Here is a 56,780-nt window from a genome sequence, read left to right as displayed (position 1 = left end):
AGGATCCAATCTTCCGGGTCGCGCACAAACACCCACTTTGGGAACGGGGCGTTCTTTAAGCCCTCCACGACAATGAGGTCGCAGTCGGAAAAATCGGCGAGAAGTTCGTCCAGTTCCCACGGCGCGTCCCGCCGCTCATAAATCCCCTTTTCCCCGCCGGAAACGACCACGGCACGGGCGGCGCCGGCGCGGGCGTGCTCGCGGCTGTCGCGTCCGTCCACCTCCCACGCCAGACCGTGTCCGCCGCCGTCGTGCTTCAGGCTGCCCACGCGCCAGCCGCGGGAAGCGAAGTGGGCGACGATGGCCTTGGCCCACGTCGTCTTGCCCCGCTTGGCAAAACCGACGAGCTGGAAGACCAAGGGCGCGGCCGCGGCAGTACCGTCGAGGCGTGCTGGAACGGTGCTAATGGGCGACGCGCCGTGCAGCGCAGGCCACTCGCCGGTGAGGGCCATCCATTCTTCGGGGGTGTTGGCGTTGGCAGCCCAGGCCGGATCGGGCAGCGGGGCGGCGAACCACGCCAGGCGGTTCAAGAGGCCGGAAAGGGCGTACGAGCCGGTAGCCAGCTGCGCACGCACCCGCGGCAGGACGCGTGTGCGGTAGACGGCGAGGAGCGGATGCACGCGCATGCCGTCGCAGCTCACCCACGCGTCATAGGAGGGATGGGTTTCGCTGAGGCGCCACAGCCACGTCAGCGTTTCCGGTGTGACGCGGGGCAGGTCGCAGGCAAGCACGACGGCGCGGTCGCCGTCGACGCGGGCGAGGCCTGCGGCCAGGCCGCCGAGGGGGCCGGCGTCCACCTCGTCGCTGATCCAGCGTTCTGCGTATTCGCGGGCCAGCGGAGAGTCGGCTTTGCCGACCAAGTGCGCCGTGCCGCCGGCTGCGCGTACCACATCGAGCAGGTAGTCGACGAGTCGACGTCCGCGGTAGGCCAGCAGCGGCTTGGATTGTCCCATGCGGCGGCTCTGTCCGCCGACCAGAATCAGCACGTCCATCGCATCCGCACCCTTAGCAAACGGGGTGAAGGCGTGACGGTCGGGTAAAAGGAAATGTCCCGCGTTGTCGCAGCGGGCGCTGCGGTTCCGAGCGGCTTCCTTCGCTACCTCTATTGTACCGGTGGGGTTGGTCCGTGTCTGCTGCGACATTCAACCGGCGATTCGGTCAGCCAACGACCGGCTTTTCTGACAAATGACGTGCAGCCGGGGGGCAGATGGTGTACAATGGAGAAGCATACTGCTGAGGACAAGGGGGAGACGGGCAACATGTGGCAGGTACCGACGCGCATCCTCATGGGACCGGGCCCGAGCGATGTCCATCCGCGGGTGCTAAAGGCCCTGTCCACGCCGCTGGTGGGCCACCTGGATCCGGCCTTTCTGGCGCTGATGAACGAGGTGCGCGACCTCTTGCGCCAGGTGTTCGGCACGAAAAACGAGCTGACCCTCGCCATGTCCGGAACCGGTAGCGCGGGCATGGAGACGGTATTCGTCAACCTGATTGAGCCGGGCGACCGGGTGGTGATCGGCGTCAACGGCCTCTTCGGCCAGCGCATGGTGGACGTGGCGTCGCGGTGCGGAGCCGAGGTGATTCCCGTCACCGCGCCGTGGGGCGAGCCGATTCCGCCGGAGGCTGTGGAAAAGGCGCTGAAGCAAGCCGACGGGCCGGTGAAGGCCGTTGCCATGGTGCACGCCGAGACGTCCACCGGCGTGTGGCAGCCGTTGGCCGACATCGGGCGGCTGGCCCATGAGCACGGGGCGCTGTTCATCGTGGACGCTGTGACCTCCCTCGGCGGGGTGCCGGTGGAGGTGGACAAAAACGGCATTGACGCCTGCTACAGTGGGACGCAGAAATGCCTCAGCGTGCCGCCGGGGCTGGCACCGGTCACCTTCAGCCCGCGGGCGCAAGAGGTGATCCGTACGCGTAAGACAAAGATCCAGAGCTGGTATCTTGACCTGTCGATGATCCAGCAATACTGGGGTGAAGAGCGGTTCTACCACCATACGGCGCCCATCTCGATGATCTACGCGCTGCGCGAGGGGCTTGAGGTGCTCATCGAGGAGGGGCTGGAGAATGTCTACCGCCGCCATCTGGAGCTGGGCCGTCGCCTGCAGGCGGCCCTTGAGGACATGGGGCTGACGCTGCACGTGGCGGAGGCCTATCGCCTGCCGCAGCTGACCACCGTGCGTGTCCCTGAGGGGATCGACGAGGCGGCGATCCGCCGGCAGCTCCTCGAGGTGTACGGGATCGAGATCGGCGGCGGACTGGGCGAGTTGAAGGGCAAGGTGTGGCGCGTGGGTCTGATGGGCTATAGCTGCCAGCTGAAAAACGTGGTGCTTTTCACCTCGGCGCTGCGCCAGCTTTTGGGCGAGGCGCGGTGAAGCCATCTGGCGGCAGTTTGGTGAAGCGGGAACGTCCCCCAAAAAACATCCCCTGTCCTGATTCGGACAGGGGATGTTTGTATGCTTCGAATATGCGTTTCAGGTGGCATCTGCTTGCGGCTCGGCCCACGTCAGCCATCCGTTGGCCTCAACGACCTCCAGGAATGTGGCCAGGCGCGGCAGCAGCGGCTCGGCCTCGTCGCCAAAGCGCTCGCGCAGCGCCGCGGCGATCTCGGCTACCGTGTAGCGTCCGTCACAGCGTGCGAGTACAAAGCTGCCGAGGGGATCGAGTGCCACGCGGATGGCAGCCGGCTGGTTCAGGTAGCGCACCGACAGGCGCTCCAGCCAGCCGGTCCGCGGTACAACCAGGGTTAGCGTATCGGGGTGGTCGGTCGCTTCCAGATGCACCGTTTCACGCAGGCGCGGTGTCATGGACAGCAGGTTTTGCTTCTTGCGCGCCGCGCGCCCTTTGCGCTCGAACAGCGCGCGCCATTTCAGCCCCATGGCCTTCCCCTACCTTTCGGCTGCCGCGTCGCCGTCGGCCGGACGAGCGGTGTTCCCTTTGGCCCGCACGGCCACCCAGGCGAGCAGGAGGGTGAGCGCAGCAAAGAGAACGAGCGTCACGCTGTTTTGCGGCAGGAGCACGTTTTCCGGCAGTTTCACGTTGAGCCAGATCAGGACGGCGATGAGCACGCCGACCAGTGCCTCGCCAGCGATCAGACCCGAGGCAAAGAGGGTGCCCGTTTCCACGCGGGCCGTTTTGGTTGCCTCGTCCTTCGTCAGCGCCTCCACGGCCCACCGCACCAAGCCGCCGACCATGATCGGGGTGCTGACGTGCACCGGCAGGTAGATGCCGACAGCCACAGCCAGCGAGTTAAGGCCCAGGCATTCGATGACGACGGCCGACGCCGCGCCCATGAAGATGAGGTCCCACGGCAGGTTGTCGGCCAGGATACCTTCGATGACCATCTTCATGAGCACTGCTTTGGGTGCCGGCAGGGCCTCGGAGCCCATCCCGTAGGTGGCGTGGAGCACGACGAGCACGAAGCCGATCACCAGCCCGGAGGCCAACACGCCGATCATCATGGCCAGCTGTTGCTTCCACGGCGTGCTGCCGACCAGGTATCCGGTCTTCAGGTCCTGGGAGATGTCGCCGGCCACCGCCAGCGCCGTGCAGACGATGGCACCCACCGTCAGTGCGGCCACCATGCCATGCATACCGTGCATGCCGGCCAGCTTAAAGACAAAGGTGACGATAAGGAGCGTGGCGATGGTCATCCCCGAAACGGGCGAGGACGAGCTCCCGACAATCCCGACGATACGCGAGGCCACAGCCACAAAGAGGAACCCGAAAACGGCGATGGCCAGCGCGCCGATGACCCCCACATTGGTGATGGGAGCGAAGGCGATGATGGCAATGATGATGGCCGTGCCGGCCAGCACCCACGGCATGGGGATGTCGCGGTCGGTCCGCGCCACACTCTCGGTTCGTCCGGTGCCGACTTTGCGGATGCCGCGCAGCGTGTCGCGGAGCGAGCGGTACAGCATGGGCAAGGTTTTGATAAGGGTGATCAGCCCGCCCGTGGCCACGGCCCCGGCACCGATGTACCGGATGTAGGCGTCCCACACGCCCCAGGCATCCAATTTGCCGACGGGGGCTTCCGCCGGGAAGAGGGGGTGGGCGTTATCGGCTCCGAAGAAGCTGATCATCGGGATGAAAACGAGCCAGGCCAAGAGGCCGCCGGCCAGCATTTGCCCGGCGATGCGCGGACCGATGATGTAGCCCACACCGAGGAGGGCCGGATAGGCGTCCAATCCGATGAGCGCGTTTTTAAATTTGGAAATTGTCGTTTCGATTTCTGTTTTGAAGAGTTTCAGGCCGTCGCCCAGCGCCTTGAACAGCCCGCCAACAAAGAAGCCGGTGAAGACGAGCCGTGCACTGGCGCCGCCGGCCTCACCCGACTTGAGCACCTCCGCACAGGCGGTACCTTCCGGATACGGAAGGGTGTGGTGTTCCTGCACGATCAGCAGGCGGCGAAGCGGCACCATCATGAACACGCCCAAGAAGCCGCCCGTCAGCACGATAAACGCGATCATCGTCTGACTGGGGGTCAGGTTCCACAGAAACAGGGCCGGCAGGGTGAAGATCGCGCCGGCAGCCACCGCTTCCCCGGCGGTGGTCATCGTCTGGACAATGTTGTTTTCGAGAATGGACTGGCGGCGAAAGATCCCGCGAAGAATGGCCATGGAAATCACGGCCGCGGGAATGGAAGCGCTTACTGTCATGCCGATCTTCAGGCCCAGATAGGCGTTCGCGGCACCAAACAAGATGGCCAGGAGGATCCCGAGGACAAGAGCGGTAACCGTCAGCTCGGGCAGCGATTTGTTTGCCGGAACGTAGGGTACAAAAGACTGCGGCCGTTGCTGTTCGTTTTTCATCCATGAGCCCTCCTTTGCAGAACGGTCTTTATTTTTTTGAAAAACAAAGGTTAAACACGGGTTAATTATATCATTTAATTTGTATCACCCGTATATTTTTATATATTTCATTTTTATTTCAATCGTCGCAATTAACGGATCTGTCGCTGGTGGCCGTCACCCACGACCCGCACCTGGCCGCCCGCGCCCACCGCGTGGTGCGCATGGCGGCGGGACTCGTTGATATGGAGGGTTGACAACGTCTTATACGTGTAATATTTTTTTTACAGATGTTATATGAACGTTTCGATCACAAGGGGGGATGGAAGATCAATGAGCGACAAAACGGAGGGGTGCTGCCGTCTGGCGAAACATTGATCAAGATTTTCGACGCCTTGTCCAACCCCCACCGATTGAAAATCCTCTCCTTATTAATGGGCAGGCGCGTCCACGTGAGTCAGCTTGCCCGTGAGGCGAAAATCAGCCGTCCGTTGCTTTACATGCATCTCAAGCGTTTGGAAGAGGCGGGGTTGGTCACGAGCAAGATGGAACTTTCTCCGGACGGAAAAGCATTGAATTATTACGAAATCATTCCGTTTTCTTTGCATCTCACGCCCGAGAACCTCGCGGAAGCGGCCAAAACCTTACCGGTGTCCCATCCACGACATGAATCCGGGCGTGCCAAAGGGAGAAAGTCAGAAGGGGAGGATGAGCAATGAATATGCATTATGCCGGGATGTGGTTTGCCCTTGCTATGAACCTGATGATTACCGTCGTCATCGTGGTCCTCATCTGGCAGATTTTCAAGTACCGCCAGACAAAGCTCATGAGCCAGGCCGAAATCGCGCGGGACGAAGCGTATCACAAACTGGCGGAAGAAGCGGTTGCCGTGCAACGGAAGATTTCCGAAGACTTGGCCGATCTGCGTAACCGCGTTGAAGCGATTGAGCGGATGCTGCGCGAGGTAGAGTAGGATCGGGGTGGAGCCAAGAAGTGAGAAATACCGGGATGGAGAATGCGTGCTCATCCAGGGATACCTGGCCGGATTGGCCGTCTTCGTTCAGCCGGCGAATTGGGCCCGACACGCGATGTTTGTCCATTCGTTTAGTCTGCTGCCCATTGGGATGTTGGGGATGGCGCTCGTGGGGCCGATACGGTGGGCCGCTGGGCGCAGCACTGTCCTGTACGGGTTGATGGTCTTCCTCTACGCAACGGCCAACAGCCGAGCTCTGATTCCGTGGGCTTCGGCGATGCATCCTGTGTTGGCACTCCTTTCCCTCACGCGCACCGCTGTTGACCGTTTGCCACGGCGTACAGCTTTGACTTTCCCCTGAGTTCGACGTAAGATAAGAAAAGGAGCCATTTGACTTTGGCGATACTGGATGGAAAAGAGATCCTATGGATGACCCCAAACGCGAGGATGGGGAGGAGTAGGCCGCCTGCGCGCCTTGCAGAGAGGGAAGCCCTTGGCTGCGAGGCTTCCCAGGCGAAAGCGGCCGAACGTCGCCCCGGAGCGGCTTGCCCGAACGCGCGGAATGTCCATGGAGTGGCCCGTTGCCAGTAGGGCAGGACGGTCACCGCCCGTTAGCGGAAGGAGAGCACGGCCTTTTCGCGCTGTGGCGCGCGTGCCCATGCTGACGCATCGTTGGAAAAACCCAACGGAAAGGATGCGCGCGGCGCGGAAGCAGCATGTTGGCGGGGCATGCGCATGACGGTTGGCCGTGAACAAAGGTGGTACCGCGAAGGGAGACCCCTTTCGTCCTTTGACGAAGGGGGTTTTTTGCTTGATGGGCTGACGAAATGCGAGGAGGGTGAGGTCATGGCAGAACACGCGACGAAACCCACCCTGCCGCCCCAATACGACCCGAAGGCGGTGGAAGCGGGGCGCTACCAGTGGTGGGTGAAAAACAAATTCTTTGAAGCCGGCGGCGATCCGGACAAGAAGCCCTTTGCCATCGTCATCCCGCCGCCGAACGTGACGGGCAACCTGCACCTTGGCCATGCCCTCAACTGCACGCTGCAGGACATCCTCATCCGCATGAAGCGCATGCAGGGCTACGATGCCCTGTGGCTGCCGGGCATGGACCACGCCGGCATCGCCACACAGACGCGGGTGGAGAAGGAGCTGGCCAAGGAGGGGCTGTCGCGCTACGACCTGGGGCGCGAGAAGTTCCTCGAGCGCGTGTGGCAGTGGAAGGAACACTACGCATCGGTCATCCGGGAACAGTGGGCCAAGCTCGGCCTGTCCCTCGACTACTCCCGCGAGCGCTTTACGATGGACGAGGGGCTGTCGCGCGCGGTGCGGGAGGTGTTTGTCTCCCTGTATGAAAAGGGGCTGATCTACCGCGGTGAGTACATCATCAACTGGGACCCGGTGGCCCGCACGGCCCTGTCGGACATCGAGGTGGAGTACAAGGAAGTCCAGGGCAAGCTCTACCACATCCGCTACCCGCTTAAGGACGGCTCGGGCGCGGTCGTCGTGGCCACCACGCGGCCGGAGACGATGCTCGGCGACGTAGCCGTGGCTGTGCATCCCGACGACGAGCGGTACAAGGCGTTCATTGGCAAGACGGTCCTCCTGCCCATCGTCGGCCGGGAGATCCCCATTATCGCCGACGAATACGTCGATCCGGAATTCGGCACCGGCGCGGTGAAGATTACGCCGGCCCACGACCCGAACGACTTCGAGGTGGGCCTGCGCCACAACCTGCCGCGCATCCTCGTCATGGACGAGGAGGCAAAGATGAACGAGAACGCCGGGCCGTACCAGGGGCTCGACCGCTACGAGTGTCGCAAGCGGCTCGTGGAGGACCTTGAGCGCCAGGGCTACCTCGTCAAGGTGGAGGACCACGTCCACGCCGTCGGCCACAGCCAGCGCAGCGGCGCGGTGGTGGAGCCGTACCTGTCGACCCAGTGGTTCGTGCGCATGAAGCCCCTCGCCGAGCAGGCCATCCGCCACACGCTGTCCGACGATGCGGTGCGCTTTGTGCCGGAACGGTTCAAGAAGGTGTTTTTGCACTGGATCGAGAACGTCCGTGACTGGTGCATTTCCCGCCAGCTGTGGTGGGGGCACCGCATTCCGGCCTGGTACACGCCCGACGGCGAGGTGATCGTGGCCCGCAGCGAGGAGGAGGCCTACGAAAAGGCGCGGGCGAAATACGGGCCCGACGTCACCCTCACCCAGGACGAGGACGTGCTGGACACGTGGTTCAGCTCCGGCCTGTGGCCCTTCTCCACGATGGGCTGGCCCGACGAGACAGGCGACCTGAAGCGCTACTACCCGACGGACGTCCTCGTGACGGCCTACGACATCATCTTCTTCTGGGTGGCGCGGATGATCTTCACCGCCCTGGAGTTCACGGGGCAAAAGCCGTTCAAGGACGTGATCATCCACGGCCTGATCCGCGACGAGAAGGGGCGCAAGATGTCCAAGTCCCTCGGCAACGGTGTCGACCCGATGGAAGTCATCGAGAAGCACGGCGCCGACGCGTTGCGCTTCATGCTGGCCACGGGCAGCTCCCCGGGCAACGACATCCGCTTCTCCTGGGAGCGGGTCGAGTCGGCGCGCGCCTTCGTCAACAAGATCTGGAACGCGTCGCGCTTCGTGCTGATGAACCTGCCCGAGGGGTTCACCGTTGCCGACGTGGACCTCTCCGGCCCGCTGAGCGTGCCCGACCAGTGGATCCTGCACCGTCTGAGCGAGACGGTGCGCGATGTCACGCGTCTCCTCAAGCAGTACGAATTCGGCGAGGCGGCGCGGGTGCTCTATAATTTCATCTGGGACGAGTTCTGCGACTGGTACATTGAGATGGCCAAGATCCCGCTCGGTTCGAGTGACGAGGCGGCCAAGCGGACGACGCGTGCCGTGCTCGTCCACACCCTCGATACCATCCTGCGCCTGCTCCACCCGTACATGCCCTTCGTGACAGAAGAAATTTGGCAGCACCTGCCCCACGAGGGCGAAACCATCGTGCGGGCCAAGTGGCCCGAGCCGAACGCGGCGCACCACTTCCCCGAAGCGGTGCGGGAGATGCGGCTCCTGGTGGAAACTATTCGCGCGGTGCGCAACCTGCGGGCCGAACTCAACGTGCCACTGTCCAAGCCGATCGACCTGCACATCAAGGCCGACAGCGCCGAGGTGCTGGCCCTGCTGGAAAAAGGACGGGCCTACTTGGAGCGGTTCTGCCGTCCCCAGGTGCTGGTCATGGGTGTCGACGTGACCAAGCCGGCAAGGTCGATGACCGCCGTCGTCACGGGGGCGCAGGTGTTTGTGCCCCTGGAGGGACTGGTTGACATTGAGCAGGAGCTCAAACGCCTCGAGAAGGAACTTGACACCCTGAACAAGGAAGTGGAACGCGCCGAAAAGAAACTGGCCAACCCCAATTTCGTGGCCAAGGCGCCGACCGAGGTGGTGGAGGCCGAGCGGGAGAAGGCGCGCATGTGGCGCGAGAAACGGGACAAGGTCCTGGCGCGCCTGGCCGAGCTGAAAGGGTAGGTTGTTAATTTCGGAATGTGCGGGGCAGTCGCATTCTTGCCGGCTGCCCCGAATACACATGGAGTGATTGCGGTCATGTACGCGATTCGTACGGTACAAGAGGCCATCGACTGGATTCACAGCCTGGTTCCCCTTGGCATCAAACCAGGCCTTGCGCGCATGGAATGGCTGATGGAGCGGCTGGACCACCCGCATCGGTACCTCAAGTTCATCCACATCGCCGGCACGAACGGGAAAGGGTCCACCGCGGCGATGATGGCCCGCGTTCTGGACGAGGCGGGCTACGACGTGGGGCTTTACATCTCCCCTTACGTGGAGCGATTTGAGGAGCGGATCCAACTCAACGGCAGGCCCATCCCCGGCGAGGAATTGGTGGAGCTGGTCAATCGGGTAAAGCCGCTGGTTGACGAGCTGGCCGAGACGGAGTGGGGGCCGCCGACGGAGTTCGAGGTCATCACCACCCTCGCCCTGCTGTATTACGAACGTCACCGTCCCTATTTTGTCGTGTGGGAGACGGGCCTTGGCGGACGACTGGACGCCACCAACATCGTCTACCCGGTGGTGGCGGTGATCACCAACGTGGGGGACGATCACCGGCATCTCCTGGGCCCCGACCGCCTGGCCATTGCCCGCGAGAAGGCGGGAATCATCAAAAGCGGCGTACCGGTGGTGACGGCGGAGGAAGATCCCGACGTGCTGGCACTCTTTCGGGACGTGTGCCGCGAAAAGCGCACGACCCTGTACGAGCCGGGCACGCATTACCGCTACGAGCGGCTGGAGCCGACCGAAGCGGGCGAGCGAATGCATTTTTACGGCCCGTACCGCGAGTTGCGGGACATCGAGGTGGGGCTCAAAGGGGCGCACCAGGCCCAAAACGCGGCGACGGCACTGATGGCCCTCGAGCTCTTGCGCCAGTTTTACGCTGCCCAACTGGAGGAGGAAGAGCCGATTCGCCGCGGCCTGGCGACGGTGCGCTGGCCGGGGCGCTTTGAGGTGCTGGCCGAACGCCCGCTTGTCATCGTTGATGGCGCGCACAACCCACAAGGTGCGCAGGCACTGGCGGCGACGGTTCGCGAGCGGCTCCCTGGGCGCCGGGTGCACCTGGTGGTCGGCTTCGTGCAGGACAAGGAGCACGAGGCCTTCCTTCGGCAGATATTGCCCCTTGCCCAGACGGTAACGGCGACGACGCCCGCCTTCCACAAAGCACTGCCGGCCGAGGAAACAGCCGCATTGGTGCGCCGCCTGGTTCCGGGCAAGGCGGTGAACACGGCACCGGACGCGGCGGCGGCGCTTCAGCATGCTCTGGCGCAAGCCAAGCCGGATGACGCGGTACTGGTGTGCGGGTCCTTGTACCTCGTCGCCGAGGTGCGCCAGGCCGTCCGGGAAAGGAAAGGGGTGGGGGCGTGATGGCGATCGAACAAGGCCGCGTGCATTTCATCGGCATCGGGGGATACGGCATGAGTGCCCTCGCACGGGTACTGCTGGACCGCGGGGTTCCGGTGTCGGGTTCGGACGTGGCGTCCAAGGCCCTGACGGAGCAGCTTGCCGCCCGCGGGGCCCGGGTCTACATCGGCCACGATGCCACCCACATCGACGGGGCGGTGCGTGTCGTCTACTCCACGGACATTCCGAAGGACAACGTGGAACTGGTCGCCGCGCGTGAAAAGGGCATTGAACTCTTGCACCGCTCCCAACTGCTGGCCGAATTGCTCAACGCGGGACAGGGCATTGCCGTATCCGGTGCCCACGGCAAGACGACCACCTCGTCGATGATTGCCTTCGTCATGGAAAAGGCCGGATGGGATCCGACTTATGTCATCGGTGGCGAAGTGGTGGGACTGGACGGCAACGCCAAGGCCGGAAGGAGCCCCTATGTGGTGGCCGAGGCCGATGAGAGCGATGGGTCGTTTCTGCACTACACGCCACAGGTGGCCGTGGTGACCAACATCGAGCCCGACCACCTGGAACACTATGGCGGCGATTTCGAACGACTGAAAGGGGCCTACCGGCAGTTTTTGCGTCAGGTGCGTCCCGACGGGTTTGCCGTATTGTGCGTCGACTGCGCGAACCTCCGCTCTATGATTGAGGCGGTTCCGGCGCGCGTGGTCACGTATGGCCTGCACACACCGGCCGACTACACCGCAGTGGACGTGGAAACGGGCGACCGGCGCATTGCCTTCACTGCTGTCCGCCGGGGCGAGACGCTGGGGCGGGTGACGGTTGCCGTCCCCGGCGTGCACAACGTGGCCAATGCCCTGGCCTGCCTCGCGGTGTGCTTGGAACTGGGGATGCCCTTTGATGTGGTGGCACGCCATTTGGGGGCATTTCGGGGCGCCAAGCGACGGTTTCAGGTGATGGGAGAAGCAGGAGGCGTGCTTGTCGTAGACGACTACGCCCATCATCCGACGGAAATCCAGGCCACCCTGCGCGCGGCAAAGGATACCGGGCGCCGCGTGATCGCCGTGTTCCAGCCCCAGCGGTACACCCGCACCGCCCTGTTGTTGGATGAGTTTAGCCGCGCCTTTGGCGAGGCCGATGAGGTCATCATTGCCGACATCTACTCTCCGGCCGGAGAGACGCCCATTCCCGGCGTTTCGTCGGAGCGGCTGGTGGACCTGATTCGGGAGCGCAGCAATCCGCGTGCCGCCTACATCCCCGACCACGCCGGTATCGTGGCGGAACTCCTTCGGCGTGTCCGGGAAGGCGATCTGGTGCTCACCATGGGAGCGGGCGACATCTGGAAGGTGGCCGAGGCCTTGGTGGGCCAGTTGCAAGGGAAAAAAGCGCCCCAGAAGCCTTGAACTGGGGCGCCTTTTTCATTATTCACAGCTGAAACCGATCTCCTTCCCCCTTTTCCAATGCACGAAGCACAACTACAATAGAAGGGAAGAGCAGGGATAAGGTGGAGAGCTTGGCAATTCGCAAAGGGATGGGGGAGGGAGGAGATCCATGCACCGTGTGGTGTGTTGGGGCCTTTTTCTTTTGGCCTATGCTGTCGCGATGGGCTATACGGTGGCGCATCTCAACGCGTGGCAAGCCGTTCAGACGGATGCCCTGTTGGCCTTTTTCCTGCTGTACATGCTGGTGAGCGTGTTTCCCATTCCCTTCAAAAACATGGCGGTGACGCTCACGCCCGTCGCCTCACTGGTCACCTTTCAGTTCTACGGGCTGGCAGTCGAGCTGTGGCTCACGCAGCTTGCCATCTTGATCTCGATGTTGCTTTTGCGTTTTCGCTCCCTTGAGCGCATCTTGCTCAATCTGGCCATGTATGTCGTGGTTTCCTTCGCCGCTGCGGGGGCCTATGTCGCCTCCGGCGGCGTGATGGGCAGCGGGCATTCCCTCTCCCAAGTGGCTCTCCCCATGGCCGTGTACATCGGAACGTACTTGCTCTCCAATCATCTGCTCCTTGCCTTGCTCATGCGCGTATGGCGCGGAACCTGGCCGACACGAACCACCTTGCACGAATTTTTGGGGGAAATGGGCCTCACGGCGTTGGCCAGTCCGGCTGGCCTGCTCATCTACGCGTTGTACGACACCGTGGGGTGGCTGACCCCGGTGCTGTTTTCTGTTCCCATCACCGCCTTATCCTTTGTCCTCCGGATGTATTACCGGCTGAAAACCCTCCATCAGCGCCTGGAACAAGTCAACCGGTTGGCCAAGATGTTCACGTCCCAGTTGCGATGGGACAAGGTCATTGACGAAATTTTCCGCACTGCTCGCCTTCTTTTTGTGGCCGACTGTTACGTGTTGTTTGTCGTGGAACCGGACAACCAGGTGCTCCGGCCCTTGCGCGTGGAGGGGAACGGGTTGCCGGAAAAGGACTGTCGGGCCTTTTGCGCGCGGACGGTTCGCCTGGGTGAGGGGGTCAGCGGCATGGCGGCGCTGGAGAAGCGGGTGCTGCTGGTGCGACGTGCGGGGGCGGCCCATCATGTTGCGCATGAACCGCCGTCGCTGCGGGCCATGCGCACCATCTTGGCGGGACCGCTCATACAAAACGGCAAGCTGGTCGGCGTGTTTACCCTCGGCCGGCGCATCGCGTATGGGTTAACATCACATGACAAGGTATTGCTGGAGATCTTCGCCAACCAGGCGGCGCTGGCCCTGGAAAACGCGAGGCGCTACGAGCACACCCTTGCCCAAACCTACATCGATCCCTTGACGGGGCTGTACAATTATCGGTTTTTTGAACAACAATTGTTTCGCCTGTTTGAACGCGCGCAAGAGGCGGGTGAGCCGATTTCCCTGCTCATTGTCGACCTGGATCACTTTAAACGGGTAAATGACACGTACGGCCATGAAGCAGGGAACCAGGTCTTGCAAACGGTGGCCCAGTTGCTAAAAGAAAATGTGCGCCCCCAGGATATCGTCTGCCGCTACGGCGGCGAGGAGTTCACCATTCTGTTTCCACAAACCGACCATCATGAGGCGCGGATCGTGGGTGAGCAGATCCGCCGCAAAATGGAGGAGACGCCCATCGTTGTCCACCCGACATTGTCCGAGGATGCGCAGCCCGAAGCGGTCGAGATCCGGATCACCTGCAGCATGGGGTTGGCCTCGTACCCCGCGCACGCGTCGGATCCCCTGAGCCTGGTGCGCCACGCCGACCGGGCGCTGTACATCGGAGGCAAGAAAAAAGGGCGCAACCGCCTGGCCGTGTACGATTCGGCATGAGCAATTGCCCCCGTTTGCGCGCCGTGTTACGCGGGTGTGGCCGGGAAGTCCGATGGAGTGGAGGAAGGAACGGGGTCGGACGCGGCTTACCACCGGGGAAAGTAGACTGTAATTCCTTTGATTTCATCGGAATTGTCGGGATTGTCAGGGCTTTCACCTGATTATCCTGATTATAGAGCGTGGAGGCAAGGGTGCCGACCCGAACCTGAACCGGTTCTATCCCCCCACCCGGTTGCATACACATCGGAGCAACGGAACCGGGTGGGAGGGGCACAGGATGGACAAACCTCGGATCACGATTCGCTTGTCGCCGTCGTCTTCGCGCATGAAGGTGGTGCGCCGAACGGAATCCAGGGCCATGGAGGCGGAGCCTGCCCGACCGCAGCGGCTGGCCGTGGGTGATCACGTTTCCGAGCGCGCGATCGAGCCGGACAGGCCTTCATTGCAGCCGGAAGCCCCGGTGATACGCAGCCGGCCGGCGTCCAGCGATTCCTTGTCGGCATTTCGGGTGCGGCGAAACGGAAAGCTTGGGCGTTTCCCCTGGGCCACGGTGGCGTGGGCGGCGGTGCCGCTTGTGGGCGCCGTGGGTCTTGGCCTCTTGCTGGGATGGTCGATGCTGACGCTGCTCCGCGATCCCGGGAGTACCGGTTCACCTGCCGCTGCCAACGTTTCCCCGGGGGCACCGATGGTCCCGGCTGTATCGAGCGGGGAAACGCCCCAGCCGAAGGAACCCGCCGAATCGGTCCCAACGCCAAACCGTGCACCGGCTCCGGGGGACGGCAACGGGTCTTCCGGTTCCGGCGCGTTGGCCCCCGCCCAGGAGCAGGCTTCCCCGCCGGCGCGCACGTTGGCCGTCGTTCAGGCCGGGGTATTCCAGACGCGCGAGGCAGCGGAGCGCATGCGGCAGACCTTGGCGACGCGGGGCGTACCCGCTGTGTTGGTCGAGGGGACGCCGCTGCGCCTCTTGGTCGGCGTGGCGCCGGACCGCGACAGCGCCCTCGGCCTGGCCACGGCCCTTCGCGCGCAGCACGTCGAAACGTATGTTCCGCGCGACGGGCTGAGGTGGTCGGCGGCCGAGGCGGGAGGACACGCCGAGTGGACGAATTTCCTGGAGGCGGGCGATCGGCTGTTTGATCGGCTGGCGCGCTTTCCATCGGATGCTCTCGCCGGCGCGAAGGATCGCCTGCCGCCCAAGGGCGAGATGGAGGCGATGCACCGCGCGCTCCTGCAGGCGGGCCAGCCGCTGGCGGTGGGTGACGGGCCGCGCGAGAAACGCGCCCGGGCGATGATGAACGCCCTGACGCAGGCGGTAACGGCGGTTCGCCAGTACGCCGCGAACCCTCATCCCGGATACCTGTGGCAAGCCGAACAGGGGCTGCTCCAGTATGCGGTTTTGCGGGCTGCGCCATCCTCGTAGCCCGGCTTGTTTTTTGGCGGGTGCTTTGCTAGACTAAATGTCGGCATCCCAGCCAATCGTTTACGTCGAGGAGCGATGCGCATGACGGTTACGACGAAACCGCTTGTTCTCGCTTCCGGTTCGCCTCGCCGGCGCGAGCTCCTCGCGCAGTTGGGCCTTTCCTTTGAGGTTTGTCCGAGCAATGTCGACGAAACGCTCGAATCGGGAATGTCGCCCGCTCAAGCGGTGGAGACGCTTGCCCTTCGCAAGGCGCGCGCCGTGGCCGCCACCTGTTCCGAGGGCCTTGTCATTGGCTCGGACACCGTCGTCGTGCTTGACGGGGAGATGCTCGGCAAGCCGCGCGATGCCGAAGAGGCCGTGGCAATGCTCAAGCGGCTGGCCGGCCGCACGCATCGCGTGTACACGGGATTGGCGGTGATTGACGTCGCGACGGGCGACTGCCGCGTCGGGCACAGCGTCACGGCCGTGCAGATGGACGCGCTGACCGATGCGGAAATCCGCCGGTACGTGGCCACGGGCGAGCCGATGGACAAGGCTGGCGCCTATGCCATTCAGGGCATTGGGGCGACCCTGGTCACCCACATTGAGGGGGATTACTTTACCGTCGTCGGCTTGCCGCTGTATCTGTTGCGCCGGTTTCTGGGCGAAATGGGCGTTCACATCTTGTAGGCGATGGAACGCCCGCTTTTTCTATTTCGGAAACGAGAGGGGACGATCCGATGGACGGACCGCTCGCGCTTCGCGACTTGCCGGCCCATGAACGCCCGCGGGAGCGGATGCTGGCCGTGGGGGCGGAACAGCTGTCGGTGGCGGAACTGTTGGCCATTCTGCTGCGCACCGGGAACCGCGACGAGTCGGTGCTGGTCCTCGCCCAGCGCCTCCTGCAGCGGTTTGGCTCGCTTCGCGAACTGGCCGGCGCCCGCGTGGAAGAGCTGACGGCGGTGAAAGGGGTTGGGGTGGCCAAGGCCGTCCAGGTGAAAGCGGGGCTTGAGCTGGGGCGCAGGCTTGCGCGGTTGGCTGCGGAAGAGAGGCTGGTGGTGCGCGGTCCGGGAGACGTGGCGTCGATTTTGATGGATGAATTGCGTTTTTTGCCGAACGAGCATTTTGTTTGCCTGTTTTTGAACACGAAAAACCACATCATCGGCAAGCAGACGGTGTTCGTGGGCACGCTCAACGCCACCGTTGTCCATCCGCGCGAGATTTTCCGTGAAGCGATCCGGCGTTCCAGCGCGGCGGTGATCCTCGCGCACAACCATCCGAGCGGCGACCCCCAGCCCAGCCCCGAGGATATCGTGCTTACCCGGCGGCTGGTCGAGGCCGGGGAACTCCTCGGCATTCCGGTGTTGGACCATATCGTCATTGGCGACAACCGGTTCGTGAGTTTGAAGGAAAAAGGTTACCTGTAAAGGAAGTGTAAACGCACCTAGGCACCGTCCAAGGGATCCAGTATAATAAAAACGATGTGTTCCCCGGTAACGTTCGGGGGTTTTCGTCTTGTAGCGACATGATTTGCCGTGTTGGCGGGCGAAATGGATTAGACCGTGGATACGGAATGCTGGGTGAGTGAAGGGAGTTAACGGCAATGTTCGGTGGATTCGCACGCGATATGGGGATTGATTTGGGAACGGCCAATACGTTGGTGTACGTGAAGGGAAAAGGCATTGTTGTCCGGGAGCCTTCCGTGGTGGCCATTCGGACCGACACGGGGACCATCGAGGCGGTCGGGAACGCGGCCAAGAACATGATCGGCCGCACGCCGGGCAACATCGTCGCCGTTCGCCCGATGAAGGACGGCGTGATTGCCGACTTCGAGACGACGGCGACGATGCTGGAGTACTTCATCAAGCAGGCACAAAAGACGCGCAGTATCCGCAAGCCCAACGTGATGGTTTGTGTCCCGTCCGGGGCCACGGCAGTGGAGAAGCGAGCGATCGAGGATGCCACGAAGCGGGCCGGGGCCAAGGAAGCCTTTACCATCGAGGAACCCTTTGCCGCGGCCATTGGGGCCGATCTGCCGGTATGGGAACCGACAGGGAGCATGGTGGTCGACATTGGCGGCGGGACGACGGAAGTGGCCATCATCTCGCTGGGCGGCATCGTGACGAGCAAGTCGATTCGCGTGGCCGGCGACGAGATGGATGAGGCCATCATCCAGTACATCAAACGTTCCTATAACTTGCTCATTGGCGAGCGCACCGCCGAGATTCTGAAGATGGAGATCGGTTCGGCGCTGAAACTGGAGCGCGACGAGAAGATGGAGATTCGCGGCCGTGACCTGGTGACCGGTCTGCCGAAGACGATTACCATCTCGTCCGCGGAGATCACCGAGGCGCTGGCCGACCCCGTGGGCGGCATCGTTGAGGTGGTGAAGGCGACGCTGGAGAAGTGTCCGCCGGAGCTGGCCGCCGACATCATGGACCGCGGCATCGTGCTGACGGGTGGCGGGGCGCTCTTGCGCAATTTGGACAAGCTTCTGTCCAAGGAGACGGGTATGCCCGTCCATGTGGCGGAGAACGCCCTTGACTGTGTGGCCATCGGCACGGGTCGCGCCCTGGAAAACCTTCACCTGCTTAAATCGAAGAAGGGCATTACGTTCCGTTCGGCTCGCCGGTAAGGAGGCGGGCCGATGTCGGATTTGTTCACGAGCAAACGGCTCATCCTCCTGCTTCTCGCCCTGATGCTGTTCTCGGCGCTGATCGGTTTCACTTCCAGTGAGCGAAAACCGACGGGGTGGCCCGTGGCGCTGGTGCAAGACGGCGTCGCCCTCTTTCAGTCGTGGTTCCACAAGCCCGCTCGTGTGGTTGCGGGCTTCTTTCAAGATCTCCGTGAATGGAAAATGCTGTATGATGAAAACCAGGCGTTGAAGGCCAACTTGGACCAGTATGCGCGCATGAGCGCGGAGCTGGCGCGGTTGCGCGAGGAAAACCAGCGCCTGCGCGCCATGCTCGACCTGCGCAGCACCCTCGACACCTTCCGCCTGTACGCGGCGGAGGTGATCGCTCGCAGTCCGGACCAGTGGAACCAGGTGCTCGTCATCAACAAGGGCGCGCGGGACGGCATTCGCCCAGACATGGCCGTCATTACGACGAAGGGGCTGATCGGGCGCGTTACCGACGTGACCCCCTTCACGGCGCGGGTGGCCCTCCTGACCGATCTGTCGCGCTCGGGACACGTGTCAGCGGTGGTTCAAGGGGAGGAAAGCCGCGTCTTCGGCGTAATCGATGCGTACGACGTGGATACAGGTTACCTTTTATTTCAAAAGATTCCTGTTGAAGCTCCCGTTCGGGAAGGTCAGCTGGTGGTCACGTCGGGGTTGGGCGGCGTCTTCCCCCGCGGTCTTGTGATCGGCACAGTGGTTGCCGTGGAGCCGGGTGACAACGGGCTGACGCAACGGGCCTACGTGAAACCGGCGGCCGACTTTGCCTACCTCGACGAGGTGTTTGTCGTCGAGCGCGGCGATGCGTTTCCCGAGGCGAATGCGCCGACGGGGCACAACGAGACCCGGCGGGAAGGGGGGCGGGTCCTGTGAAGGTGCGCCCGGCGCTCCTGGGGCTTCTTTTCCTCCTCGTGTTGGTGGAGAGCACGTGGTTACCCGCCTTTGCCCCGCAGCGCTTCGGCTCTCCCTTTTTGATGGCGTTCCGCTTTTCCTTTGTCGTCGTGCTCCTTATTGCCATCCTTTGCGGACGCCGGGTGGGCTTTTGGTTCGGGCTGGTCCTTGGTTTCCTGCATGACGTGCTGTACAGCGGTGTCATCGGTGTCTACGCGTTTGGCATGGGGCTTACGGCGTATCTGGCCGGATACGCCTTTTTGTTCTTCCACCGCAGCTTCCTTGTTGTGGGCGCGGTCCTCCTCGGGGTGCTGATCGTTTTCGAGCTGATCGTCTTTGGGTTTTACCGCCTGTTCGTGTGGACGGCAGCTCCCCTGCAGACGTTTTGGCTGCACTACCTGGTCCCGACCGTTGCCGTCAATTTGCTGTTCGGCCTGCTGGCCTACCGTCCTCTGTTGCGGCTGATCGGGAGGGATGCCGAAGATGGAGAGGGAACTTGAACGGCGCGAGCAGCCGTCTGAAGAGCAAAGACCGCTTCTCACGCGTATCAACCGGCGGTTCAACATCCTCTTTTTTGTTGCCTTCCTCTTTTTTGCCGCCCTCGTGCTACGCCTGGCTATTGTTCAGTTGGTGCACGGGGAGCAGTATGCCCGTGAGGCGGAAGCCAACTCGATGAAGCGCATCCCCATCACCGCGCCGCGCGGCTGGATTGTGGACCGCAACGGAGAGGTGCTCGTCAACAATGAGCCGGTCTACACGGTGACGTTTCTGGAGAGCGAGGGGCAGCGCATCGACTACGACGAGGTTGCCGACCGTCTGGCCCGCCTCCTCGACAGCGACGTGGACGACCCGGCCAAGGTGCCTCTTTCCGAGGTGAAGGAGCGGCTTTCGAAAATGGAGAAGTACCGCGACCAGCCGCTCCCGACGGACGAGGCCGCTTTGCGCCACCTGCTGGAAAAGGAGACCATTCTCGAGGCGATGCGCTCTGGGTACCGGTTTATGCCCCACCGGATCAAGGAAGGGCTTAGCGTGGAAGAGGTGGCCCGCGTGTCGGAGAACCTTGACCGGCTGCCTGGCGTGCGTTTGGTGGTGGAGTCGAAGCGCAACTATAAGCGCGGCGCCTTTTTGACCCATGTGCTCGGTTATACCAAGCCGATCGACGCGAAGAACAAGGAGTATTACCTTGCCCGGGGCTATCAGATTGACGACAAGGTGGGCACTTCCGGGCTGGAGGCGTACTATGAGACCCAGCTCCACGGACAGGACGGCGTGATGGAGGTAAAGGTCGACAAGAACGGCCGCACTGTCGAGATGCGAGAAGTGGCGCCCCCCAAGCGTGGCCATGACCTCGTGCTGACCATCGACGCCCGCTTTCAGGATGCGGTGGAGCGCATTCTGGAGGAAGAAGTGAAACGCCTGCGGAAAAAAGGGGCCGATAAGGCCGACAAGGCCATTGCTATCGCCATGAACCCCAATACGGGCGAAATTTTGGCCATGGCTACCTATCCCGATTACGACCTCAATCTGTACAACTTGAGTGGGAAGGAATTTTCCGAAGCATGGAAAACGCACATCAAAGGGCGCGAGCGTAATGAGGCGGTGTACGGCACCTTTTCACCCGGATCCACCATCAAGCCCGCCACCGTGCTGCTCGGCCTCCAAAAGGGCCTGGTTTCTCCCAACGAGACGGTCTATTGCCGCGGGGTGATGATGATCGGCAACCGGGCGTTCCGTGACTTCCAAAGCCGTGCCCACGGTGCCGTCAACGCGCGCACGGCGCTGCAGAAGTCGTGCAACACCTACATGTACGAAATGGCCCTTCGGCTGGCGCGCACCCAGACCCATTACAAGGACGCCTTTCCGGAAATGGATACCTTTTATGCCCAGTTTGGGCTGGGGGTGCGGACGGGCATCGATCTGCCGGGCGAGAACATGGGGTGGCGGTCCACCTACACGGAGCTGGGGAACCTTGCCCACTATGCCATCGGCCAGTACCACGCGTACACCCCGATCCAGCTCCTGCAGTACGTCAGCACGATCGCCAACGGCGGCTATCGCATGCGCCCGTACTTGGTGAAGGAGATTCGCGGGGAAAGCGAGCAAACGGAAGGGCTTGGCCCGGTGCTGATGGCCCGCAAGCCGGAGGTGTTGGGCCGCGTGGAGGTTGATCCTCAGTACCTGCAGGTGGTCCGGGAGGGGATGCGGCTGGCGACCCAAAAAGGCGGGACGGCTGCTGGTGCCTTTGCCGGGTTTCCCGTTCCCGTTGGCGTCAAGACGGGGACGGTGCAGGTTGACACGAAACGCGGCATCGACAACGCGCTGATGATCGGGTTTGCGCCCTTCGACAAGCCGGAAATTGCCTTTGTTGTGATCGTCACGGACGTGCCGAAGGGCTATACCGGGGGGAGTGCCGCCGGTCCGATCGCCCGCCGCATGCTGGAGGCGTACTTCAACCTCGGCGCGCCGGCCACACCGTCGAGCCCGGGAGAATCTGCCGCTCCTGCTGCAGCGGGGGAGGAAAACGCCTCCGCCATGCCGAAGAGATAGACGACGGGGTGACCGGCCATGGAGACGACCAAGCACCGCGTAACAATCAAAGGAACCAAGGACGGCTTGCAGTTTTATTTGGACGACGACTGTCCCTTTGACGAAGTCGTCAACGAACTACGGGAAAAAATTGTGGGCACGCCGCACAAACAGCTTTTGCGCGGCCCGGTGATTGACGTCACGGTGCACGTGGGTTACCGCCACCTTCGCCCGGAGCAGGCCGATCAGCTGCGCAACGTGATCCATCTGCAGGACAACTTTCGTCTGAAGGGCATCCATTCGGAAGTGGTCACCCGGGAGGAGGCCGAGCGCATGGCGCGCCGGCAAGCCCTGCGCGTTGTCACGCGTTCCGTGCGCTCGGGTCAGGTGCTCGTACACGACGGCGACCTCCTCTTGTTGGGCGACGTCAACCCGGGCGGCAGCGTGGTGTGTACGGGCAACATCTTCATCCTGGGGCGGCTTTTGGGCATGGCCCACGCCGGCAGCGCGGGGAATCGGCAGGCCATCATCACCGCGGCCGTGTTCCAGCCGACGCAGCTGCGCATTGCCAACTGCATCAGCCGCGCGCCGGACCAGTGGACCGATGCGGGAGAAGGCATGGAGTTTGCCTATCTTGACGAGGACAACCGCATTCTGGTCGACAACATCCGCCGGCTCCACGACGTGCGGCCGCACTTTCAACCCTGGTGGTTTGATACGGTTGAGCGCTAAAGGGGGAACGGGGGCGTGGGAGTAGCCATTGTCATAACCTCGGGCAAAGGTGGTGTGGGGAAGACCACGACCACGGCCAACCTGGGTACCGCGTTGGCCATGCTTGACAAGAAAGTTTGCCTGGTGGACACGGACATTGGGTTGCGCAACCTTGACCTCGTTTTGGGACTCGAAAACCGCATCCTGTATGATTTGGTCGACGTGGTGGAAGGGCGGTGTAAGCTCCAGACGGCGCTGATTCCCGACAAGCGCCTCGAGGGCAAGCTGGTCCTGCTCCCTGCTGCGCAGACGAAGGACAAATCGGCTGTCTCACCCGAGCAGATGGCGCAGCTTGTGAAGGAGCAGCTGAAGTCCGATTATGACTATGTGCTCATCGACTGCCCGGCCGGAATCGAGCAGGGGTTTCGCAATGCCATTGCCGGCGCGGATCGCGCCGTTGTCGTCACGACACCGGACAGCACTGCGGTGCGCGATGCCGATCGGATCATCGGCATCTTGGAAAAGGAGGCGAACGTGTCGCCATCACTGATCGTCAACCGTGTCCGGCCCCGCCTGATGAAGCAGGAGGAAATCATGGACGTGGACGAGATCGTGATGCGCCTCGGCATCGACCTCCTGGGGATCGTGCCGGACGACGAGGACGTGATCACCTCCTCCAACCGCGGGGAGCCGATCGTCCTCAACCCGAAAGCCAAGGCGGCACAGGCGTACCGCAACATCGCCCGCCGCATCCTGGGAGAAAGCGTCCCGCTGATGAGTTTGGACGACAAGCCAAGTGTTCTCGAGCGAGTGCGGCGGATTTTCGGACTGTCGTAACCGGGCGTTCGCCGGCGCACGGCGCAGCGGACGCTCCCTTTTTATGCCGTTTTGTGCACGCCTTTCGGTCGTGCGGGGGGCCCAGCCCATTGCGCGTGAAACGAACGCGGCCCCTTGGGAGATCGGTGGCGGAAGCGAGGTGGCCAAGGATGGACATCGAACGGCGGTACCTGAAGCGCATTGACTGGGTGATCATTTTGATCCTCGTCGCGCTTTGCGTGTATAGCTACATCGGCATATCCGGCGCCAACACGCAATTTGGCGAGGAGAAGAAACAGATTGTCTGGTATGCCATCGGTTTCGGGGCCATGTTTGCCGTTCTCCTTTTCGATTACAAGTGGATTGGCCAGCTGGCGTACGGGCTGTACGGATTCGGCATTCTGTTGCTGGTGCTGGTGCTCCTGTTCGGGACCGAGACGAACGGGGCCGTCAGCTGGTTTGCGTTTGGACCCGTCAAAATCCAGCCATCCGAATTTATGAAAATCTTTTTGGTCTTGGCGTTGGCCCGCTACCTGGCCAGCCGCGAGGAAGAAGGGGACGCGCCGCTTCAGTCGGCTTCTGGGTTGCTTACGGTTATTGGCTTGGTTGCCCTGCCGATTGTCTTGATCCTCAAGCAACCCGATTTGGGGACGGCCCTCGTGTTTTGCGGCATTCTGTTGAGCATGCTGCTCGTTGGCGGGGCACCGCTGCGCGTGTTTGCCCTGTTCGGCCTTGTCGGCGTGGCCGGTTTCGGCCTCCTGGCGTACCTGTACACCTTTCATTCCACGGTCTTCTTCAAGATCGTGAAGCCATACCAGTGGGACCGCATTCTCGCGTGGCTCGATCCCGACTATGATCCCCTGGGCAGCAGCTTTCAGCTCAAGCAATCCCTCATCGCCATCGGGTCGGGCCAGTTGTTTGGGCGCGGCCTGAACGAGCCGACCCAGGCCCGCTACGGGTGGGTGCCAGAAGGGCAGACCGACTTCGTCTTCACCGTTATCGCCGAACGCCTCGGGTTCGTGGGGGCCAGCCTGCTCATCTTGCTGTTTTTCCTTCTCATCTATCGCCTGGTGCGGATCGGCATGACGTGCAAGGATCCCTTCGGCGCCTATGTGGTGTCCGGAATCGTGGGGATGTACGTGTTTCAGATCTTCGAAAACATCGGCATGACCATCCAGCTCATGCCCATCACCGGAATTCCGCTGCCGTTCCTCAGCTACGGGGGGAGCTCCTTGCTCACCAACCTGGTGACCATCGGGCTGGTGCTGAACATCCACATGCGCCGGCGCGAGCTGATTTTCGACTAGGGGCGGTTGGCCGTTCTGGGTTGTCCCTTCCCCTCATAGGCATGAGAGTAGAGCGGGATGAACAAGGGGGAAGGTCTTGTGTGGTTTGATCGTGACCGCCTCAAACAGCGTCGACACGCGCGAATGCGCCAAATTCTCCTCGGCGGCCGCGGGGTGCCCGACGTTCGCGAACGCGACGAGGATGAGCTGCCCGGCGGTTCGTGGCCGTATGGCGGCCGTCTGGAATGGGATCTCCCGCCGGCTGCCTCCCTCGATTCACGCCGGAGGCGCGTTCTTCCCGCACGCCGCCTGCGGTTCCAGCTGGGAGTGGCGGCCGTCGTGCTGGCGGCCGGATGGACGGTGCAGCAGTGGCCCGGAGCGCACGGTGATGCGGCGCGGCACGTTGTCCGCGAGGCGCTGGTGCGCGATTTCGATTTTCAGGGCGTGGCCGCGTGGTACAAGGCGCACATCGATGCCCTGCCCACCCTTCTGCCCGTCATCGGCGACAAAACGCCTCCCGCGTCCCCGGACTTTCGCGCGCCCGTAGCCGGCAAGATCTACACGCCCTTCTCCAGCAACCATCCCGGCGTGTGGATCTCGGCGACCCCGGAGGCCGCCGTTCGGGCATCGGCAGAAGGGCTCGTCCTGTTTGCGGGAAAACAAGAGGGGGCGGGATACACGGTCGTGCTCCGCCATCCCGGGGGGTATGTTTCGCGGTATGCCAATCTGGTCCGGCTGCGGGTGAAAAAGGACGATTGGGTGCGCGCCGGCGATGAACTGGGGACGGTGGCCGGTGAGGGTCAGGCCAAAGGGCTGTTGTACTTCTCCCTGCAGAAGGACGGGCAACCCGTCGACCCGGCCGGCGTGATGGCCTTTGAGTAACGCCTCCGGCATCTCCATCCGCGTGCATCCCCTGTTTTGGTTGGTCATCGGGGCAGCGGTGTTGACCGGTGCGTTCGTGGAAACCGTGCTGCTCCTTTCGCTGGTGGTGATGCACGAGCTGGGCCATGTGTTGACCGGGCGTGCGTACGGGTGGCGGTTTCGCGCCCTGACGCTGTTTCCCTTTGGCGGGGTGGCGGAAACCGATGCCGAGGTGGGGCAGTATTCGCCCCGGGAGGAGATGGTTGTCGCGCTGGCCGGGCCGGCGGTTAACGGCGCCATGGCCGGTTTTGCCTGGGCGTGCGCGGCAGGGGAGCTGTGGCCGGAGGCATGGGCGCGCCAGTTTGCCACGGCCAACCTGTGGCTGGCCGGTTTCAACCTGCTTCCCATCTGGCCTCTCGACGGCGGACGGGTGGTGCACGCTGTGGCCTCGCTGGCTTGTCCGTACCGCCTTGCCCTGACGATCACCTTTAGCTGGAGCGCCGCGGTGGCGCTCCTGGCTCTGGTATGGGCATGGACAGCGCCCTATCCTCGGCTGCACCTGTTTTTGCTGTTTTTGTGGCTCTACCGCGAGGCGGCCGGGGGCTATCGTGAACGCCGGATGCGCTTTGTCCGCTTTCTCTTCGCCCGCTGGCGGCGGGGTGGCAGCGGACCGCTGCGTGTGGTTACGGCCGACAGCTCGTGGACGGTGCTCGAGGCCCTTCGGCACATCAAGCGGGGACGGTATCACCGGTTTGAGCTGCGCGCCGGGGGACGAAGGGCGGGAGTGGTAACCGAGCGGCGCCTTCTGGACGCGCTGTTTCGCGACAAGGCGCCGGCGCGTCGGCTTCTGGAATTGCTCGAGGGGTGAAGGCGAGACCGCGCAAAAAGCAAGCCCCCGCCGAAATGCGGGGGCGTGGCCTTCCTGCGAGGCCGTTCATACGGATGGTGAATGGGGAGAGGGTGCGCGCGGTTACGGAAGGAGCGCGCGCACGAGTGTGTCGTCGCCGAGGAAGTGTTCCAGGTGGTGGAGCATTTTCTCCTGCGTGAGGAGAATGCCTTTGAGCAGGTACTCGGTGCCGAAGTCGCCGCGCGCGGCCGCCCCCTGGGCGTACTGGCGCAGGGCGGCAACCAGTTTGCCGCCGTCGGCGAGGTCTTTTTCCAGCATGGCGCGCAACGCATAGACTCCTTCCGGTTCCATGGCGATGAGGGCCATGTTTTCCTGTTCAGCCGGGCCAGAAACCGGATAGCCGCCCAGGGCGGTGATGCGCTCGGCCACCTCATCGGCGTCCTTCAAGAGCTGGGCTGCCCACTCGTCGAGGAACTCGTGCAACGGCAGATATTCCGGCCCTTCCACCACCCAGTGGTGCTTCTTCACCTGGTGGTACAGCGTATACAGCGTGGCCAGCGTACGGTTGAGCTCCTCCACTGTCGCCTTGACGCTGGAGGCATCCAGGCCGAGGGGATTTGAGCGCAGCTGGTCGGGTGCTTGGCGAATCGGAGATGGATTCACTCGACTTTCCTCCCTTGCGTTTTTTGGGACAGGCGGTTTCCTGTCGGTTCCGCCGTCCGGTTGGTAAGATTAGGTTACCACAGGGATGGGAAAATCACCAGGATACCCGTCCGTTTTCGCAAAAATGACAAGAAAAGCCTCTACATGGTATAGGACAACGTGTTCGTACACCGAAAGGGAGCGCGCCGGCGTCGGCGCCTTTTGGCCGACGGCGGCGCTTTGGTTGTGGCGGAGGCGATTGTTCGCAAAAGCCCGAACAACAACCCAAAACCGACATTACCCTTAACCGCTGGCTTCGGCTACGAGTTTTTCAGTCATGCGGATCGAAGCTATCGCCGGGCAAAGGAAATTCGTCCATCCTCACGAGCGCCTTTGCCTCGATCAAAAGCGTGTTGCTGTTTGAGCCCGGCGAGCGCTGGAACGATGGTGTCAACATTGACTGGGTTGGCAAGGTCGTCGAGGATTGACCGCAAGAACGAGATCGGTGGGCTTTGGGCTTCCCAAATCTTCTCGTTCCACGACGTGGCGTCGTACCTGGGCTTCATCGAGTTCGAGTCAGCGGTCTACCAGACGTTGAGACGGTTTGGTCAACTGGCGACGTGATGCGCCTCCGCGTAACGCCTGTGCGCGTTGACACCGGGCGCCTTCTGCAGTATCCTTATCTTGTTGGTATGCTCCCGGCATACCGCAACCGCGCAGGTCGGGTTCGTGGACAAGCGGGCGCGTCGCTCCACCCGCCCTGGCGAGTCTCGGTCGAGGGAGGTGCAACGATGTACGCCATCATCGAAACGGGTGGCAAGCAGTACAAGGTGCAGGAAGGCGATGTCATCCTGGTGGAGAAGCTGGATGCCCAAGCCGGCGAAACGGTTACGTTCGACCGGGTCTTGTTCGTGGCGAAGGACGGGGAAGTGAAGGCGGGCAATCCCACCGTTTCCGGCGCCACGGTGGTCGGGAACGTGCTGGAGCACGGCAAGGGACGCAAGATCATCGTCTTCAAGTATAAGCCGAAGAAGAATTACCACCGCAAGCAAGGGCATCGCCAGCCGTACACCAAGGTGCGCATCGAAAAGATCAACGCATGATTCGCGTGACCATCACCCGTGACGACGGCGGGCGCATTGCCGCCTTCCGCGTGGCGGGGCATGCCGGTTACGCGCCGCGCGGCCAGGACATTGTCTGCGCTGCCGTGTCGGGCATCGTCTTCGGGATGATCAATGCTGTCGAGCGCGTGCTCGGCGTGGTGTTGGACGTGGAGACACCCGCGCGCGGCGACCTCACCTGCCGCGTGCCGGAACTGCCCGAGGAGGCCCTACGCGAACGGGTCAACCTGCTCTTGGAAGGAATGGTGGCTGCCCTCCAGTCGCTCACGGTGGAGTACGGACAGTTTGTGCAGGTTTCCGATCCCCATACTCCAGGGAGGTGAAGGCCATGCTGCGCGTCGACCTGCAGTTTTTCGCCCAGAAAAAAGGGGTTGGCAGCACAAAGAACGGCCGCGACAGCATTTCCAAACGGCTCGGCGTAAAGCGTGCCGACGGCCAGTTCGTCAAGGCGGGCAACATCCTGGTTCGCCAGCGCGGCACGAAGATCCATCCGGGTCTCAACGTTGGGCGCGGCGGTGACGACACGCTGTTCGCGAAGGTGAGCGGCATCGTCCGTTTTGAGCGCCTCGGCAAAGACCGCAAGCGCGTCAGCGTTTACCCGGTGGAAACGAACGCCTGATGTTGCCGATCCGATCGAGCCCCTTCGCAGGAAGGGGCTTTTTCCTTGCCGGAGCAACCGCGCCGCGCACCGTGACAGAAGGGCCGAATGTGGTATACTTTTACATAGAGGTTTGGACAGAAACAGGGGAGACGATGCCATGGGAGGTTGGGTGGCGCCGCTTTTTTTGTTTTGGACGGCCCTTTGTTTGGTCATGCTGCCCTTTGTGGCCGATCTGTCTTCGTTTGGCCTGGCTGCCTCCGGATTGGCGGCGCTTGTGGGATACACCTGGGTGTCCCGGCGCCAGTGGCGGATGGGCGAGGCGGAAGTCGACCGGACGTGGCTGGAGGTGCTCAATCGGACCCGCCACGACTGGCTCAATCACCTGCAGGTGCTGTCGGGATACGGAAAACTCCACCAGTACGGGAAGATGGAGCGTTACATCCAGCGCATCATGGAACAGGCGGCGTGCGAAAGCCGGCTATGCCATCTCGGCTATCCCCCGCTGACGCGCTACCTGCTTGCCTGCGCCGCAGAACGGGGCAACATGGTGGTTGACGTGTCGGTAAGCGCCGATTTTTCCTTAGAGCGCCTGCCCCTTTCCGCTGACGACGTCTACCGCGTGGTGCAGGCGGTGGTGGAAACATATCGGGACGCCGCAACGGGCGACGGCGCGGTTCCCAATACCCTGACGCTCATCCTGGAAAACGGGGATGGGCGACTTCATGTCCGGACGCGCTTTGCGGGGCGGCTGGATGAAGCGGTCTTCCGCAAGGGTTTGCAGCGCCTTGCCCGGCTGCTTCGCACGCTGGATGGGGTGTTGGTGGACGGCACGGGGGAAAAGGAAGCGGAACGGGGCAAGGTGCGCGTGTCCCTCGTTTCCTGAGGAATGCGGAGGCAAAGCGAGGTGCGTGACGGTGTTTGTGGACAGCGTCAAGATCTACGTCAAGGGCGGTGACGGCGGGAACGGCATCGTCGCCTTTCGCCGGGAAAAGTACGTGCCGAAGGGCGGTCCCGCCGGGGGCGATGGGGGCAAAGGCGGGGACGTGGTGCTGGAGGTGGACGAAGGCCTCTCCACGTTGCTGGACTTTCGCTACCAGCGCCACTTCAAGGCGCCGCGCGGGCAAAACGGTAAGTCGAAGGGGCAGCACGGTGCGGACGCCGACGACCTTGTCCTCAAGGTGCCGCCGGGTACGATGGTCTATGACGACGAAACGGGCGAACTCCTCGCCGATCTCACGCGGCATGGGCAGCGGGCCGTCATCGCCCGCGGCGGCCGCGGCGGGCGGGGCAACATGCGTTTTGCCACGCCGGCCAACCCGGCGCCGGAAATTGCGGAAAAGGGCGAGCCGGGCGAGGAGCGGTGGGTGCGCCTCGAACTGAAGCTGCTGGCGGACGTGGGCCTGATCGGTTTTCCCAGTGTCGGCAAGTCGACGCTCCTGTCCGTTGTCTCGGCAGCCAAGCCCAAGATCGCGCCCTATCCCTTCACCACGCTTTCGCCCAATCTGGGTGTGGTCGATGTCGACGGTGAGCGCAGCTTCGTGTTGGCCGACCTGCCGGGCCTCATCGAAGGAGCCCATCAGGGTGTGGGGTTGGGGCACCAGTTCTTACGCCATGTCGAGCGCACGCGCCTCCTCATCCATGTCGTTGACATCGCCGGTTCCGAGGGGCGCGACCCGGTGGAGGACTACCACAAGATCAACGAGGAGCTGCGGCTCTATGACGAGCGGCTGGCCTCGCGTCCCCAGGTGGTGGCGGCCAACAAGATGGACCTTCCCGGTGCTGCGGAAAACCTGGAGCGCTTCCGCCGCGCCGTTCCCGACGTGCCGGTGTACCCGATCTCGGCAGCCACGCGGCAGGGAGTGCGCGAGCTGGTGTACGCCGTGGCCGACCTGCTCGAGACGTTGCCCAAGGAACCCTTCGTCCGCGAGGAAACCGATGCGGCGGAGGTGAAGGTGTTCCGGGCCGAACCGGAGCCCGAACCGTTCACCGTGCGGCGGGAGAACGAGCTCTTTGTCGTCGAGGGGCCGCGCATCGAAAAGCTCGTCGCCATGACCGACTTTTCGCGGGAGGACAGCGTGCGGTATTTCGCCCACCTGATGCGCAAGATGGGCGTGGAAGATGCCTTGCGCGCCAAGGGGGCCAAACCGGGCGACACGGTGCGCATCGGCGATCTGCTGTTTGACTTCCTCGAGGGCGAAGAGGCGTAGCACGGTGGGCTTGGTCGCTTCCTGACCGTTTCTGGAACAAGCGTGGAAACTGAAACCGGGCAAGCCGCGCGAATCGGTAAGCGTTTTCACGGTTCGCGCGGCATTTTTTTGTTCGTCGAGGGCGTATTGCGTGAAAAATCTGTTGCAATGTTTGCGGGAACGCGCTATAATGTCCACTATACAAAAACAATTGTCCGTAACGGGAGGACGCATCGTGCGCCAGGAGGAACAGTATTACCTGGTTCGAGCGGACATCCTTCCCGATTCGATGCTCAAAACCGTCGAAGCAAAAAAGCTGCTCGAGTCCGGGGAGGCGGAAACGGTTCAGGAGGCCGTGGAACGGGTCGGCCTCAGCCGGAGTGCCTACTACAAGTACAAAGACGGCATCTTCCCGTTCAACGCGATGATGAAGGAAAAAATCGTCACCGTCTCGCTCCACCTCGAACACCGCTCCGGCGTGCTGTCGCGGGTGCTCGGGTACGTGGCCGAGCGAGGCGGGAACATCCTGACCATCCACCAGACCATCCCCCTGCAAGGGCTGGCCACGGTGGCCATGTCGGTGGACACGGCAACCTTGACCGTGGACATGACCGCATTTTTGGAGGGAATGCAGCGCCTCGACGGTGTCAAAAAGGCGGTCATCGTCGGGGAGGGCTAGCGCACGAGGGGCGCGGACAAGAGGAAGACCGGAGGAGGAGAGGAACCATGGAACAGACGATCAACATCGGCCTGATGGGGTTAGGCACGGTCGGAACCGGCGTCGTGCGTCTCATCGAAGGGCATCAAGAGGACCTGATGCACCAGACCGGCATGCGCATCCGCATCGCGCGCATTTTGGTGCGCGATCCGGAGAAACCGCGGGCCGTTCGCGTCCGCCGCGAATTGTTGACGACTGACCCGCGGGACATCCTCGAGGACCCGTCCATTGACGTTGTGGTCGAAGTGATGGGGCATGTCGAGCCGACGCGCCAGTACCTGTTGGAGGCGCTGCGTCGCGGCAAGCACGTGGTGACGGCCAACAAGGACCTGATGGCCCTCCACGGTGGGGAAATCCTGGCCCTGGCCGCTGAGCGGGGCTGTGACGTCTTTTACGAGGCCAGCGTTGCCGGGGGTATCCCCATCCTGCGAGCCCTCGTCGAGGGGTTTTCATCCGACCGCATCACCAAGTTGATGGGCATCGTCAACGGCACGACGAACTACATCCTGACAAAGATGTCGCGAGAAGGAGCCGACTACGCCCAGGCGCTCCGTGAAGCGCAGGAGCTCGGGTACGCCGAGGCCGACCCGACGTCGGACGTCGAAGGGCTGGATGCGGCGCGCAAGATGGCCATCCTCGCCACCTTGGGCTTCCGCACCGAAGTGCAGCTCGACGAGGTGGACGTGACGGGGATCAGCAAGGTGACGGCCGAAGACATTGCCTATGCCAAGCAGCTAGGGTACGAGATCAAGCTGCTCGGCATCGCCGCTCAGGAGGATGGGCTGATTGAAGTCAGCGTGGAGCCGACGCTGGTTCCCCAGCGCCATCCGCTGGCCAGCGTGGACGGCGTGATGAATGCGGTGTACGTGTACGGCGAGGCCGTCGGGGAGACGATGTTCTACGGCCCTGGGGCCGGTGAGCTGCCGACGGCGACGGCGGTGGTGTCGGATCTCGTCACCGTGGTCAAGAACATGAAATTGGGTGTCAATGGCCGCGGCATGGTCGCGCCGTATCGTCCCAAGGCCCTCAAAACACCGGAGCAGATGGTGGCCCAGTATTTCCTGCGCCTCGTGGTGGACGACCGCACCGGTGTGCTGGCCAAGATCACGCAGCTCTTTGCCGACTGCGACATCAGCCTGTCCCAGGTGTTGCAGGAACCGTTCAAGGGAGCGGGCCAGGCCGAGATTATCCTGGTGACGCACCACGCGACGAAAAAGAGCAAGGACGAGGCGCTGGCGAGGCTGGCCGCCCTCGACGTGGTGCGCGAGATCAAAAGCTGCTACCGCGTAGAAGGAGAGGATTGAGGTGCCCGGCATTCTTGACACATACGCCGCGTATCTCCCGGTAACCGAGCGCACGCCGAAGCTGACCCTGCACGAGGGCAACACGCCGCTCCTCTTCTGTCCACGCCTGTCGGAGGAGCTGGACGTCGAGCTGTACGTCAAGTACGAAGGGGCCAATCCCACTGGTTCGTTCAAGGACCGCGGCATGGTGGTCGCCGTGGCCAAGGCGGTAGAGGAGGGGAGCCGCACCGTCATCTGCGCCTCCACCGGCAACACTTCGGCGTCGGCGGCGGCCTACGCGGCGCGCGCCGGCCTCTCCTGCATCGTCCTTGTCCCCGACGGTTACGTGGCGGTTGGCAAGCTGGCCCAGGCCGTCATGTACGGGGCCGAGGTGCTGGCCGTTGCCGGAAACTTCGACCAGGCGCTGGCCATCGTGCGGTCCATCGCCGCGCATCATGGCGTCACCCTGGTCAACTCGGTCAACCCGTACCGCATCGAAGGGCAGAAAACGGCCGCCTTCGAGATCTGCGACGTCCTCGGCGACGCACCGGACATCCTGGCCATTCCCGTCGGAAACGCGGGGAACATCACCGCCTACTGGAAGGGGTTTGGCGAGTACCGCCGCGCCGGGCGGGCGACGCGCCTGCCGCGGATGTTCGGCTTCGAAGCCGAGGGGGCGGCGGCCATCGTCCGCGGTGAGCCGATCGCCGAGCCGGAGACGGTGGCCACGGCCATCCGCATCGGCAACCCGGCGAGCTGGGACGGGGCGGTGCGGGCGGCGAAGGAGTCCGGCGGGCGGATCGACTTCGTCACCGATGCGGAGATCCTGGACGCCTACCGCAAGCTGGCCCGGTGGGAAGGCATCTTTGCCGAGCCGGCCTCCAGCGCATCGGTGGCCGGCGTGGCCAAAATGCGCCACCTTGGGCTGATCGAGCGCGGGGTCAAGGTGGTGTGCGTGCTGACGGGAAACGGGCTGAAGGATCCGAACACGGCACTGGAAGCGGTCGATCTTAAGCCCCGCCGCGTGGCGGCGACAGAGGACGCGGTGCTGACGGCGATTCGGGAAGCGGGTGGCAACCGTGGCTAACGCATCGGGGTGCAAAGCGGTGGGTGACGGAGCGGAGATGGCGCGTATCCCGGGGATGAGCGGGGCAGGGCTGGCCGGTGAGGAGCAAACCCGCCGTCCGATTGTCACCGCGCGTGTGCCGGCCAGCACGGCCAACCTCGGCCCCGGATTCGACGCGGTGGGGCTGGCCTTGGACTGCTACGTCACCGTGACCCTGGCAGCGGCGGCGCGGACGGAGGTCGTGCCCCGCGGTCCCATGCTTGCCGGTACGCCGGCGACGGAGGACAACCTCGTCTACCGCGCCGTACGCCGGGTCTTCGAGCGCCTCGGTCACAGCGTTCCCCCGCTGCGCGTCGAGGTGGAGAGCGACATCCCCCTGGCCCGGGGGCTCGGTTCCAGCGCGGCGGCCATCGTCGGCGGGCTTGTGGCAGCCAACGCGTATATGGGCGAACCGCTGGCGCGGGACGAACTCTTGGCGATGGCTACGGAACTGGAGGGGCACCCGGACAACGTTGGCGCAGCGTTGTTCGGCGGCTTTGTGGTCGCCGTGCGGCAGGACGACGGGCGCGTCCCGTACCTTCGCCTTCCGGTACCGGAGGAGCTGGTCGTGGTGGCCGCCATACCCGACATGCCCCTCGAGACGGCCAAGGCCCGCCGCGTGCTGCCCGAAGCCGTGTCCCGGCGCGACGCCGCCTACGCCCTTGGCCAGACGGGCCTCCTCGTCGCCGCCATCGCCACCGGCCGGTGGGACCGCCTGGCTGACGCGATGCGCGACCGGCTGCACCAGCCGTACCGCTTGCCGCTCATTCCCGGGGCCGAGCGTATGGTGCGGGAGGCGGCGGACCATGGGGCCCTCGGGGCTGCCCTCAGCGGCGCCGGCCCCACCGTTGTCGCCTTCACGTTCGCGGAGGCGGAGCGTGTGGCCGCCTTTTTCCGTCGCGTAATGGCCGAAAGCGGCCTCTCCGGCACCGTGCGCACATTCCGGCCCGACGGCGAGGGTGCCCGCATTTGGCGAAACGGGAAGGCGGAGGGGCGGTAGAGATGGCCAAGGTGGTCTACCTGGGACCGAGCGGCACGTTTACCGAGGCGGCGGCACGGGCCGCCTTCCCCGATCCCCATCACCGCTTTGTGGAGCTTTCCAGCGTGCCCGACGTGCTGGAGGCGGCGGAGGCGGACAGCGACGTGTACGGCGTGGTCCCGGTGGAAAATTCGATCGAGGGCTCGGTCACGCTGACGCTGGACTGGCTGATTCACCACGTCAATGTGCCCATCGTCGCCGAATGGGTGCTGCCCGTTCGCCAGCACTTGCTCGCGGCGGAGCAGACGGCCCGGCTGGGCTTTGACGCCGTGGAGGTGGTGCTGTCCCATCCCCACGCCATCGCCCAGTGCCGGGAGTTTCTGCGCCGGCAACTCCCCGGGGCCCAGATCCGCTACACCAGCAGTACGGCGGAAGCGGCCCGCCTGGTGGCCGAGCATCCCGACTGTCCCTGGGTGGCGGTGGGGACGCGCCTGGCCGCAGAGCGCTATGGGCTGGCCGTGCTGGCCGGTCCCATTCAAGATTTCGCCCACAACGAGACGCGCTTTTTTGTCGTCGGCCAATCGGCGTACCCCTATCAGGGCGCGCGGGTCAAGACGACGCTCCTCATTACGCTGCCCCACGATTATCCCGGCGCGCTGTATCAGGTGTTGGCGGCCTTTGCGTGGCGTAAGCTGAACCTGACGCGCATCGAGTCGCGTCCGACGCGCAGGGGGCTGGGCAGCTACCACTTTATGATCGACGTGGAACGGCCCCTCGGCGACGTGCTGCTGCCCGGAGCGATAGCCGAGATTCAGGCCCTCGGCTGTGCCGTGCGTGTGCTCGGCTCGTATCCCTGTTTTACGGCGGGGGACGAGGGAGTGCGAACGGTCGTTGACGTGTCTTCTTCTTCTTCGTATAATGAGCCTAAATCATGAGCCTCACCATGAGAGGAAGGAGATGGATCTTCTGCGGGCGATACGGCCGCCGAACCGCAAGCGGCTTCCCGCAGAAGCATCCTCTCTTTCATTGATTAAAATTTTCAACAAATTCAAAAAACATCGGGTAGGAGGCGGAGAGCATGGGTGAGTGGATCTACATGAACGGGGCGTTTGTTCCCCGCGACGAGGCGAAAGTGTCGGTGTTCGATCACGGATTTCTCTACGGCGACGGTGTGTTTGAGGGCATTCGCGTCTATGACGGTGTCGTCTTTCGTCTTCGCGACCATATCAAGCGGCTGTACGACTCGGCGAAGTCCATCCTTCTCGACATCCCCATGACGCCGGAGGAGATGGAAGCGGCCGTCGTAGCCACGGTGCGGAAAAACGGCCTGCGCGACGCATACATTCGCCTCATCGTCTCCCGCGGCGTGGGCGACCTCGGGCTGGATCCGCGCTCCTGCACCCGGCCGCAGGTGGTCATCATCGTCAGCCAGATCCGGCTGTGGCCGAAGGAGCTGTATGAGCGGGGCATCCGTGTCGTCACCGTGCCGACGCGGCGCAACACACCGGATGCGCTCAACCCCAAAATCAAGTCCCTCAACTACCTGAACAACGTCCTGGTGAAGATCGAGGCCAACCTGGCCGGTGTAGCCGAGGCGCTGATGCTTAACCAGGACGGATACGTGGCGGAAGGGTCGGGGGACAACGTCTTCATCGTACGTCGTGGCGTTCTGTACACGCCTCCCGGTTACGTCGGGGCCCTTGAGGGGATTACTCGCCAAGTGGTGATGGAATTGGCGCAAGATTTGGGTTATACCGTCAAAGAGGAGCCCTTCACCCGCCATGACGTCTATGTGGCCGACGAGGTGTTCCTGACGGGCACCGCCGCGGAGATCATTGCCGTGGTTGAGGTGGACGGTCGGACGATCGGCAGCGGCGTGCCCGGACCCATCACCCGCCGCCTGACAGAGGCGTTTCGCCGACGGGTTCGCGTCGACGGCACGCCCGTATTTCCCGAGGCGGCCAAACACGTGAGCTGACGGAAATGCTCCTCCCGGGGCAAAACCGTTGCTCCCGCATAAGATGGAGTGACGGTGCCCAGAAAGGAGGAGAATTGCCGTGAAACTGCACATCGCCAGCGGCGGGGAGACGCTGAGCAAGATTGCCCGCCTGTACCGTGTGGACCTGACCACGTTGTGCCGGGCCAACCCGCAGCTCGGACCGGCGGACGCCCTCGCACCGGGGACGAAGGTGCGCGTGCCCGTGCCCCGCGCGGCCCCGGTGCGCCGGCGCATCCCCCGCGCGGCTGAACCGGAGCGCGCGGGGGCGGAAGGGCCTGGCGTCGATGGGAACCCTGCCGATGACGGAAAGCCGACGGCGCAAGCCGCCGACGGATCGTTCCCCGATTCGTCCGCTCGTGACAGGGAGGCGTCCGTATTGTCGTCCGCACCGCCCGCCGCGGATGCAGCGCCTTCTTCGGCGGCGCACACGGAATCCCATGCCTTTGCCGGCTCCTACGGCCACCCGGACGGGTTGTCGGCATATGTGCCTCCGGTTGCGGCTCCGCCGGCGTTCCCGCCGTCCATGGCCGGTCCCTATGGGTGGTATGGCTGGCCGTGGCCGGCGGTGCCCGGTTGGGGCGGGTATTCCGGACCGGTGCTGTCCCCTGCGCAGTTCCCCCCGCCCCCGCATCCGCTGCTGTATCCATCCACCCTGTATCACGTACCGACGCTGTGGGAGACGTATGCGGAGGAGAGCGACGACAGCTGATGCCGGGTGATCGCGGGGGGAGCGGCCATGGCCCGTGTAACGTGGCGGGAGGTTGGCAACGCGTTTGGACTCCACCTTGTAGCGGCGCGCGAGACGGAAAAGGTGGCCTTCGCCGAGGACGCCGACGGCCGTGCGTACGTCCTCAAGGCCTATTCCCTTCGGTTTTCCATCGACCACTTGCACCAACTGCTGTCCCGTGTCCATGCTAACGGGTTTCGCCGCACAATCACGCTTCTCCCGGCGCGAGACGGGAAGCCCTATTGGGAGGCGGACGGACGGAGATGGGTGGTGATGCCGTGCCTGCCCGGGCGACCGGCGAACTACGGAAAAAAGAGCGAAGTGGCCCGCGTGGCGGAAACGCTCGCCACCTTTCACCGTGCGGCGGTTCACGTCTGGTCCTGTCGCCACGGGAGGGACGTTCCCTATTTGTCGCGCCTGACCGATCGTTACTGGGAATACCTGCGCGTGTATCGCCAGGCTTCGGCGCATCCCGGCAAAAGCCCCGTTGCCCGCTGGATCGCTGAAACGGGAGCGGTGATCCTGCGCGAAGCCGAGACGGCCCTGGCCGTATTGCCCGTTCCGATCCTGATGGCGTACAACCAGCGCGATGTTGGCCTGTTCGGCGCAGTGGCCCATCACGATGTGGCGCGGCACAATTTTCTCGTCGACGGGCATGACGTCTACCTGCTTGACCTTGACGCTTTCGGAATCGACTGGCAGGCCGGCGATCTCGTACAGCTGTTGTCCCGCGCCTTGTGGGATGCGCGTTGGCGGCCGGATGTGGGCCTTGTAGCCGCCGCGGCCTATGAGCGGGTGCGCCCCCTCGATCCGGGCGAGCGCCGGCTCATCCCCTACCTTCTTCGGTTTCCGGCAGACGAGATGCGCGAAGCGCTCGGCGCCTGGCGCGGGACCAAGGGGTATTCGCCGCCCCGTTCCCTTGCCTTTTTGCGTTACGCGTGGAGGCTTCGGCCCCGGCGCGAGGCAGCCCTCGCCCACCTGTTCCGCATCTGGGCGGGAGAGATTCTGCCGCCTCCCCCATCTGTGGTACAATCGGGGTAAAGCGATGACCGGCAAAGGGGAGCGGAGCATGAACCTAGAGCAGAAAGTCAACTTTGTGGTCGAGTGGCTGCGGCAGCAGGTGAAGTTCACCGGGGCGAAGGGCCTGGTGGTGGGCATCAGTGGCGGAGTCGACTCGGCGCTCACCGCCTTTCTTGTGAAACGGGCCTGTCCCGACGCGTCGTTGGGGCTGATCCTGCCCTGCAAATCCAACCCCATTGACCGGGAGTACGCCCTGAAGGTGGTCGAAGCCTGTGGCATTCGCCACCTGGAAATGGACCTGTCGGCGGTGCATGAAACCCTGTTTGCAACGGTGCAGCAGGAGCTGCGCGCGGCCGGCCTTGCTAACGAACACACGCCGACGCGCGCAGCCGACGGCAACCTGCGTGCGCGGCTGCGCATGTGCACGCTCTATGCGGTGGCCAACACCCTCAACTACCTTGTGGTAGGTACCGACAACGCCGCCGAAGTGTACACCGGATACTTCACCAAGTATGGCGACGGCGGCGTGGACATTCTGCCCATCGCCAATCTGCGCAAGCGTGAAGTGCGGGAATGGGCCCGCTATGTTGGCGTCCCGGAAGAGGTGGTGAGCCGCGCGCCTACGGCTGGCCTGTGGGAAGGGCAGACCGACGAAGAGGAGATGGGCGTCACCTACGACGCCATCGACGACTTTCTGGACGGCAAGCCGGTTTCCGACCGCGACCGGGAAATCATCCTCACCTTGCACAAACGATCGGCCCACAAGCGGCAGTTGCCGCCTTCTCCGCCGCGCTTCTAGGCGCCCTGGGCACCGGCCTCCTGGTTTGAGGAGGCCGTTTTTTTTCGTCAAGGGATTGCCTTTGACCGCCTTTGGCGCGCTGTGCTACACTGAACGGTGGACTTTCGGGAGGTGTTGGACATGGCTGGTCATTCGAAGTGGAAGAACATCCAGCACCGCAAGAGTCGTCAAGATGCCATTCGCGGCCGGCTGTTTACCAAGATCTCCAAGGAAATCTTTGTTGCTGCTCGGCTTGGCGGCGGGGATCCCCAGAACAATCCGCGCCTGCGCTTGGCCATCGCCAAGGCCCGCGCGGCGAACATGCCCAATGAAAACATCGAACGGACGATCAAGAAAGCCCTCGGCGAACTGGAAGGGGTCACGTACGAGGAGATCACCTACGAAGGCTACGGTCCAGGCGGCGTCGCGGTTATGGTGAATGTACTGACGGACAACCGCAACCGTACCGCTTCCGACATGCGCTACGCCTTCACCAAGTTTGGCGGAAACCTGGGCGAGACGGGTTGTGTGTCGTATCTCTTTGACAAGAAAGGGCTGCTGGTCATTGACAAGGCCAGCACCGATGCCGATGAGGACACGGTGATGATGGAAGCGGTGGAAGCCGGCGCGTCTGATTTCAAAACCGAGGACGACGCGTATCACATCATCACCGAGCCGGAGGATTTTGAGCAGGTCAAAGAGGCCCTCGAAGCAAAAGGGTTTACCTTCTCCACCGCGGAAGTGACGATGATCCCGCAGACGACGGTGGCGCTTTCCGGCGAGGACGCCGCGCGCATGCTCAAGTTGCTCGATTACCTCGAGGAGCACGACGACGTGCAGAACGTCTACACCAATTTTGATATGGATGAGGAGGAAATGGAAAAGCTAAGTGAATCCTGATACGGAACCGGTAACGCGCCAGCCCGACGTATAGGCCCCGTTTCCCCTGGCTAAACTAGCAAAAAAAGGGGAAAAAGGGGCATGTTTTATGCGGTTGAAACGTTGGGCACGCGAGACCAGGCGGAAAACCCGCGTGAAGCGGAAACGGTGGCTGTTCCTCGCCGTGATGGCTTTTCTCCTCGCGGCGGGGTTGGGATACGGAGCCGGCGCGTTGGTGGTGGCCATCGAAGGATGGGTGAACAAGCCGCCGGGGCCGGCCTTGGTGGCCGAAGTGGTGTTGAAGCGGATCTACGTGGACGGCTACGAAGAGGAGACGCGGGAGACGGTGACCTTGCCCTCGGAAGCGGCCCTCCTCGAGCGGTACCGTGACTGGAAACTGGTGGAGAAAACGTCCCGGCGCTACGTGTTTGAACGGCACATCAAAGACATCTCCCCTGTGACCAAAGCCCGCGGGTATTTTGGGCTCTTGGACGGAAGCATTTTGGCCATCTTTGGCGGGCCGCCGGGCGAGGGGGACGTGATCCACACCTTTTATCCCCTCGACATCAAGCGGATGGAATCGAGCCTTCCGCCCGAGGAACTGGCCATGCTGCATCGAGGCATTCGCGTCACCAACCTGGCCGAGTACAACAGCATTCTCTCGACCTTTGGCGAATTTGCCCTGGAGGAATGAAGGGGAAATGCACCGGGAAGAAGGAACGCAATTGCCATCTTCCCGAGGTCGAGGAACGAAACGTGTCCAACCGGCTTTCGCGAGGGTTTGCCCGCGCGTGAGCCGGTTTTGATTTTTCACGGGAAGACTGGACAGCGTGGAGGCATAATTCATTAAAGGAAAGGCGTGGACGTGAAATTGTGGAACACGTGGAGGATTGGGTTGGACATGCGCATTCATCTCAAACGCGTGTACGAGCCGCCCCATTCTGAAGACGGGCGACGCGTCTTGGTGGATCGCTTGTGGCCGCGGGGCCTTGCCAAGGAAGCGGCGAGCATCGACGTGTGGATGAAGGACGTAGCGCCGAGCCCCGAGCTCCGAAAGTGGTTCGCCCATCGGCCGGAACGGTTTTCCGAATTTTGCTTTCGTTATGTGCGCGAGCTGCGGGAGGATCCGGTGCGCCGCGCGTGCCTGGCGCAGCTGCGGCAATGGGCGGAGGAAGGGCCGGTTACGCTGCTGTATGCGGCCAAAGACGAACGACACAACCACGCCGTGGTGTTGCGGGCGGTGTTGACAGGGGCATGGGGCGATGTCCCCGGTGGACCGTGAGCGCGTTGGCGGCAAAACCGGGATTCCTGATGAGCGGTTCCCCTGGCAGGCGGCCCGGTTTTTGCTATAATGAGGGGGAAACTGTGTTCGGACGGCTGCGATGTGACGACCAAAGGAGGAACACGTGTGCGCATTCTCGGCATCGACCCCGGCCTGGCCCTCGTCGGGTACGGCGTCATCGAACGGCAGGGCCATCGCCTTATCCCGGTTCGCTACGGCTGCCTGCGCACCGACGCGCAACACAACGACGGGGCGCGCCTCCGCCAGGTTTACGAGGCCATGATGGCGCTCTTGGCCGATGTGCAACCCGATGCGGTCGCCTTGGAAAAGCTTTTTTGGGGCCGCAACGTCACCACGGCGCTGTCCGTCGGGCAGGCGCGGGGCGTGATTTTGCTCGCGGCCGAGCAGGCGGGCTTACCCGTGTACGAGTACACGCCGATGCAGGTGAAACAGGCTGTGGTCGGCTACGGCAAGGCCGTCAAGCGCCAGGTGCAGGAGATGGTCCGCGTGCTTTTGGGGCTTCGGGAGGTGCCCAAGCCGGACGACGCCGCCGATGCCTTGGGCGTTGCCATCGCCCACGCCCACGCCGCAACCTGGGCGCAGCAGGTGGGGAGGGCCGAGCGGTGATCGATTTCGTTTCCGGCACGGTGGACCACGTGGACGAACAGGGCGTTGTCGTCGACACCGGCGGCGTGGGGTACCGCGTCTTGACCGCGGATCCGTACCGCTTTCGCGTGGGCCAGCGCGTGCGCGTCTACACCTACCACTACATCCGCGACGATCAGCAGGTTCTCTACGGTTTTGCCAGTCGCGACGAGCGCGAACTGTTTGCGTTGCTCTTGCAAGTGTCGGGTGTCGGGCCCAAGGGCGCCCTGGCCATCCTCGCCGCCACTGCGCCCGAGCATCTGGTCACCGCCATTCAACGCGAGGATGAGCGGTATCTGACGCGCATCCCGGGCATTGGGCCCAAAACGGCGCGGCGCATGATCCTCGATCTCAAGGACAAGGTGCGGGGGCTGGGGATGCCCGCCGTTTCCGAAGGAGCCGCCGGGTGGCCCAATGGGCAGGAGGCGGGGATGCCGGTGGCGGAGCCGGCATCGCCCTTTGAGGAGGTCCGTCAGGCGCTTTTGGCCCTCGGGTACCACGAGCACGAGGTTCGTGAGGTGCTGAGGACATTGCGCGCGGAACCCGTCGAGGATGCGTCCACCGAAGCGCTGATCCGTCGCGCGTTGCGGAAATTGGCCAAGGTGTAGGCGGAAGGGGAGGGAACAGGCGTGGAGGAACGCATCATATCCGCCCACCTTGCCCCGGAAGACGCGGCCGTGGAGTACAGTCTGCGGCCGCGCTTTCTGTCGGAGTACATCGGGCAAGAGCGGGTCAAGGAGAACTTGCGTGTGTTCATCGAGGCGGCCAAGATGCGCCGGGAAGCGCTCGATCATGTGCTCTTGTACGGCCCGCCCGGACTCGGGAAAACGACGCTGTCGGTCATCATTGCCAACGAGCTGGGGGTCAACCTGCGCGCCACGTCGGGGCCGGCTATTGAGCGGCCCGGGGATTTGGCGGCCATTCTCACCAACCTCGAGGAAGGAGACGTCCTGTTCATCGACGAGATCCACCGCCTCCCGCGCGCGGTGGAAGAGGTACTGTATCCGGCGATGGAGGATTTTGCCCTGGACATCATCATCGGCAAGGGGCCCAGCGCGCGGTCGGTGCGTCTTGATCTGCCGCCCTTTACGCTGATCGGGGCGACGACGCGGGCTGGCCTTCTGTCCTCCCCCCTCCGCGACCGCTTCGGCGTCGTGGCCCGTCTGGAATACTACACGGAAGACGAACTGGTGCTCATCCTCCTGAGAGCCGCCGACATCCTCGGTGTGCGCCTCGAGGAGGACGGCGCGCGGGAGATCGCCCGTCGCGCGCGGGGGACGCCGCGGGTGGCCAACCGCCTGCTCAAGCGGGTGCGCGACTTTGCCATGGTCAGCGGCGATGGGGTCATTACCGGGGCGGTGGCGCGGGATGCCCTCGAGCGGATGCAGGTGGATCCGATGGGCCTCGACGCCATCGACCGCAAGCTGCTCTTGTCCATCATCGACACCTTTGGCGGTGGACCGGTGGGGCTGGAAACGATGGCAGCGATGATCGGTGAGGAACCGCATACCATCGAGGACGTTTACGAACCCTACTTGCTGCAGATCGGTTTTCTCCAGCGCACGCCGCGCGGGCGCGTGGCCACGCCCCTGGCGTACCAGCACTTTCGGCGGGAGGTGAAGCAGACGTGAACCCGGTGGCCAAATTTCTCGTGGTAACGGGATTGGTCCTGGTGGTCGTGGGGCTGCTGTGGCAGGTGTTTGGACGCGTTCTGCCGCTCGGGCGGCTTCCCGGCGACATTGCCATCGAGAAGGAAAACGTGCGGTTCTATTTCCCGATCGTCTCCTCGCTTGTGATCAGTGTGGTGTTGTCGCTGCTCTTGACGGTGCTGGGGCGTTTCTGGCGGTAAGAAAACGGAAGGTATGGGCGCTGAAATCTTCTGCACATTGCGGTTTCGGGAAGGATTTGGCGCCGATTTGTCGAAGGGAAGGGGGGGCAACGTGGGGAGGAGGGAGAACATGCGGAAACGCATCGCGCTCGTGATGGCACTCGTCAGCCTTCTGGTGTGGGGAGCGGCATGCCCCATCGGCGCGCCGGAGGCTTCGGGTGCAGAAGCGGCTACGGGAACAATACGCGTGGCGCTCTTTATTGATATCGGCAAGCTGTACCGCGATACGCGCTCGTCCTATACCCTCTCGTCCCCGAGCGGGGTAACCGTGTATGGGGTGGGGGGCGGTTCGCGTGTGGCGTACCTGACCGTGAACAGTAGCCAAGCGATCACCGTATCTGCCGACACGACGGCACTGCGGTGGAGCACCGGGCCCTTTGCCACCCTGGACGAGGCACGGGCCATGCAGAGTCGCATTCGCGTCGCCGTGCAAAATGGTGCGCTGGCGGCCGGTGCTGCTCCGCGCGTGGCCGCCGTTCCCGAAGGCGGAAGCGTGCGCTACTACGTATGGACGGGGAACGATACCACGCCGCAGGCTCACCAGAAAACCGGTTTGGTCTTGCAACAGCTGGTGCCGGAGCGGACGTTCGAGCCGGTTGACCAGCTCTTGAAACGGGTGTTTCCGAGCGGTTCGCCGCGCTATGTCCTGATCGATTGGCCCAATGGAAAAGTGGCCCTGGGGATGGCGACGAGCGAGGTGGTGCGCCTCGTTCCGAAGCCGAGCAGCGGCGTGCCGGTCACGGCGGTGGCGGAAAAGGGCAACCAGACCTACCGTGGCGAGATGGAAGTGCGCGTGGCGAGCGGGAAACTGGCCCTGATTAACGAACTGCCGCTGGAGCAGTACCTCTATGGCGTCGTCGGCGTGGAAATTGGCGGTTCGTCGCCCCTGGAAGCGCAAAAGGCCCAGGCGGTAATCGCCCGCACCTACGCGCTGCGCGCCCGGGCGGCCAACAAGTATGGAGTGGCCCATCTGTCCGATTCAACGTACGACCAAGTCTATAAGGGTTACAAGGCCGAGAACGACGCCGTGCGCAAGGCAGTAGATGCCACGGCGGGGATGGTGCTGACGTACAACGGTCAGCTGGCCGAAGCCCTCTATTACTCGAACGCCGGGGGCATGACGGCGGACGGCAGCGAAGTGTGGGGCAATCCTGTGCCGTACCTCAAACCGGTGGCCAGCCCGGACACCCTTCCCGACGACAGCGCCCCCGTCTGGTACCGCGTGGTCACGCCGGGCGGGATCGTGGGGTATGTCCATGGCGGATACGTGAAAACCCTGCAAGAACGGCACCCGCTCGGCCTGTTCTACGGTGAAACGACGACGAGCCTAAATGTGCGGAAAGGGCCCAGCACCCAGTACCCCGTGAGCGTGGTGCTCCCTGGCGGCACACGTGTGGTGCTGCTGGAGTCGGTGAAGGAAAACAATGCCTACCGCTGGATCGCCGGACCCTTTACCGGCGAAGCGTTGGCGCAGATGATCAACAGCGGGACCTCGCTTTCCATTGTCGGCCGTGTCGAGCGGCTGGAAGTGGCCAAGCGCGGCCCGTCCGGGCGGGTTGTGGAACTGCGCGCCAACGGCCTGCCCATCGCCGTGAAGTATCCCGATCAATATCGCTCCCTGTTCCGCGAAACGACGTCGAGCGGTTCAACGGTGTCCCTGCGCAGCACGAAGTTTGACGTGGAAGAGATGGGGCGCTTCACCGTGTTGGCTGCCGGCGGGAAACAGGTGGAGTTTCCCAATCGGGACGTGAGCTTGGCGGCGGTGTCTGCATCCGGAGGCGTGAGCCAACCCAACGGCACGAACGATGTGTTCTTTGTCCTTGGTGCCGACACCCGCTTGCGCGTGGTGGCCAAGGATGCCGTCTTCCGTTTCCATGGCATGGGATATGGGCATGGTTTAGGGCTGTCCCAGTACGGGGCGATTTCCATGGCCAAAAGTGGGAAATCCTACGACTACATCTTGCGCCACTATTATCCGGGGACGACGCTCGAGAAACGCTAATCCGGATCGTGTTCAGAGAAAGGATGGGCGGCGGTGGACATCAAAGACTACGACTTTGACTTGCCGGAAGAGCTGATCGCACAAACGCCCTTGCCCGACCGGGCGGAGTCGCGCCTGATGGTCCTGCATCGGGAGACGGGGAAGCTGGAGCATCGCCGCTTTCGAGACGTGATCGCATACCTTCAGCCGGGAGATACCTTGGTGCTCAATGACACGCGGGTGATGCCGGCGCGCCTGTTTGGCGTGAAGGAGGGGACCGGGGCCAAAATTGAGGTGCTGCTTCTGAAAGACCTCGGGGACGATCGCTGGGAGACGCTGGTCAAACCCGGCAAGCGCGTGCGGCCGGGCACCGTCGTCTCCTTTGGCGATGGCCTGCTGCGTGGCGTTTGTGAAGGGGTGACCGAGGCGGGCGGGCGCGTCTTTCGCTTTGACTACGAAGGCGAGGATTTTTCTGCCGTTCTCGACCGGTTGGGCGAGATCCCCCTTCCGCCATACATTCGCGCCAAGCTGGACGATCCGGAGCGCTATCAGACGGTGTACGCGAAAAAGACCGGTTCTGCCGCCGCGCCGACGGCCGGGCTCCACTTTACGCGCGAGTTGCTCGATGCAATTGCCGCCAAGGGCGTGGACATCGCCACCCTCACCCTTCATGTGGGATTGGGCACGTTTCGGCCGGTGACGACCGAGCGCGTGGAAGACCACCGCATGCACGCCGAGTATTACGAAGTGAGCGAGGCGTGCGCCGAGCTCTTGAACCGCACCCGCGCGCGTGGCGGGCGCATCATCGCCGTGGGCACGACGACAACGCGCACGTTGGAGACGGTGGCCCAGCGGCACGACGGGCGCTTTGTCGCCGAAAGCGGGTGGACGGACATCTTCATCTACCCCGGCTACCGGTTTCGCGCCATCGACGCTCTAATTACCAACTTCCACTTACCGCGTTCTACCCTGATTTTGCTGGTCAGCGCCTTCGCGGGACGGGAGCGCATTTTGGCCGCCTACCGCGAGGCGGTTGCCCGCCGCTACCGGTTTTTCAGCTTTGGCGACGCCATGCTCATTCTCTAAACAATGGTGTTTGGTCTGGTGTTCACCGTGGGTATACTGGAAGATGTTTGGGAGGGAACAGGTTGGCCATTCGGTATGAGCTGGTTCACGTCTGCCGCCAGAGCGGGGCGCGTTTGGGGCGCCTTCACACCCCGCATGGTGTAATCGACACGCCGGTGTTTATGCCGGTGGGGACCTTGGCCACGGTCAAAGCGATGACCCCCGAAGAGCTCAAAACGCTGGGGGCGCAAATCGTGCTCAGCAACACGTACCACCTGTACTTGCGCCCCGGGCCCGACATCGTGCGCGAGGCTGGGGGGTTGCACCGCTTCATGAACTGGGACCGGGCCATTCTTACCGACAGTGGCGGATTCCAGGTGTTCAGTTTAAGTTCGTTGCGGAAGATCGAAGAGGAAGGGGTAACCTTCCGTTCGCACCTTAGCGGGGAAAAGCTGTTTATGAGCCCCGAAAAGGCCATCGAGATTCAGAATGCCCTGGGGGCCGACATCATCATGGCCTTCGATGAATGCGCCCCGTATCCGGCGGAATACGAGTACGTCAAGCAGTCCGTGGCCCGTACAACGCGTTGGGCCCGGCGTTCTCTCGCGGCGCATCGGCGGCCGGAAGACCAGGCTCTCTTTGGGATCGTTCAGGGCGGCGTGTACCGTGATCTGCGCGAGCAAAGCGCGCGGGAGCTGGTGGAACTCGACTTGCCGGGGTACGCCGTGGGCGGCCTGAGCGTGGGCGAGCCAAAAGCGGTGATGTACGAGATACTGGAGTATACCGTTCCACTCCTGCCGGCCGACAAGCCCCGGTACCTGATGGGCGTCGGTTCCCCCGACGCGCTGATCGAGGGCGTGATCCGTGGGATCGACATGTTCGATTGTGTTCTGCCCACACGCGTGGCGCGCAACGGCACGGTGATGACCACCGAGGGTCGGCTCGTCATCAAAAGCGCCCGGTATGCCCGTGACTTTGGCCCGCTCGATCCGCACTGCAACTGCTACGTGTGCCGGAATTATACGCGAGCGTACATCCGCCACCTGATCAAGGCCGACGAGATTCTCGGCATCCGCCTGACCACCTACCACAACCTGGCCTTCCTGCTAAACCTGATGGCCGAAATTCGCCAGGCGATCCGCGAAGACCGGCTGCTTGACTTCCGTGACGCGTTTTACGCGCGTTATCAGATGCAGGAGGACCGCGCGTTTTAACCTTAATCTTTAATAATAGAAGGAGGCAATCGGTATGATGCATCTGGCCCAGCCTGCCGCGCAGCAAGGAAGCTGGATGTCGTCCGTTCTAATGCTGGTGGTGATGTTGGCCATCTTCTATTTCCTGCTCATTCGTCCGCAGCAGAAACGGCAGAAGCAGCACCAAGCCATGATTGCCGCCCTCAAAAAAGGCGATCGCGTGGTTACGTTTAGCGGCCTGTACGGCACCATTGTCGATTTGACCGAGGACAAGGTGGTCCTGCGGGTCAACGAAAGCACGCGGCTGACGTTCGAGCGCGGTGCGATCAAGGCGGTGCTCAACGAAGAGAAGTGAGCCTGACTTTCCGAATTTCCGTGGAGAGCACGCAAAAGGACCCTTCTCCACTTGGCAGGAGAAGGGTCCGTTCGTATATGCAGGGGATTTCACTGTTTTTCCACCGACATTTGCGTTTTCGGTTCCGCCATTGCCGCATGGGCTAGCCGTTCGGCCGCCCTGGCAGCGAATAGGGCCAAGAGCAACCCCGCCGTCATGTCGGAGAACCAGTGGATGCCGAGGTAGAAGATCGAGAAGATGATCACCCCGGCACAGAGGCCGAGCAAGCGCGCAAAGCGCTTGTGGCCGTTACGCGACGCCACGAGGGCCAACGTTACCGAGAGCGAGGTGTGCAGACTGGGGAAACAGTTGTCCAGACCGGACAGTGGCCGGTATTCCGCTTCGAACCCCGGGTAGACCTGGGGGATGAGAAACGTCACGTGAGGGTGATAGGCCCAAACCTCCAGAACGGGAAATAAAAAGTAAAATGGGATCGCGATAAAATAATTGAGCATCAAGGCATAGGTAAGGGTCAGGAAGGCTTTCAGGTTGCGTTCCTGGGAATACACGAGGAAAGAGGAGACAAGCATGGCGATCAGGACCACGACGTAAAAGTATGTCAGCACATAGGTAAGGACAGGGTGCGCAAAGAGCTGTTGCACCCGGTAGACAAGGTTGCCCTCAAGGGAATAGATCAGCGGGGTAAAGTCGACCGGCACATGCAACTCCTCTTCCAGTTTCAGTTCCACCTTGTTCAGGACCAAGAGCACCAGCATGGCCAGAAAGTGGAGGCGTGCGGGACGGCTGGTGCGCAGATCATGGAGAAACTGACCGGCGGCGGCCAAGGGTTGCCGGCCGGTGGCATACCATGTAAAGACGGCCGTAGTTGCAGCGATGGCCAAAAGGTTGAACCAAATGTTGAACGTCAAAGGATCGCCCCCTATCGTGACACTCCCCAGTATCACTATATCATATTCGCAGTGGTGTTCTGAGGGGGCGGATGGAAAGACGGCTCCCGTCGCAGAGGGAACGCATTCAATTTCGCGAAAGGTTGACGCCCAGGATGCCGCCTAAGGCGGCACAGAGGAAGGCCACCACCAGGAACCACAGGGTGGCGGTGTCGAACGAGGCGTCAAACCCCAGAAAGCCGATGATCCAGATGAGTATCCCGTATAACAGGCCGGTTACGCCGCCATAGTACCACCCGCGATGCCCGCTGTGCCGGCCTGACACGAACCCTCCAATGAGCAAGGCGATTGCCGAGGTGCCGTATGTCCAATACGAAAGGGTTTGCTCGCTCACACTGGTGAAGCGCAGGACCGTCGCGGTCAGCAGCGAGCCGGCAAAGACGAGCAGCGTGGCGACAAAGAGGCCCCAGCCGATAGATGAGAACGGAGAAGGTCGCATCCTGTCTCCCCCTGTCCGTATACTGTCATCTCATCCTTATGACGGGCGGCAGGCGATCATGCCATTTCGCTCGTGGACGAGGTCTCGGCCGCTCTTTATAATGGAGGAAGGAAACGCACGGAGGGAGCGAGCGGCGTGGAACACGTGCCGCCAAGTGCCGTTTTGTCCTGGAAACTGGTGATGGCACTGGTTTTCTTTTCGTTGACGTACCTGGTCATCATTACGGAATTCCACAACCGGGCCGTGGCCGCGCTGGCGGGAGCGACGGGCATCGTTCTCACAGGGGTGTTGCCGCTCGAGGAAGCTGACGAGCGGGACGTCGAAACGGCGTTCCACAGCGTGGAGTGGGTGTCGATTTTCTTTTTTGTGGGCCTGTTTGTCCTTGTGGGTTCCCTGCAGCACGTCGGCGTGATCAAATGGCTGGCGACCCAGGCCTTGGTGGTCACCGGCCATGACATCGAACGGGCCGCCTACCTCATTCTCTGGTTGTCCGGGGTGGTGTCGGCGTTCGTGGACAACATTCCCTTTGTGGGAACGATGATCCCGCTGATTCAGGATCTGGGTCACGGGATGGATTATGCCTTGCAGGACAAGGCGCTGGAACCCCTGTGTTGGGCGCTTGCATTGGGGGCCTGCCTGGGCGGAAACGGAACGCTGATCGGGGCATCGGCCATGTGGTTGTTGCCGGGATGGCGGCGCGGGAAGGCGTCCCGATTACCTTTTGGCGTTACCTGGCGGTCGGCGCTCCGCTTACCTTTGTTGCCCTCCTTGTATCCCACCTTTACCTGTGGTTGCGCTACTTTCTCGTGACCGGTTCGTGAGGGACGCCGGGTTGGCCGCCCTCACCGGCTGGAACGAAAGGAGGTCCACCGTGATCAAGACATACTTTTACAACCACTCCGAACGTCGAATGGAGCATGACGTTGACCTGGAGAAGATGCACACCTTCTTGAAATCGCCGGAGGATCTCCTCTGGATTGACCTGTATGACGTGGGCAACGATGAGTTGCAATACATTGCCAAGCTGTTCGACTTCCACCCGTTGACCATTGAAGACTGTTTGCATGTCAGCCCGCGGGCCAAGGTGGACCGGTATGACGGCTACTATTTTTTCGTGCTGCACGCCCTCCGGTACAACGAGGAAAGCGAGGAAGAGGTCACCACGCTGGAGCTCAACGTCTTTCTCGGCCCCAATTACCTGGTGACCATCCACAAGTCTCCGATGCCTCCCATCGGACGCATCGCCGCGGCCTGTCACCGAAGCATTGAGTACATGAACAAAGGTCCCGACTATCTGCTGTATTGCATTGTCGACGGTATCACCGATGAGTACTTTCCTATCCTTGAGCGCATTAGCGTGCGCATCGACGAGCTGGAGGACGAAATCTACGAGCATGACGACGTAGAGGCGATCACGGAAGAGTTCCTGGCGCTCAAGCGGACGCTCATCCTCATCCGCCGTGTCATTCTTCCGCAGCGGCGGGTGTTTAAGGACGTAAACGGAAGGTGGGCGTTTCCCATTCGCGAGGAGAACATTCCGTTTTACACCGATCTGATTGACCATCTCGAGCGCATCGTTGACGCGACGGAAACCAACCGCGACCTGGTGAACCGCGCCTTGGAGACGTACAATTCCATCATCAATGCGCGTACGCAAGAAATCATGCGGGTGCTGACCATCATCTCGACGATCATGCTTCCGCTCACGTTTGTTACGGGCATTTTCGGCATGAACGTTACCTTTCCGCTCGTTCGTGAGGGTTCGTTGTGGCCCTTTTTCGTGATTGTGTTTTTCATGGCCGCCGTGGCCGGCTGCATGCTGTATGCGTTCAAGAAGCGGCGCTGGTTGTGATGGAGAAGGTTTACGGGAATAGGGCATGGCGCGCCGGTGACACTATGGATACCGCAAGCAGAAGGGGAACGGTCGCCATGGACCTGTTCATCATTTTCCTGCGCACGCTGTTCATTTATTTTTTTATCTTGGTGATCATGCGCCTGATGGGCAAACGGGAGATCGGCAAACTGTCGGTTATTGACTTGGTTGTCTCCATCATGATCGCCGAGATCGCCGTCATCGTCATCGAGGAGACCAACCGGCCTCTTGTAAATGGCCTGGTCCCCATCGCCACGCTGATGGCCGTGCAGATCCTCATGGCGTATGCCTCGCTCAAGAGCGAGAAACTGCGCCATTTGGTCGACGGAAAGCCGGTGGTCCTCGTGGAGCACGGGCAAATCCGGGATCGGGAAATGGCCCGCAACCGCTACAACCTGGACGATTTGCTCATGCAGCTTCGCGAGAAAAACGTGCACAATCTGGCTGACGTGGAGTTTGCCATCCTCGAGCCTTCGGGCAAGCTCAGCGTGCGGCTCAAACCGGGAAAGGAGATGCCCACGCGCGAGGAGTTGGGGATCCGCCCCGTATCGGCGGGCGGTCTGCCCCTGCCGCTGATTGTGGACGGGAAAGTGAAGGACGAGAATCTGGCGCAAATTGGCCAGACGCGGTTTTGGCTCAAAAACCAGATCCAGCGATACGGGGCCAGGGAGTTTCGCGAAGTGGCCTTCTGCAGCATCGACAGCACTGGGCACCTGTTTGTCGATCTGAAAGACCCCCGCTGACGTGCGGTCCAGCACGGTGATCCGGCGGGGGTTTAGCGTTTGGGGAAGTAAGGGGCCAGCACGTCGCCAATCCAGGGGATGCGCTGGATGTCTTGCCGGCCGAGGACGCGCAGCCACACGAGCAGGACGCTGTAGACAAGCAAGGCCAGCGCGCCGGTGGCCAACACCCGGCCGCCGAGGGAAAGGCCGGACAACCACGTTTCGTAGGCATAGCGGGCAACGTACCCCATGAGCAAAAGGGCCAGGGCGGTTTTTCCATAGTCGCGCAGGGCAAGGGTGAGGCTGATGGTGCGGGCCAAGCTGGAAAGGTGCAGCAGCGTAACCAGCACCATGCCGATGTTGATGGCGATGGCCACGCCGTCGATGCCCAGGCGCGGATGGGTGGCAAAGGCGAAAATGGCCATCGTTTTCACTATGGCGCCGATGATCGAATTGCGCATCGCCTCGCGGGCTCGGTCCAGGCCCTGCAAGGCGGCGGACAGCGGCCCCTGGATGTACAAGAACAGGGAGAAGGGGGCCATGATTTCCAGCAGACGGCCCACCTCCGGCGCCCGCCACAGCAGATCGCAGAGCGGGTGGGCCAACACGTAAAGGAGGACGGCGCACGGCCCGCCGATGACGAACGCCAGGCGGAGCGATTGGTACAACCGCCGGTTGATGAGGGAATAATTCCCTTGCGCAGCGGCTTCTGAAATGGCAGGAACGAGGGAAACGGAAAGCGAATAGGTAATGGCAGTTGGCATCAAGAGCAGGGGAATGGCCATCCCTTCCAGCTGGCCGTAGAGCGAGGTGGCCACGGCGGTGCTGATTCCGGCGATGGCCAAGCTCTGCGTGACGGCGATGGGTTCGATGAAATACATGGCGTTGCCCACCAGGCGGCTGGCGGTGACCGGAATGGCCACCCGGCTGAGGTCGCTGGCCAGTGACCAATGGCGGCGCACGAAGCCGGAGGTGCGGTTCCACAAGGCGAAGCGGTCGCGCCATTTGCTGCGCCGAAAATACAACAGGAGCACGCACAGGCTGCCGAATTCGCCGAGCACGACGCCGATCATTGCGCCCATGGCCGCGTAGGCTACACCATAGGGTTGAAAGGTCCAGGCCAGTCCCAGCACGGCCACAATGCGAAACGCGGCCTCGGCGATGCTGGACATCGCCGTGGGGACCATGTTCTGTCGCCCTTGAAAGTAGCCGCGGAGGACGGACGACACGGCGACGATGGGGATGATGGGGGCGATGCTGACCAGCGGGTAATAGCTGCGCGGATCGGTTAGCAGGTAATGGGAGATGAACGGGGCGAGGCCGATCATCAGTCCGGTCATGGCCAGGCTGAGGATGAGCACGAAGGCCAGTGACAGACGCAAGGTGTTCTGCATGCGCACCGTGTCGCGGCGGGCCTCCGCCTCGGCCACCACTTTGGATACGGCGACGTTGAGCCCAAAGGTGGCCAGCGTGACCATCAGGTACAGCGTGGGGGCGGCCATGGTGTACAACCCCACGCCCTCGGCGCCGATGATGCGTGGCAGGGCGATGCGCGGGATGAAGCCGAGCAAACGGGTGAGGAGCCCTGCGCCGATCAGGATGAGCGTCCCCTGGAAAAAGGATTGTTTGCGCAACCTCGCTCCCTTCTTTCCGGTCGAGATAGCCATCTGGTTCACGTATATGCCATGTCCAGTCCGGGGCATGACCCCAGACGTGACGAGACGGAGACACGATCCCGCCGGGAGGGAAGGAGGGTCGGCATGTCCGCCGAACGATCGTCCGTTGAATACCTCGACCAGTTGGACCAGATTAAGGAGCTGTGCCGCTTGAAGGCGAGCGATTTTGCGCTGATGGGCTACGCCAACATCTCGCCCCAGGACATCTGGCGCTGTGTCTGGGAACGGTACGGGGATACGTGGCCCCCGCTGCACAGACTGGTCAATGACATCCTGACGCTTACCCCGACCAAGGTGATGGACTGGCTGATGCGGCAAGCCTACAAGGAGTCGGTCTCCACGGCGCAATCGGCAGCAGCGGTGAAATGAAGCGGTTCGCAAGCAAAACAGCCGGCACGGATGCGGCATCCCGCATGCCCGTGCCGGCTTCTTTCGCGGATTGGGGCGCAGGGCGGTCGGTGAGGGGAAGTGAGCGGTGGTCAGGGGCGCCGGCGCGTTTTCCACCATTCCCACACCCCGGGAATGAGGGACAGAACGATCACGACCGCGATGACGTAGTGGATGTACCGGTCGATGTTGGGCACGGCCGACCCCAAGGTGTATCCGGCCAGGACCATGCTCATGACCCACAGGAGGCCGCCGAAAATGTTGTAAACGACGAAACGGCGGTAGTTCATCGCCGCGGCCCCTGCCACCGCGGGAGCAAACGTACGAACGACGGGGACGAAACGCGCGAGCACGATCGTCTTGGCTCCGTGTTTGTCGTAGAAGACCTTGGCCCGCTCCAGGTGGCGACGCTTGAAGAAGCGGGAATCTTCGCGCCGGAAGAGGGCCTGGCCGGTGGCGCGGCCGATGGAATACCCCACCTGGTCGCCCACAATGGCGCAGAGCGATCCGAGCGCCAGCAGCGCGCCGAGGTCTAGGTGCCCAGCGGCGGCGAAAATGCCGGCGGTGACGAGCAGCGAGTCGCCGGGGAGGAAAAAGCCGACGAACAGACCGGTCTCAACAAACAGAATGAGGCAGATGAGGGCAAGGCCGCCCCACTGGATCAGGCTTTTCACGTCGTACAACTGGTGAAACAGGTCGACGAAGGTCTCGATCATGATGGTTTCGCTCCTTTTTCCAGGATTGGGGGTGGGCTGCGTTTCGCTTTCATTATACGTGAAGTTACGATGCACACATGTGTGGTGGGTTGGGGCCACGATGGGTTTCTACCGATTTTCGGCAGGTTATGTTACACTTAGAGAGGTTGCGCGAGGGACGTGTCCGGGTCACACAAGGGGGAATGGCAAAACGATGAAGCGCGTTCGTTACCTGCTGTCGTTTTTTCTTGCCGTTGCGTTGACCGCCGGCGTTATCGGGTTGTTTACGGATGATGTGCTCCAGGACGTGAAATTGGGGTTGGATCTGCGCGGCGGGTTTGAGGTCCTGTACGAAGTGAAACCGCTTGCGGAAGGGCAGGCGATCACCCGCGATACGTTGGTGGCGACGGTGGCGGCTATCGACCGGCGCGTCAACGTTCTGGGCGTCGCCGAGCCGGACATCGCCATCGAAGGATCGAACCGCATCCGCGTCAAACTGGCCGGCGTCTTCGACCAAGATAAGGCACGCGAGATCATCGGCAAGACGGCCGAGCTGCGCTTTGTGGATGTCGAAGGGAAGGTGGTGATGACTGGGGCTGACCTGAAGGAGAACGGGGCGAAGCCCGATTTCGACCAATACAACCGGCCCATCGTCACCCTCGAGCTGAAGGACGCCAAAAAGTTCGAGGAGATCACGCGTCAAAACATCGGCAAGCCCCTGGCTATCTACCTGGACAACGAGATGATCTCCAGTCCGACGGTCCAGCAGGTCATCGCCGGCGGGACGGCGATGATCACCGGCCTGGAAAGCGTCGAGGAAGCGCGCGAGCTGGCCGACCTGCTCAACGCCGGGGCACTGCCGGTGAAACTGGAGGAGGTCTTTGCCAACACCGTCGGCCCGCGCCTGGGTGAAAAAGCCCTGGAGGAGACGATCCGCGCCGGTGTCGTCGGTACGGCGCTTGTCGTGCTGTTCATGATCGGGTTCTACCGCCTGCCGGGGATCGTGTCCGTTATCGCCCTGGCCGCCTACGTCTTCCTCATCCTGTTGACCTGCACATGGATGAACGCCACGCTGACGCTTCCGGGGATCGCCGGGATCATCCTGGGGATTGGCATGGCGGTCGACGCCAATATCATCACCGCCGAGCGCATCAAGGACGAGCTCCGCGCCGGCAAATCGATCCTCTCGGCCTTGCGCAGCGGGACACGGCGCTCCCTCGTCACCATCATCGACGCCAACTTGACGACGATCCTGGCGGCAGTGGTGCTCTTCTTCATCGGCACGAGCGCGGTACAGGGCTTTGCGATCACCCTGATCATCAGCATCCTGGTCAGCATGCTGACGGCGGTGTTCGGATCGCGTCTGTTGATCAACTGGCTCGTGCGCGGCGGAGTGGGTCAGACGCCGGGGTATTTCGGCGTAAAGGAGCGTGACATCCGTGAGCTCTAAGCGGATGAAACAGGAGGAGCTGTTTTCCTACCGGTACGACTTCGTCAAGCACCGCCGCCTGTTTTTTCTGCTTTCGGCCGTGGTGATGGTGGTGGGACTGATCGCCGTTTTCGCCACGGCGCTGGGCACTTCCTTCGGGCTGAAGTTGGGCGTGGATTTTCAGGCCGGCACACGTGT

58 protein-coding genes, 1 pseudogene and 2 other annotated features (1 of these 61 running past the window's edge) are annotated in these 56,780 nt (G+C 62.7%); of the genes and pseudogenes, 51 read left to right on the top strand and 8 right to left on the bottom strand.

All coding sequences use genetic code 11. From position 1 onward, the window contains the following. Nucleotides 1-992, bottom strand: partial view of a molybdopterin-guanine dinucleotide biosynthesis protein B gene (gene mobB / locus ACYQ0Z_RS01730; protein WP_459863832.1) — the 5' portion only. 166 nt of this gene lie to the left of the window's left edge; the window shows 992 of its 1,158 coding nt (coding positions 1-992); the start codon lies at nt 990-992; the stop codon falls past the left edge of the window. A gap of 225 nt (nt 993-1,217) precedes the next feature. On the opposite strand from mobB, the gene ACYQ0Z_RS01725 reads away from it, so the two are divergent. Continuing rightward, nucleotides 1,218-2,372: a pyridoxal-phosphate-dependent aminotransferase family protein gene (locus tag ACYQ0Z_RS01725; RefSeq protein ID WP_459863830.1), complete on the top strand. Its 1,155-nt coding sequence runs from the start codon at nt 1,218-1,220 to the stop codon at nt 2,370-2,372. Between the two features lie 99 nt (nt 2,373-2,471). On the opposite strand, the gene ACYQ0Z_RS01720 is transcribed toward ACYQ0Z_RS01725, so the two are convergent. Continuing rightward, complete coding sequence (locus tag ACYQ0Z_RS01720) at nt 2,472-2,876, bottom strand: PqqD family protein (RefSeq protein WP_459863828.1); 405 nt, start codon at nt 2,874-2,876, stop codon at nt 2,472-2,474. 9 nt (nt 2,877-2,885) lie between these two features. Further along, nucleotides 2,886-4,811 (bottom strand): OPT family oligopeptide transporter, encoded by a 1,926-nt coding sequence (locus ACYQ0Z_RS01715; RefSeq protein ID WP_459863826.1) that lies wholly within the window; start codon nt 4,809-4,811, stop codon nt 2,886-2,888. A 332-nt stretch (nt 4,812-5,143) separates the two neighbouring features. Here ACYQ0Z_RS01715 and ACYQ0Z_RS01710 point away from each other — a divergent pair, with 332 nt between their 5' ends. The 19 genes from ACYQ0Z_RS01710 (at nt 5,144) to ACYQ0Z_RS01620 (ending at nt 25,988) form a co-directional block, all read left to right on the top strand. After that, nucleotides 5,144-5,509 carry an ArsR/SmtB family transcription factor gene (locus ACYQ0Z_RS01710; RefSeq protein WP_459863824.1) on the top strand — a complete coding sequence of 122 codons (366 nt, stop codon included), beginning with the start codon at nt 5,144-5,146 and terminating at the stop codon, nt 5,507-5,509. Then, nucleotides 5,506-5,763, top strand: coding sequence for a hypothetical protein (locus tag ACYQ0Z_RS01705; RefSeq protein WP_459863822.1), 258 nt, complete (start codon nt 5,506-5,508; stop codon nt 5,761-5,763). The genes ACYQ0Z_RS01710 and ACYQ0Z_RS01705 overlap by 4 nt, the downstream gene beginning before the upstream one ends. Nucleotides 5,764-5,809: 46 nt before the next feature. Continuing rightward, the gene (locus ACYQ0Z_RS01700; protein WP_459863820.1) at nt 5,810-6,124 is read left to right on the top strand and encodes a DUF6220 domain-containing protein; all 315 of its coding nucleotides are present in this window, start codon (nt 5,810-5,812) and stop codon (nt 6,122-6,124) included. A gap of 74 nt (nt 6,125-6,198) precedes the next feature. After that, nucleotides 6,199-6,557 (top strand) — a binding site (T-box leader). 52 nt (nt 6,558-6,609) lie between these two features. Then, nucleotides 6,610-9,285 (top strand): valine--tRNA ligase, encoded by a 2,676-nt coding sequence (locus ACYQ0Z_RS01695; RefSeq protein WP_459863818.1) that lies wholly within the window; start codon nt 6,610-6,612, stop codon nt 9,283-9,285. 75 nt (nt 9,286-9,360) lie between these two features. Beyond that, nucleotides 9,361-10,692: a bifunctional folylpolyglutamate synthase/dihydrofolate synthase gene (locus ACYQ0Z_RS01690; RefSeq protein WP_459863816.1), complete on the top strand. Its 1,332-nt coding sequence runs from the start codon at nt 9,361-9,363 to the stop codon at nt 10,690-10,692. Next, the gene (gene murC, locus ACYQ0Z_RS01685; protein ID WP_459863814.1) at nt 10,692-12,086 is read left to right on the top strand and encodes a UDP-N-acetylmuramate--L-alanine ligase; all 1,395 of its coding nucleotides are present in this window, start codon (nt 10,692-10,694) and stop codon (nt 12,084-12,086) included. Before ACYQ0Z_RS01690 ends, murC begins: the two co-directional genes overlap by 1 nt. Before the next feature lie 148 nt (nt 12,087-12,234). After that, complete coding sequence (locus ACYQ0Z_RS01680) at nt 12,235-13,956, top strand: GGDEF domain-containing protein (protein ID WP_459863812.1); 1,722 nt, start codon at nt 12,235-12,237, stop codon at nt 13,954-13,956. Nucleotides 13,957-14,233: 277 nt separating this feature from the next. Continuing rightward, nucleotides 14,234-15,373, top strand: coding sequence for an SPOR domain-containing protein (locus ACYQ0Z_RS01675; protein WP_459863810.1), 1,140 nt, complete (start codon nt 14,234-14,236; stop codon nt 15,371-15,373). Between the two features lie 81 nt (nt 15,374-15,454). Beyond that, nucleotides 15,455-16,042, top strand: coding sequence for a Maf family protein (locus tag ACYQ0Z_RS01670; RefSeq protein WP_459863807.1), 588 nt, complete (start codon nt 15,455-15,457; stop codon nt 16,040-16,042). 50 nt (nt 16,043-16,092) lie between these two features. Further along, nucleotides 16,093-16,779 (top strand): RadC family protein, encoded by a 687-nt coding sequence (gene radC / locus ACYQ0Z_RS01665; RefSeq protein WP_459863805.1) that lies wholly within the window; start codon nt 16,093-16,095, stop codon nt 16,777-16,779. A 176-nt stretch (nt 16,780-16,955) separates the two neighbouring features. Continuing rightward, nucleotides 16,956-17,987 carry a rod shape-determining protein gene (locus ACYQ0Z_RS01660; RefSeq protein WP_459863802.1) on the top strand — a complete coding sequence of 344 codons (1,032 nt, stop codon included), beginning with the start codon at nt 16,956-16,958 and terminating at the stop codon, nt 17,985-17,987. A 12-nt stretch (nt 17,988-17,999) separates the two neighbouring features. Then, nucleotides 18,000-18,902: a rod shape-determining protein MreC gene (mreC, locus tag ACYQ0Z_RS01655; RefSeq protein ID WP_459863800.1), complete on the top strand. Its 903-nt coding sequence runs from the start codon at nt 18,000-18,002 to the stop codon at nt 18,900-18,902. Next, on the top strand, nt 18,899-19,420 hold the full coding sequence (gene mreD / locus ACYQ0Z_RS01650; RefSeq protein WP_459863798.1) for a rod shape-determining protein MreD: 522 nt from the start codon (nt 18,899-18,901) through the stop codon (nt 19,418-19,420). The genes mreC and mreD overlap by 4 nt, the downstream gene beginning before the upstream one ends. Further along, nucleotides 19,404-21,467 carry a penicillin-binding protein 2 gene (mrdA, locus tag ACYQ0Z_RS01645; RefSeq protein ID WP_459863796.1) on the top strand — a complete coding sequence of 688 codons (2,064 nt, stop codon included), beginning with the start codon at nt 19,404-19,406 and terminating at the stop codon, nt 21,465-21,467. The genes mreD and mrdA overlap by 17 nt, the downstream gene beginning before the upstream one ends. Before the next feature lie 18 nt (nt 21,468-21,485). Continuing rightward, nucleotides 21,486-22,178, top strand: coding sequence for a septum site-determining protein MinC (gene minC / locus ACYQ0Z_RS01640; RefSeq protein WP_459863794.1), 693 nt, complete (start codon nt 21,486-21,488; stop codon nt 22,176-22,178). Nucleotides 22,179-22,193: 15 nt separating this feature from the next. Continuing rightward, nucleotides 22,194-22,994 carry a septum site-determining protein MinD gene (minD, locus tag ACYQ0Z_RS01635; protein ID WP_459863792.1) on the top strand — a complete coding sequence of 267 codons (801 nt, stop codon included), beginning with the start codon at nt 22,194-22,196 and terminating at the stop codon, nt 22,992-22,994. A gap of 149 nt (nt 22,995-23,143) precedes the next feature. Then, nucleotides 23,144-24,280 carry a rod shape-determining protein RodA gene (rodA, locus tag ACYQ0Z_RS01630; RefSeq protein WP_459863790.1) on the top strand — a complete coding sequence of 379 codons (1,137 nt, stop codon included), beginning with the start codon at nt 23,144-23,146 and terminating at the stop codon, nt 24,278-24,280. Between the two features lie 78 nt (nt 24,281-24,358). Beyond that, the gene (locus ACYQ0Z_RS01625) at nt 24,359-25,141 is read left to right on the top strand and encodes a peptidoglycan DD-metalloendopeptidase family protein (protein ID WP_459863788.1); all 783 of its coding nucleotides are present in this window, start codon (nt 24,359-24,361) and stop codon (nt 25,139-25,141) included. Beyond that, a complete protein-coding gene (locus ACYQ0Z_RS01620; RefSeq protein ID WP_459863786.1) occupies nt 25,134-25,988 on the top strand; it encodes a site-2 protease family protein in 855 nt (284 codons plus the stop codon). The genes ACYQ0Z_RS01625 and ACYQ0Z_RS01620 overlap by 8 nt, the downstream gene beginning before the upstream one ends. A 102-nt stretch (nt 25,989-26,090) precedes the next feature. Here the strand turns inward: ACYQ0Z_RS01620 and dpsA are convergent, their stop codons facing one another. After that, complete coding sequence (dpsA, locus tag ACYQ0Z_RS01615) at nt 26,091-26,630, bottom strand: DNA starvation/stationary phase protection protein DpsA (RefSeq protein WP_459863784.1); 540 nt, start codon at nt 26,628-26,630, stop codon at nt 26,091-26,093. 679 nt (nt 26,631-27,309) lie between these two features. Continuing rightward, nucleotides 27,310-27,390 (top strand) — a sequence feature (ribosomal protein L21 leader region). Nucleotides 27,391-27,400: 10 nt separating this feature from the next. Here dpsA and rplU point away from each other — a divergent pair. From rplU to yajC, 25 genes are all read left to right on the top strand, one after another. Continuing rightward, nucleotides 27,401-27,712, top strand: coding sequence for a 50S ribosomal protein L21 (gene rplU, locus ACYQ0Z_RS01610; protein WP_459863783.1), 312 nt, complete (start codon nt 27,401-27,403; stop codon nt 27,710-27,712). After that, the gene (locus ACYQ0Z_RS01605; protein ID WP_459863781.1) at nt 27,709-28,053 is read left to right on the top strand and encodes a ribosomal-processing cysteine protease Prp; all 345 of its coding nucleotides are present in this window, start codon (nt 27,709-27,711) and stop codon (nt 28,051-28,053) included. The genes rplU and ACYQ0Z_RS01605 overlap by 4 nt, the downstream gene beginning before the upstream one ends. Nucleotides 28,054-28,058: 5 nt before the next feature. After that, the gene (rpmA, locus tag ACYQ0Z_RS01600) at nt 28,059-28,349 is read left to right on the top strand and encodes a 50S ribosomal protein L27 (protein ID WP_459863779.1); all 291 of its coding nucleotides are present in this window, start codon (nt 28,059-28,061) and stop codon (nt 28,347-28,349) included. A gap of 139 nt (nt 28,350-28,488) precedes the next feature. Next, nucleotides 28,489-29,214 (top strand): Spo0B domain-containing protein, encoded by a 726-nt coding sequence (locus ACYQ0Z_RS01595; RefSeq protein ID WP_459863777.1) that lies wholly within the window; start codon nt 28,489-28,491, stop codon nt 29,212-29,214. 31 nt (nt 29,215-29,245) lie between these two features. Continuing rightward, nucleotides 29,246-30,538, top strand: coding sequence for a GTPase ObgE (obgE, locus tag ACYQ0Z_RS01590; protein ID WP_459865061.1), 1,293 nt, complete (start codon nt 29,246-29,248; stop codon nt 30,536-30,538). Nucleotides 30,539-30,707: 169 nt separating this feature from the next. After that, a complete protein-coding gene (locus ACYQ0Z_RS01585; RefSeq protein WP_459863775.1) occupies nt 30,708-31,196 on the top strand; it encodes an ACT domain-containing protein in 489 nt (162 codons plus the stop codon). A gap of 47 nt (nt 31,197-31,243) precedes the next feature. Then, complete coding sequence (locus ACYQ0Z_RS01580; RefSeq protein ID WP_459863773.1) at nt 31,244-32,539, top strand: homoserine dehydrogenase; 1,296 nt, start codon at nt 31,244-31,246, stop codon at nt 32,537-32,539. Further along, nucleotides 32,535-33,605 (top strand): threonine synthase, encoded by a 1,071-nt coding sequence (thrC, locus tag ACYQ0Z_RS01575; protein WP_459865059.1) that lies wholly within the window; start codon nt 32,535-32,537, stop codon nt 33,603-33,605. Before ACYQ0Z_RS01580 ends, thrC begins: the two co-directional genes overlap by 5 nt. Before the next feature lie 19 nt (nt 33,606-33,624). Then, nucleotides 33,625-34,623, top strand: a complete 999-nt coding sequence (thrB, locus tag ACYQ0Z_RS01570) for a homoserine kinase (protein ID WP_459863771.1) — start codon at nt 33,625-33,627, stop codon at nt 34,621-34,623. Between the two features lie 2 nt (nt 34,624-34,625). Beyond that, the gene (gene pheA, locus ACYQ0Z_RS01565) at nt 34,626-35,537 is read left to right on the top strand and encodes a prephenate dehydratase (protein ID WP_459863769.1); all 912 of its coding nucleotides are present in this window, start codon (nt 34,626-34,628) and stop codon (nt 35,535-35,537) included. Between the two features lie 143 nt (nt 35,538-35,680). Continuing rightward, nucleotides 35,681-36,580 (top strand): branched-chain-amino-acid transaminase, encoded by a 900-nt coding sequence (gene ilvE, locus ACYQ0Z_RS01560; RefSeq protein ID WP_459863767.1) that lies wholly within the window; start codon nt 35,681-35,683, stop codon nt 36,578-36,580. Nucleotides 36,581-36,659: 79 nt separating this feature from the next. Next, entirely contained in the window at nt 36,660-37,310 is a 651-nt protein-coding gene (locus ACYQ0Z_RS01555; RefSeq protein WP_459863765.1) for a LysM peptidoglycan-binding domain-containing protein, read from the top strand. Nucleotides 37,311-37,337: 27 nt separating this feature from the next. Beyond that, nucleotides 37,338-38,369, top strand: a complete 1,032-nt coding sequence (locus tag ACYQ0Z_RS01550) for a hypothetical protein (protein WP_459863763.1) — start codon at nt 37,338-37,340, stop codon at nt 38,367-38,369. Between the two features lie 28 nt (nt 38,370-38,397). Continuing rightward, complete coding sequence (nadE, locus tag ACYQ0Z_RS01545) at nt 38,398-39,147, top strand: NAD(+) synthase (protein WP_459863760.1); 750 nt, start codon at nt 38,398-38,400, stop codon at nt 39,145-39,147. Between the two features lie 120 nt (nt 39,148-39,267). Next, complete coding sequence (locus ACYQ0Z_RS01540) at nt 39,268-40,026, top strand: YebC/PmpR family DNA-binding transcriptional regulator (protein WP_459863758.1); 759 nt, start codon at nt 39,268-39,270, stop codon at nt 40,024-40,026. Between the two features lie 133 nt (nt 40,027-40,159). Beyond that, nucleotides 40,160-40,699: a BofC C-terminal domain-containing protein gene (locus tag ACYQ0Z_RS01535; protein ID WP_459863756.1), complete on the top strand. Its 540-nt coding sequence runs from the start codon at nt 40,160-40,162 to the stop codon at nt 40,697-40,699. A 207-nt stretch (nt 40,700-40,906) separates the two neighbouring features. Next, a complete protein-coding gene (locus ACYQ0Z_RS01530) occupies nt 40,907-41,287 on the top strand; it encodes a DUF488 domain-containing protein (protein WP_459863754.1) in 381 nt (126 codons plus the stop codon). 126 nt (nt 41,288-41,413) lie between these two features. Beyond that, complete coding sequence (gene ruvC, locus ACYQ0Z_RS01525) at nt 41,414-41,914, top strand: crossover junction endodeoxyribonuclease RuvC (protein ID WP_459863752.1); 501 nt, start codon at nt 41,414-41,416, stop codon at nt 41,912-41,914. Further along, nucleotides 41,911-42,540: a Holliday junction branch migration protein RuvA gene (gene ruvA / locus ACYQ0Z_RS01520; RefSeq protein WP_459863750.1), complete on the top strand. Its 630-nt coding sequence runs from the start codon at nt 41,911-41,913 to the stop codon at nt 42,538-42,540. Before ruvC ends, ruvA begins: the two co-directional genes overlap by 4 nt. A 21-nt stretch (nt 42,541-42,561) precedes the next feature. Further along, nucleotides 42,562-43,563 carry a Holliday junction branch migration DNA helicase RuvB gene (gene ruvB, locus ACYQ0Z_RS01515; protein WP_459863748.1) on the top strand — a complete coding sequence of 334 codons (1,002 nt, stop codon included), beginning with the start codon at nt 42,562-42,564 and terminating at the stop codon, nt 43,561-43,563. Beyond that, nucleotides 43,560-43,781, top strand: coding sequence for a DUF2905 domain-containing protein (locus tag ACYQ0Z_RS01510; RefSeq protein ID WP_459863746.1), 222 nt, complete (start codon nt 43,560-43,562; stop codon nt 43,779-43,781). Before ruvB ends, ACYQ0Z_RS01510 begins: the two co-directional genes overlap by 4 nt. A 109-nt stretch (nt 43,782-43,890) precedes the next feature. After that, nucleotides 43,891-45,822 carry a SpoIID/LytB domain-containing protein gene (locus ACYQ0Z_RS01505; RefSeq protein WP_459863744.1) on the top strand — a complete coding sequence of 644 codons (1,932 nt, stop codon included), beginning with the start codon at nt 43,891-43,893 and terminating at the stop codon, nt 45,820-45,822. Between the two features lie 33 nt (nt 45,823-45,855). Continuing rightward, nucleotides 45,856-46,887, top strand: a complete 1,032-nt coding sequence (gene queA / locus ACYQ0Z_RS01500) for a tRNA preQ1(34) S-adenosylmethionine ribosyltransferase-isomerase QueA (RefSeq protein WP_459863742.1) — start codon at nt 45,856-45,858, stop codon at nt 46,885-46,887. A gap of 62 nt (nt 46,888-46,949) precedes the next feature. Then, nucleotides 46,950-48,080: a tRNA guanosine(34) transglycosylase Tgt gene (gene tgt / locus ACYQ0Z_RS01495; RefSeq protein ID WP_459863740.1), complete on the top strand. Its 1,131-nt coding sequence runs from the start codon at nt 46,950-46,952 to the stop codon at nt 48,078-48,080. Between the two features lie 34 nt (nt 48,081-48,114). Next, a complete protein-coding gene (gene yajC, locus ACYQ0Z_RS01490) occupies nt 48,115-48,414 on the top strand; it encodes a preprotein translocase subunit YajC (protein ID WP_459863738.1) in 300 nt (99 codons plus the stop codon). Between the two features lie 89 nt (nt 48,415-48,503). On the opposite strand, the gene ACYQ0Z_RS01485 is transcribed toward yajC, so the two are convergent. After that, entirely contained in the window at nt 48,504-49,322 is an 819-nt protein-coding gene (locus tag ACYQ0Z_RS01485; RefSeq protein WP_459863736.1) for a phosphatase PAP2 family protein, read from the bottom strand. 106 nt (nt 49,323-49,428) lie between these two features. Then, nucleotides 49,429-49,800 carry a TIGR04086 family membrane protein gene (locus ACYQ0Z_RS01480; RefSeq protein WP_459863734.1) on the bottom strand — a complete coding sequence of 124 codons (372 nt, stop codon included), beginning with the start codon at nt 49,798-49,800 and terminating at the stop codon, nt 49,429-49,431. 135 nt (nt 49,801-49,935) lie between these two features. On the opposite strand from ACYQ0Z_RS01480, the gene ACYQ0Z_RS01475 reads away from it, so the two are divergent. The 3 genes from ACYQ0Z_RS01475 to ACYQ0Z_RS01465 all read left to right on the top strand — a co-directional run bounded on the left by ACYQ0Z_RS01475 (nt 49,936) and on the right by ACYQ0Z_RS01465 (nt 52,416). Beyond that, nucleotides 49,936-50,610, top strand: a complete 675-nt coding sequence (locus ACYQ0Z_RS01475; protein ID WP_459863732.1) for an SLC13 family permease — start codon at nt 49,936-49,938, stop codon at nt 50,608-50,610. A gap of 61 nt (nt 50,611-50,671) precedes the next feature. Beyond that, on the top strand, nt 50,672-51,652 hold the full coding sequence (gene corA, locus ACYQ0Z_RS01470; protein ID WP_459863730.1) for a magnesium/cobalt transporter CorA: 981 nt from the start codon (nt 50,672-50,674) through the stop codon (nt 51,650-51,652). Nucleotides 51,653-51,729: 77 nt separating this feature from the next. Next, nucleotides 51,730-52,416, top strand: coding sequence for a DUF421 domain-containing protein (locus tag ACYQ0Z_RS01465; protein ID WP_459863728.1), 687 nt, complete (start codon nt 51,730-51,732; stop codon nt 52,414-52,416). Between the two features lie 32 nt (nt 52,417-52,448). On the opposite strand, the gene spoVB is transcribed toward ACYQ0Z_RS01465, so the two are convergent. Next, nucleotides 52,449-54,029, bottom strand: a complete 1,581-nt coding sequence (gene spoVB, locus ACYQ0Z_RS01460; RefSeq protein ID WP_459863726.1) for a stage V sporulation protein B — start codon at nt 54,027-54,029, stop codon at nt 52,449-52,451. 126 nt (nt 54,030-54,155) lie between these two features. On the opposite strand from spoVB, the gene ACYQ0Z_RS01455 reads away from it, so the two are divergent. After that, nucleotides 54,156-54,440 carry a post-transcriptional regulator gene (locus ACYQ0Z_RS01455; protein WP_459863724.1) on the top strand — a complete coding sequence of 95 codons (285 nt, stop codon included), beginning with the start codon at nt 54,156-54,158 and terminating at the stop codon, nt 54,438-54,440. Nucleotides 54,441-54,550: 110 nt separating this feature from the next. On the opposite strand, the gene ACYQ0Z_RS01450 is transcribed toward ACYQ0Z_RS01455, so the two are convergent. Further along, complete coding sequence (locus tag ACYQ0Z_RS01450; protein WP_459863722.1) at nt 54,551-55,174, bottom strand: DedA family protein; 624 nt, start codon at nt 55,172-55,174, stop codon at nt 54,551-54,553. Nucleotides 55,175-55,367: 193 nt separating this feature from the next. Between ACYQ0Z_RS01450 and secD the strand changes: the two genes are divergently transcribed. Both secD and ACYQ0Z_RS01440 read left to right on the top strand, forming a co-directional pair. Then, the gene (secD, locus tag ACYQ0Z_RS01445; protein ID WP_459863720.1) at nt 55,368-56,603 is read left to right on the top strand and encodes a protein translocase subunit SecD; all 1,236 of its coding nucleotides are present in this window, start codon (nt 55,368-55,370) and stop codon (nt 56,601-56,603) included. Continuing rightward, nucleotides 56,593-56,780: pseudogene (locus ACYQ0Z_RS01440) on the top strand (hypothetical protein); the annotation flags it as partial. The gene secD and the pseudogene ACYQ0Z_RS01440, both read left to right, overlap by 11 nt.

Source organism: Calditerricola yamamurae, assembly GCF_054654135.1.
The sequence above is the reverse complement of the archived record's forward strand: the minus strand, read 5'-3'. Positions and strand labels throughout refer to the sequence as shown.

Excerpts from the sequence above, each read along its gene's own strand:
- ACYQ0Z_RS01725 (WP_459863830.1), top strand. The coding sequence starts at position 1,218 with ATGGAGAAGCATACTGCTGAGGACAAGGGGGAGACGGGCAACATGTGG.
- ACYQ0Z_RS01720 (WP_459863828.1), bottom strand. The coding sequence starts at position 2,876 with ATGGGGCTGAAATGGCGCGCGCTGTTCGAGCGCAAAGGGCGCGCGGCG.
- ACYQ0Z_RS01715 (WP_459863826.1), bottom strand. The coding sequence starts at position 4,811 with ATGAAAAACGAACAGCAACGGCCGCAGTCTTTTGTACCCTACGTTCCG.
- ACYQ0Z_RS01705 (WP_459863822.1), top strand. The coding sequence starts at position 5,506 with ATGAATATGCATTATGCCGGGATGTGGTTTGCCCTTGCTATGAACCTG.
- ACYQ0Z_RS01695 (WP_459863818.1), top strand. The coding sequence starts at position 6,610 with ATGGCAGAACACGCGACGAAACCCACCCTGCCGCCCCAATACGACCCG.
- ACYQ0Z_RS01690 (WP_459863816.1), top strand. The coding sequence starts at position 9,361 with ATGTACGCGATTCGTACGGTACAAGAGGCCATCGACTGGATTCACAGC.
- murC (WP_459863814.1), top strand. The coding sequence starts at position 10,692 with ATGGCGATCGAACAAGGCCGCGTGCATTTCATCGGCATCGGGGGATAC.
- ACYQ0Z_RS01680 (WP_459863812.1), top strand. The coding sequence starts at position 12,235 with ATGCACCGTGTGGTGTGTTGGGGCCTTTTTCTTTTGGCCTATGCTGTC.
- ACYQ0Z_RS01675 (WP_459863810.1), top strand. The coding sequence starts at position 14,234 with ATGGACAAACCTCGGATCACGATTCGCTTGTCGCCGTCGTCTTCGCGC.
- ACYQ0Z_RS01670 (WP_459863807.1), top strand. The coding sequence starts at position 15,455 with ATGACGGTTACGACGAAACCGCTTGTTCTCGCTTCCGGTTCGCCTCGC.
- radC (WP_459863805.1), top strand. The coding sequence starts at position 16,093 with ATGGACGGACCGCTCGCGCTTCGCGACTTGCCGGCCCATGAACGCCCG.
- ACYQ0Z_RS01660 (WP_459863802.1), top strand. The coding sequence starts at position 16,956 with ATGTTCGGTGGATTCGCACGCGATATGGGGATTGATTTGGGAACGGCC.
- mreC (WP_459863800.1), top strand. The coding sequence starts at position 18,000 with ATGTCGGATTTGTTCACGAGCAAACGGCTCATCCTCCTGCTTCTCGCC.
- mrdA (WP_459863796.1), top strand. The coding sequence starts at position 19,404 with ATGGAGAGGGAACTTGAACGGCGCGAGCAGCCGTCTGAAGAGCAAAGA.
- minC (WP_459863794.1), top strand. The coding sequence starts at position 21,486 with ATGGAGACGACCAAGCACCGCGTAACAATCAAAGGAACCAAGGACGGC.
- rodA (WP_459863790.1), top strand. The coding sequence starts at position 23,144 with ATGGACATCGAACGGCGGTACCTGAAGCGCATTGACTGGGTGATCATT.
- rplU (WP_459863783.1), top strand. The coding sequence starts at position 27,401 with ATGTACGCCATCATCGAAACGGGTGGCAAGCAGTACAAGGTGCAGGAA.
- ACYQ0Z_RS01605 (WP_459863781.1), top strand. The coding sequence starts at position 27,709 with ATGATTCGCGTGACCATCACCCGTGACGACGGCGGGCGCATTGCCGCC.
- rpmA (WP_459863779.1), top strand. The coding sequence starts at position 28,059 with ATGCTGCGCGTCGACCTGCAGTTTTTCGCCCAGAAAAAAGGGGTTGGC.
- ACYQ0Z_RS01595 (WP_459863777.1), top strand. The coding sequence starts at position 28,489 with ATGGGAGGTTGGGTGGCGCCGCTTTTTTTGTTTTGGACGGCCCTTTGT.
- ACYQ0Z_RS01585 (WP_459863775.1), top strand. The coding sequence starts at position 30,708 with ATGTCCACTATACAAAAACAATTGTCCGTAACGGGAGGACGCATCGTG.
- ACYQ0Z_RS01580 (WP_459863773.1), top strand. The coding sequence starts at position 31,244 with ATGGAACAGACGATCAACATCGGCCTGATGGGGTTAGGCACGGTCGGA.
- pheA (WP_459863769.1), top strand. The coding sequence starts at position 34,626 with ATGGCCAAGGTGGTCTACCTGGGACCGAGCGGCACGTTTACCGAGGCG.
- ilvE (WP_459863767.1), top strand. The coding sequence starts at position 35,681 with ATGGGTGAGTGGATCTACATGAACGGGGCGTTTGTTCCCCGCGACGAG.
- ACYQ0Z_RS01550 (WP_459863763.1), top strand. The coding sequence starts at position 37,338 with ATGGCCCGTGTAACGTGGCGGGAGGTTGGCAACGCGTTTGGACTCCAC.
- nadE (WP_459863760.1), top strand. The coding sequence starts at position 38,398 with ATGAACCTAGAGCAGAAAGTCAACTTTGTGGTCGAGTGGCTGCGGCAG.
- ACYQ0Z_RS01540 (WP_459863758.1), top strand. The coding sequence starts at position 39,268 with ATGGCTGGTCATTCGAAGTGGAAGAACATCCAGCACCGCAAGAGTCGT.
- ACYQ0Z_RS01530 (WP_459863754.1), top strand. The coding sequence starts at position 40,907 with ATGCGCATTCATCTCAAACGCGTGTACGAGCCGCCCCATTCTGAAGAC.
- ACYQ0Z_RS01505 (WP_459863744.1), top strand. The coding sequence starts at position 43,891 with ATGCGGAAACGCATCGCGCTCGTGATGGCACTCGTCAGCCTTCTGGTG.
- yajC (WP_459863738.1), top strand. The coding sequence starts at position 48,115 with ATGATGCATCTGGCCCAGCCTGCCGCGCAGCAAGGAAGCTGGATGTCG.
- ACYQ0Z_RS01480 (WP_459863734.1), bottom strand. The coding sequence starts at position 49,800 with ATGCGACCTTCTCCGTTCTCATCTATCGGCTGGGGCCTCTTTGTCGCC.
- ACYQ0Z_RS01465 (WP_459863728.1), top strand. The coding sequence starts at position 51,730 with ATGGACCTGTTCATCATTTTCCTGCGCACGCTGTTCATTTATTTTTTT.
- ACYQ0Z_RS01455 (WP_459863724.1), top strand. The coding sequence starts at position 54,156 with ATGTCCGCCGAACGATCGTCCGTTGAATACCTCGACCAGTTGGACCAG.
- ACYQ0Z_RS01450 (WP_459863722.1), bottom strand. The coding sequence starts at position 55,174 with ATGATCGAGACCTTCGTCGACCTGTTTCACCAGTTGTACGACGTGAAA.
- secD (WP_459863720.1), top strand. The coding sequence starts at position 55,368 with ATGAAGCGCGTTCGTTACCTGCTGTCGTTTTTTCTTGCCGTTGCGTTG.